This is a genomic window from Flavobacterium sp. (genome assembly GCF_035299245.1).
Taxonomy (GTDB): Bacteria; Bacteroidota; Bacteroidia; order Flavobacteriales; family Flavobacteriaceae; genus Flavobacterium.
This window is the reverse complement of record NZ_DATGWY010000002.1, coordinates 57,672-115,342: the sequence shown is the minus strand read 5'-3', so window position 1 is coordinate 115,342 and position 57,671 is coordinate 57,672. Positions and strand designations below refer to the sequence as shown.

Below are 57,671 nucleotides of genomic sequence, written 5' to 3'. Positions count from 1 at the left end.
TCATAACTGTTTTTCAACTCTTCTAAATCCTTCAAAATGTTTTCTTTTTCTGTGGAAACATTTTTTACATCCGCTTCTAGTTTATTGGTTTCATTCGAAAGTTTGAAATTGTAATACAAACTTCCTAATAAAGCTAATATTAAAACTAAAATTGCCGCCTTTAATCCGTTGTTACTTTTTTGATTTTCCATGTATTATTAATTTTACACAAAATTACTATTAATATTTAAAAGTCTATAACGCATTTTTGTATAATTATATTATTTTTGGTGAAAGATTTTTTTATGGAAAAGTTGATTCGGTTCACAACTTCAGATTTATCAAAGATAACCAACTTCCGAAGTGGTGAAGTAAAATTCGGCGAGCAAATGGTTACCATTCCAAAAGACGCAGACATTGTTACTTTTCTAAAAAACTCCGAACCACAATTTGTCCTTTTTGGAATACCAGAAGACATTGGTGTACGCGCTAATTTTGGTCGCCCTGGAGCCGATTCGGCTTGGGAAAGTGCCATCAAAAGCATCGCCAACATTCAACACAATCGCTTCTGTAAAGGCTATGACTTGCTTATTTTAGGGCAATTAGACGTTTCAGATGAAATGCACGAAATTCAACAACTGGATTTCCACAATACCATCGATCGAAAAAAAATGAGTGAATTGGTGGTTCAAATCGATAAAGAAGTGGCGCATATTATTACCACAATAGTAAAAGCAGGAAAAATTCCGATTGTAATTGGCGGCGGACACAACAATGCTTACGGTAACATCAAAGGAACTGCTTTGGCTAAAGGAAAACCGATCAACGCAATTAATTTTGACGCGCATTCTGATTTCAGAATTTTAGAAGGTCGTCACAGTGGCAACGGATTTTCCTACGCTTACGAAGAAGGTTTTCTTAAAAACTACTTCATCTTCGGTTTACACGAAAGCTATACTTCCAAAAGTGTACTAAAAAAACTGCGCGATATCGAAAACCGCGTGCAATACAACACCTACGACCAAATCAACATTCGCCAAGAAAAAAACTTTCAAAACGAAATGAGTTTGGCACACAATTTCATCAACGATACGCATTACGGCGTCGAAATTGATTTGGATTCGATTCCGAATATTCCGAGTAGTGCCATGACCTTGAGCGGATTTTCAGTAGAAGAATTGCGTCGTTTCATTTACTTCTTTGGCAAACATCCTCACGCGGCTTATTTGCACATTTGCGAAGGCGCGCCGAGTTTAGGCAACGAAAAAAACAATCATTTAGTGGGTAAATTAATTGGCTATTTAATCACCGATTTTATGAAAGCCAAACGCGATAGTGTGTAGTTTTTGAAGCGAAAGGCTTGGGCATTCTTGTAATCCATTTTCCTGCTTTCCGTCTCCGCCTAGGCGGATTCCTCCAATCAGGGCTAGATGATAATCGTCTTTTGTCAATGCAAAATTCCTAAGAAAATTTAGTAAAAAAACCTCGTAAAAACCCATTAATTAAATAAAGTCTATCTTTGCACTCACTTGAAACAGTTCAAGCAGCAGTACATTTATGACATTCAACGATTTAAACTTATTACGAAACATACAAACCGCATTGACTGAAGAAGGCTACGAAACGCCTACACCTATTCAGCAACAAGCCATTCCGATTATTTTAGAAGGAACCGATTTAGTAGGTTGCGCACAAACCGGAACCGGAAAAACAGCCGCTTTTGCCATTCCAATCATCAATACATTGCACCGAATGGTCGGTTCAACCAACAAACGAAAAGTAATTCGAACACTAGTAGTCACGCCTACTCGCGAACTCGCCATCCAAATTGACGAAAGTTTCAATACGTATGGAAAATACACCAACATACGCTCGATGGTAATTTTTGGTGGTGTGAGTCAAGTGCCACAAGTTGATCAACTCAAAAAAGGAATTGACATCTTAATTGCCACTCCAGGCCGACTTTTAGATTTGCACAAACAAGGATTTATCGACTTGGATCATTTGCACTTTTTGGTGTTAGACGAAGCCGATCAAATGCTCGATATGGGTTTCATCAACGACGTAAAAAAGATTGTAAAATTGACGCCAAATAATCGTCAAACACTTTTGTTTTCGGCTACTATGCCAATGGCAATTCGCGAATTAGCAGATACATTTTTAACTACTCCAAAATACGTTTCGGTTACACCCGTTTCTTCCACAGCAGAAACCGTGAATCAAAAAGTCTATTTTGTTGGTAAAGAAGACAAGCGAAGTTTATTGTACCACATCATTCGCAATGATAAAATTAATAATGTTTTGGTGTTTACCCGAACTAAACACGGTGCCGATAATGTGGTAAAAGCCCTGAAGAAAAATGGAGTAACAGCTGAAGCCATTCATGGTGATAAGTCGCAAAACGCACGCCAACGTGTATTAGAAGCCTTTAAAAACAAAGAGATTTCAGTTTTGGTCGCTACCGATATTGCGGCACGTGGAATTGATATTGAAAGTTTGCCTTTTGTAATCAATTTTGATATACCTAATATTTCTGAAACGTACGTTCACCGAATTGGTCGTACAGGAAGAGCTGGAAATTCTGGTTTAGCGATTTCATTTTGCGGAAAAGACGAATTAACGTACTGGAAAGACATCGAAAAATTAATCCGAATAAAAGTAAAAGTAGTCGAAGATCATCCGTATCCTTTTAAAGATGTGGAGCCAAATCCGGAGGCAAAACCCGACTTAAGAAATAAAAAGAAACCCAATACAAATTCAGGGAATTCGAGAAAATCGGATGCTTCTAAAAAGAATAAAAAACGCTGGTATTAACTGGCGTTTTTTTTTGCTTACTATAACACAAATTATTGCAAACTAATTATAAAATTTTGCCGCTGATTCACAGATTTCAAACAAATTAAATCTGTGACTCGAGACCAAAGGTCGAACAGACAAAGTAATCTGTGGCGTTTTCATAAACACAAACCTGTCTGCCGACAGGCAGGTTTCACAAATTACCACAAATTGATTCGTTTAATTTTGCCGCTGATTCACAGATTTGTAATTAATAAAATCTGTGATTCGAGACCAAAGGTCGAACAGAATAGGTAATCTGTGACATTTTTATAAACACAAATTTCACAAATTACAACAAATTGATTCTTTTAATTTTACCGCAAATGCAAAGACTTTAAATAAATTAAATCTGTGCATCTGTGGCATCTTATTAACTTGTTTTTGGTTCTGAATTTGTATTTTGAATGCTGTTGTTGATGATCATGATTAACCTCGAAGAATCAAATGGTTTGATGATGACATCGTTCATTCCGCACGAAAGTGCTTGTTCGGAGATTTCTTGTTTATCAAATGCAGTTAACGCCACAATCGGAATGGTATAGCCTTTTTTACGAATGAGTTTGGTGGTTTCAAATCCGTTGATAACTGGCATGTTGATGTCCATTAAAATCAGATCGTATTTTTCAGTTTCGAGCAAGTCGATAGCAGTGTAGCCATCATCGACTACTTTACAAACAAAGTTGTTGTTTTGCAGGATTTTTCGAGTGACAACCTGATTGATTTTATTGTCTTCGACCACCAAAATTTTGTACAAATGATGGGTAGACAAATCAACTTCAATATTGTTGATGATTTCGTTTCGTTTGCTTTCATCGACAATAAATCCAATGGTAAATGAAAAGGTAGTTCCTTTTCCGAGTTCGCTTTCTAATGTAATTGTACTATCAAAAACCTCAACTAATTTCTTAACTATAGACAATCCCAAACCTGTGCCTTGATAATCACCTTCTTTCCGTTCGATTTGAACAAATTTATCAAAAATCTTTTCTTGATCTTCTTTGGCAATTCCGACACCATTATCTTTTATTTTAAAATTAATGAAGTGTTTATTGCCTTCTATTCGTTCCTGGTTGACAATGACTTTTATTTCTCCATCTTTAGTAAATTTCAAGGCATTGCTCAATAAATTCAAAACTACTTGCGATAATCGAAGTTTATCTCCAATCAAATATTCTGGAATATCCGTATCAATTTCTGTGGTGATTTTATTATTGTTTTTGATGGCGATGAATTCTAATGAATCAGCAATAGTGTTGATTTCGTCGCAAACATTAAAAATCATGTTTTCAAGATTCACACGATTTTCTTCAATTTTATTGATTTGAAGCAAATCGTTTACCAAAGAAAGTAAGTAACGAGCTGAAAATTTGAGTGAATTGAGGTGCGGACTTTTCTCTAACTCTTTGTGTTCATCGACTATGATATTGGTGATTCCAACTACTCCATACAATGGTGTTCGAAGTTCGTGGCTAATAGTAGAAACGAATTGCGATTTCAATTGAGAAGCTTCTTCGGCTTTTTCTTTAGCTACTTTAAGATCTTCATTGGCTTTGAGTAATTTACCATTGAGTTTTCGAATCAGCTTGTAGTTTTTATAGTAATTATAGGTTAGAAGTCCGAGTGTCAACAAAATAATCAAAAACAAACCTACAATCACTTTTGATTTGCGTAGATTTTTATACTGTATGTCTTTCTCTTCTTCAATTTGACTGATCTTGCGTTCGTATTCACTAAATTCAATTGAACTACCTGAAAGTTTTGCTTTTTTTACACGGTCATCGTTGTAGATTTTTTCTACTAATTTATCATGTAAATCGAGGTAATACAACGCTTTTTCGTAGTCTTTTTTCTTCTTGTAAAAGTTAGAAAAATCCTTATACACATCACTTACATACGATTCGTATAAGTTGTCTTTGTTGATGGTTCCGAATTGTATTGCTCTTTTATAATAGTATTCGGCTTTTTCATCTTGATTCAAATGACTGTAATACGAACCGTACAATGTAGATTGTGTAATTTTGGCTTCGACTAAATCACTTTTGTTGATGAACTTTTCGGGAGTTTTGAGATAGACTAACCCTCTTTCAAAATCATTTTCAGCAAAATAAGCGCCACAAATATTGAGGTTAGTGTAGGTGATTTCAATCGAATCATTGATTTTCTTTGCCGCTTTTAAAGCTTCTTTGTAGTAAGGAATGCTCTTTTTTAAATTATTTTCTCGGTACGAATAAACGCTTCCTAAGTTATTATTTACCCAACATTTCAAACTGTCATTTGATGTAGCATTGGCATATTCAAGCGCTTTTTCATAGTATTCTATACTTTTCTTAACATCATAGAACTCTTCAAAATTCAATGCTATCAAGTTGTAGGCTTTGGCTTTCAAGACATCATCTTTTAACAAATAGGCATTGTCCAAAGCTTTTTTAGAAAGATTGAGTGATTTATCAATTTCTAAATTGACAAAAGCATTTCCTGCATCTCTCAACAAAACATCTACTTGCTTTTTTGTTGGCGTAGTTTCTTGCGAAAAAGCTACACTGCTAAAAAAAGCAAATAGAAGTAAAATTGAATGATGAATTCTTCTCAAACTAATCGTTTTAATGAGGTTTTTAATGAATTAAAACTGATGTTAGTCGCGAATTAATTTTTTGTATTTGATTCGAGTCGGATTCACATCCCCCAAACGTTTTTTCTTATTCTCTTCGTAATCAGAGAAACCACCTTCAAAGAAGTACACTTGTGAGTCGCCTTCAAATGCTAAGATATGTGTACAAATACGATCTAAAAACCATCTATCGTGGGAAATTACTACCGCACAACCTGCAAAATTTTCCAAACCTTCTTCCAAAGCACGTAGCGTGTTTACATCCAAATCATTGGTTGGCTCATCCAGTAACAGTACGTTTCCTTCTTCTTTTAAGGTCATTGCAAGGTGCAATCTATTTCGCTCACCACCCGAAAGAGTAGCTACTTTTTTGTTTTGGTCACTTCCTCCGAAATTGAAACGAGACAAATACGCTCTTGAGTTAACTTGTCGTCCGCCCATCATGATTAATTCCTGACCGTCGCAGAAGTTTTCCCATATCGATTTATTCGGATCGATGTTGGAATGCGATTGGTCAACGTAAGCGATTTTCACGGTTTCTCCAATAGTGAATTCACCGCTATCAGGTTGCTGTTCTTTCATAATCATTCTGAAAATAGTCGATTTACCAGCTCCATTCGGACCAATAACTCCAACAATTCCTGCTTGAGGCAAGGTGAAATTCAAATCATCGTATAATAATTTATCTCCAAATGCTTTCGCTACATGTTTAGCTTCGATTACGTTAGTTCCCAAACGCGGTCCATTTGGAATGTAGATTTCCAATTTTTCGTCGAGTTCTTTTTGGTCTTCATTCAACAGTTTATCGTAGTTCTGAAGACGTGCTTTTTGTTTAGTTTGTCTTCCTTTGGCACCTTGACGCACCCAATCCAACTCACGTTCTAAGGTTTTTCTGCGTTTGGAAGCCACTTTTTCTTCTTGCTCCATGCGTTTTGATTTTTGGTCTAACCAAGACGAATAGTTTCCTTTCCACGGAATACCTTCTCCTCTATCCAATTCCAAAATCCAACCTGCCACATTATCTAAGAAATAACGGTCGTGCGTTACAGCAATTACAGTTCCAGAGTATTGCGCTAAATGTTGTTCCAACCAAAGAACTGATTCAGCATCCAAGTGGTTGGTAGGCTCATCCAATAATAATACATCAGGTTGTTGCAAAAGCAAACGACACAGTGCTACACGGCGTTTTTCACCACCTGAAAGCACATTAATTGGCATATCGCCTTCTGGAGTTCGTAAAGCATCCATGGCAATTTCCAATTTGGTATCCAATTCCCATGCATTAGAAGCATCAATTTTGTCTTGAAGTTCTGCCTGACGATCCATTAGTTTTTGCATCTTATCGGCATCTTCATACACTTCTGGCAAACCAAACATATCGTTGATTTTGTTGAACTCGTCTAAAATAGCAACCGTTTCAGCTACACCTTCACGAACCACTTCAATTACGGTTTTGGTCTCGTCCAATTGTGGTTCTTGCTCCAAATAACCCACCGTATATCCGGGTTGGAAAACGACATCACCTTGGTAATTTTTTTCTACACCAGCTATAATTTTCAATAAGGTTGATTTACCCGAACCATTCAAACCGAGAATCCCGATTTTAGCTCCGTAAAAGAAACTTAAATAAATGTTTTTTAATACTTGTTTATCACTTCCTTGATACGATTTGCTCAATCGTTGCATTGAGAAAATCACTTTTTTATCGTCTGACATTTTAAATTATTTTGAATTATAAATTTTGAATTAATTAGTGAACCAGCTTTTAATCATTTCTTTTTCAGATTGTTTTGCATTTTTATGGCTGAATTCATTGGTTTTTGGATTGTAAACATAATCATTTGCCCATTCTTTATGATGTTGAGCGAGACTTTTTACACTATCACAAACGTATTTTATTTCATCGGATGTTGTGGTTGGATGAATCGACATTCGAATCCATCCCGGTTTTTTGATCAAATCACCTGACGTTATCTGACATACTAAATCGTGCGAAGTTTCTTGATCAACGTGAAGTAAAAAGTGTCCGTAAGTTCCAGCACAACTACAACCACCACGCGTTTGGATTCCGAATTTATCATTTAAAATTTTCACGCCTAAATTATAGTGCATGTCATCAATGTAAAACGAAATCACTCCCAATCTATTTTGGTGTTGACCTGCTAAAATCGTGATATTTTCAACCGTTCCCAATTGATCAAAAACGTAATCCACAATTTCGTGTTCCCGTTCTAGAATATTTTTCACGCCCATTTGCTCTTTCAACTGAATGGCCAAAGCAGTTTTGATTACTTGGAGAAAACCTGGAGTTCCACCGTCTTCTCTATCTTCGATATTGTCAATGTATTTGTGTTCACCCCAAGGATTCGTCCAACTCACGGTTCCGCCACCCGGACAATCAGGTACATTATTTTTATATAGATTTTTATTGAAAACCAATACACCCGAAGTTCCTGGTCCGCCCAAAAACTTATGAGGTGAAAAGAAAATGGCATCCAAATAACGTTCATTATCGGGATGCATATCGATTTCTACATACGGTCCGGAACACGCAAAATCGACAAAACACACACCGTTATTTTCGTGCATCATTTTGGCTACTTCGTGGTACGGTGTTTGGATTCCGGTTACGTTAGAACACGAAGTGATAGAGGCAATTTTAAAACTTCGATCTTTGTATTTATCCAATATTTTTTTGAATTCTTCTAAACAAAATAGTCCTTCTTCATCACAAGGAATCACCTCAACATCGGCAATGGTTTCCAGCCATGAAGTTTGATTGGAATGGTGTTCCATATGGGAAATGAGAACTATTGGCTTTAATTCTTTGGGAAGATCGACGTATTCTTTGATATTTTCTGGGATTTTCAATCCTAAAATGCGTTGGAATTTATTCACCACGCCTGTCATTCCTGTCCCAGTATTGATTAAAACATCATTATCGTTTGCATTGACGTGTTTTTTAATGATGTGTTTGGCTTCGTGGTATGCCATAGTCATTGCCGTCCCCGAAACCGTAGTTTCTGTATGCGTGTTGGCCACAAAAGGTCCAAATTGGTTCATTAATTTTTCTTCTATCGGTCGGTATAATCGCCCGCTGGCGGTCCAATCGGTATAAATGATTTTTTGAGAACCATAAGGCGACTCAAATTCTTGATCAATACCGATGATATTTTTTCGGAATTGCTGAAAATACTGTTCCAATTGAGTGGTAACTTCGGTTGAAATCATAATTGAAAAATTTGTGCTCAAAGATACATTTTTTTAATTATTTCGTAATTTCAATTGCATAAGAGTTGCTATTTATTTAGTAACTTTGAAAAAAACAACAAATCCCCATGAATTTCAACATTCAAAACCGATTTACCAACGAACTTCCAGCTGATCCTGAAGAGCAAAATTTTATACGCCAAGTGGAACAATCGTGTTTTAGTTATGTGAATCCCGTTATTCCCAAAAACCCTAAATTGATTCATGTTTCAGATGAAGTGGCGCAACTTGTTGGCATCAACAAAGAAATAACGTTATCAAATGATTTCTTAGAGGTTTTCTCAGGAAAAAAAATTCAGCCACAAACTAAGCCATTTGCTATGAATTACGCAGGCCACCAATTTGGAAATTGGGCTGGACAATTAGGCGATGGAAGAGCAATAAATTTATTCGAAATTGATCATAACAATCAGCATTTTACACTGCAATTAAAAGGCGCCGGGAAAACACCCTATTCACGTCGCGGTGATGGTTTGGCGGTTTTACGTTCGTCTATAAGAGAACATCTATGTAGTGAAGCCATGCATCATTTAGGCGTTCCAACTTCGCGTTCATTATCATTGATTTTAACTGGAAATGAAGTACTGAGAGATATGCTCTACGACGGAAATGCTGAATACGAAAAAGGCGCAATTGTATGCCGTGTGGCGCCAACTTTCATTCGATTTGGAAGCTTCGAACTTTTTGCCGCACGAAGAGATACTGAAAATTTGAAATTGCTGGCCGATTTTACCATCCAATATTATTTTCCTGAAATTAATGAGTTTGGCAAAGAAAAATACCTTTCTTTTTTTAAATCGGTTGCCCAAAAAACACGCCAATTAATGATTCATTGGCAACGTGTGGGTTTTGTACACGGAGTGATGAATACCGATAATATGTCGATTCACGGAATCACCATTGATTACGGACCGTACGGTTGGTTGGAAGATTACAATTTGAATTGGACACCCAATACAACCGACAATGAAAACAAACGTTATGCCTATGGCAATCAACCTGATGTAGCATTGTGGAATTTGTACCAATTAGCCAATGCTTTGTATCCGTTGATTGAAGAAACCAAAGATTTAGAAGCCATTTTGAATGATTTTGGCAAAAAATACGAAGACGATTATTTGAATATGATGCGCAGTAAACTAGGTTTGATGAATTCACTCAAAGAAGACACCAAACTCATCGCTGATTTGGAAAAAACACTTCAATTATCGGAGACAGACATGACACTATTTTACAGAGAATTAGGTCGGATTAAAAAAGAGTTCACCTCAGGTTGTGCAATCTCAACTGTTACAAATGCATTCTACAAACCCGAAGAAATCAAGAAAAAAGTAATTCTGAATGAATGGGAAAAATGGTTCATCAAGTACATTGATCGTTTGAAAAAAGAAACCATTTCTGATGAGGAGCGAAAATTAGCCATGAACAAAGTCAATCCGAAATACATTTTGCGAAATTACATGGCACAATTAGCTATTGATGCGGCGAATAATGATGATTATTCTATTGTTGACGAATTGTATCGATTACTCAAAAAACCGTACGATGAACAACCCGAAATGGAAAAATGGTTTGCCAAAAGACCCGATTGGGCACGAGTAAAAGTAGGTTGTTCGATGCTTTCGTGCAGTTCGTAATTACCGTACTTTGAACTTTTCTCTGTACTCCAAAGGTTTCATTCCGACTACTTTCTGAAATACTTTTCGAAATGATTTTGGATCGGTATAACCCGATTTATCTATAATTTCTGAAACTGTTAACTGAGTTTGTTCCAAATATTTTTTAGAGGATTCGATTCGGATGTTTTGCAAGTATTCGATGGGCGGAATTCCAGTAGCCAATTTAAATCGACGTACAATATTTCTCCGACTGGATGGAATTTCATTCAATACATCGTCTAATTTTTCTATTTGATGGAATTGTTTTTCAATCTTTTCTTGAACCATTGAAACCAACTCGTCATTGTGCGTGTAATTAGGACGAAAAGTTCCAAAATAACTTTGCTGATAACGATCCATATCAATGGCAAATAATTTGGCAACTTGCACAGCAATTTCCCTTCCGCAATACTTCTGAACCAGGAGAATAATCAAATGAAAAAGCGACGTTGAACCGCCACTTGTGTACGTTCTCTCATCGGCAGTTACGGTTTCATTTGATTTCAATTTTACTTCTGGAAAAAGCCGTTCGAAAGCACTACACGCATCGATGTGAGTAGTAGCAAACTTTCCGTTCAATAATCCGCTGGCTCCAAATAGAAAAGCACCTGAACAAAAGCTTGCAATTTCTGAGCCTTTTTGATACTGTTGGTGTAGCCACGGAATATAAGCCGTATTTTTCTCAATAGTTTCTTTCATATTATCCGTTGTAAAAGCCGGAATCAGAATCATATCAATCGAATCTTTCATTTCTGAAGTGGATTGAATCTGATAATTGTGGAAATTGGCCTCACCATTTTCTAATTGATTGGGTAATTGCAATAAACGAATCAAAAACGGAGTTGGTTTTCCACTTTCAACAACCAATTTATTGGCTGTCTCCAGGACTTCCAGCAACGCTGCAACGCTCAGAAGTTTATAATCGTGTGGCAAAATGAGTCCGATGTGCTTCATAACATAACTTTTTTCAAAAATAATACTTTTGTCTTAAATGACCCTAAATTTTACTTTTCAATAACTTTTACCCTTTTATTCTGTACTATTTTTGTGATACATAAAGAAGGATTACTATCATCATACAATTAATTCAAGTAAAATAAACCTCTAATAGTAAACTAAAAAAATGGTTGAAGTTTTTAAAACTAATGTTCAAAATCATTCTGATGCTGAACGATTAGTAGCTGAATTATCCAAGAAAAATAGTATTTTAAAAATCAATTTCGATTTGAATGATTGTGATAATGTTTTAAGAATCGAAGCAAAAAAAATCAATCCATTGGAAATTATTGAATTGATGAATTCGAAAGGTTTTCAATGCGAAGTAATTTTGTAAACTATGAATACAAGTATCAAAACAATAGACGAATACATTGCCACTCAGCCCAAAGAAGTAGCTTTGATTTTAGAACAAGTTCGAAAAACCATTCGCAATGTCATTCCGGAAGCAGAAGAAACCATTGGATACGGAATTCCGACGTTCAAATACTACGGAAATTTGGTGCATTTTGCGGGTTATAAAAATCACATTGGTTTTTATCCTGGAGCTGCTGGAATTGAAGCATTTGCAGATGAAATCAAACAATACAACACATCCAAAGGTACGATCCAGTTTTTGTTAAAAGAGCCAATTCCTTATGACTTAATAGCAAAAATTACTACTTTTCGAGTGCAACAAAACCTAGAAAAAAAGAAAAAGAAATGATAACAGTACAAACTACAGTACATGCTTCTTTAGAAAAAGCATGGGAATTTTGGACACAACCCGAACATGTAAAGCAATGGAATAATGCGTCTGACGATTGGCATTGTCCAAAAGCAACTAACGACTTAAGAGTAGGCGGAAAATTCAATTATACTATGGCTTCCAAAGACGGAACTATGAGTTTTGATTTTGAAGGTGAATACTCAAAAGTGGAAGCATTTTCATTAATTGAATACCATATTATTGATGGACGAAAAGTGGTTATTCAATTTGAAAAAACAGAAAACGGAGTTCAAATTACAGAGTCATTTGATCCTGAAAATGTACATTCTGAAGAGCTACAACGAGATGGTTGGCAAGCGATTTTAGACAACTTTAAAAAACACTGCGAAAGTAATTAAATTATGGCTACAAAACAAGTATGGCTGAATCTTCCGGTGAAGAACGCCTTAAAATCAAAAGAGTTTTTTACGCATTTAGGATTCACTTTTTTAGAAGAACGAACTACAGAACATTCGGCGTGTATGCTATTGGGATCAACCAATTTTGTAGTCATGCTTTTTGCAGAAGAGCTATTTAAAAATTTTATACAACACGAAATTACCGACACTAGCAAATCATCTGAAGTATTGATTTCTGTGGATGCTGAAAGTCGAGAAGAAGTTGACGAATTAGCCCGAAAAGCCAAAGAAGCGGGCGGATTTGTATTTGGTGAACCAGGCGAAAACCAAGGCTGGATGTACGGTTGCGGATTTTGCGATTTGGATGGTCATCGTTGGAATGTACTGTACATGGATTTTTCTAAAATGCCTAAATAAATCATTCACTTGACATCTATGTTTATGTCAACTCAACTGGTAGCTAATTATAAAAACTATGCAAGAAACTGAAAAACACAACGAACGAATAGCCAAAATGACCTTTTCATCTGTGTATCCGCATTACATTACAAAGGTTCAGAGCAAAGGAAGAACAATTGATGAATTACATCAAGTAATTGAATGGCTCACCGGATTTGATGCTAAAAAATTACAAGAACTCATCAATGAGAAAGTCACTTTTGAAACGTTCTTCGAACGAGCAACATTACATCCTAATGCCCAACTCATCACAGGAGTAATTTGCGGTTATAGAATAGAAGAAATCGAAAATCCGCTGACAAAAAAAGTACGATATTTAGACAAACTCATAGACGAATTAGCCAAAGGAAAACAAATGGAAAAAATTTTACGACAATAATACATCCCATTATTAATCACTAAACGAATAGTAATCAGTTTAGTCATAAACATCATCAAATTATGAAAAGACTCGAATTTAAGATAGAAATTAACGCTTCCAAAGAGAAAATTTGGAACGCACTTTGGGAAGATGCATCCTACCGCGATTGGGTTTCCGTTTTTTGCGAAGGAACGTACGTAAAAACCAATTGGAATGAAGGCGATAGTGTTCATTTTTTAACTCCCGACGGAAAAGGAATGAACAGCATCATCGAAAAAAAAGTAGAACATCAATACATCGCCTTCAAACACATCAGCGAGTTGGAAAATTTTGAACCTCAACCTATTGATGAAGCTACTTCAGAGTGGACTGGAGCAATGGAAATTTATGAATTAATTCCAAACACATCTTCTGTAACCTTGAAAGTGTTGATGGATACCTCAGAAAAGTACATCGAGTATTTTGAAACCACTTTCCCGAAAGCATTAGAACGTGTAAAAGAATTATCAGAAAACAATTAAACAATCAATAAATCAATAAACAATGGCAACAGTAAACCCTTATTTAATTTTTAACGGAAATTGCGAAGAAGCATTTCTGTTTTATCAATCCGTTTTTGGTGGCGAAATTCCTTATATGGGAAGATTTAGTGAAATGCCACCTTCTGACGATGAAAATTGTCCACCTCCACCAGCAGAAGAAGCCAACCGAATCATGCACGTTTGTTTACCCATAGGCAAAGAAACAACTTTGATGGGAAGCGACAGTACAAGTCAGAGTGGCGATGTAATTGTTGGAACTAATATTTCGGTTTCTATCAATACCGAGAGTCGAGAAGAAGCTGACCGTTTGTTCAACGGACTTTCAGCTGGCGCAAATGTATTCATGCCAATGACGAACACTTTTTGGGGTGCTTATTTCGGAATGTTTACGGATAAATTCGGCATCAATTGGATGGTGAATTTTGACGAAATGCCAAAATAACACCTTTTTGCCACAGATTCACGGATTTTCAAAGCTTACCCTTTTAATCTGTGAATCTGTGGTAAATTATTGTCTTTTATTTTTTACATCTTCTAAAATCCATTCTAATTCAGGATCTTTATTAGCGATTTTATCTTCTATAGTCGGAATGATTTCTTTATCAGGAAAAATTCCTCTTCCATCCAAATCGGTTTGATTGATGGTTTTGATGTTCATTAATCCCAATCGTAAGGGAATTTTTGAATTGGGCAGTTGTACCACTGGCATTATTCCTGCAACGGTTCCGTTGAAAGCGCCGCCGGTTTCTTCTCCCACAAAAGTTATGTTGGGATTCGATTTTAATGAAGAAGCAACAATACAAGCAGCTGAAAAACTTCCACCGTTAATCAACACGTATACTTTTCCTGAAAAATAATTGGGACTGTTTTTTTGCGGACGCGAACCTACTAATTTGTAATAATACTTTCCGTCATCTTTTTTGGTGGTTCTGAAGTAGGAAAATCCCATATAAAAGGGATAAGCGGCCGCTAAAAATGGATAGGCTAATTTTGGTGCCGAACGAAATGCACCCCATTTCCACATACTGGTTTTCGAAGTTACTTCAGCAGGTTGCAATATTGTGTATTCTTTGTCGGTAAGGTACGAATACAAATCAACCGCATCCGAAACTCTTCCGCCAGGGTTATCGCGTAAATCAATCACTAACGTTTTGATGTTCATCTTTTTAATCGAATCAAAAAACTCATCGTACACTCTGTAATACCTACCTTGAGAGAAGTTTTTAATTTTTAAAATCGCCACTGAACTGTCCGTTGGAACTACTTTCAAACTTTTGACGTATTCTTTACTGGTAGCATCAAAACCATAAATTCGTTTGAGTTTTTTCTCTTTTTTGAGTTTGGCTTTATCAACTGGAGTTTTAGCCACAATTTTGACCGAATCTTTTACCACAGGAGTCGTTTTGACAACAGGCTTATTTCGAGAAACAACTTTAGTAAACAACGAATCTTTTTTCTTGAAAACATACGTCAAACTATCATTAATTCCGATTTCATTGGTCATAAAAAGAGAAAAACGTTTTCCAAATGATTTGCGAATGAATGTGGTATTAAAACCATCCGAAGTAAACGATTTTCTGTATTTAGAAAAAAGATCTTGAGGTGTTCTTTCGTTTACTGAAACGACTTCCGTTCCTTCATCAATTTTATTTTTCTTGGATTTACTTTTAACGACATACAACTTCTCTGCTTTCCATTCAAAAACAAACTGCGATAATGGTCCGTCACCACTCTTTTTCAAACGTTTGGCTTCTTTTTTAGAAACCCTTTTTGAAACGGGCGACATGCTCATGTGACCTTGACGCACTGAAGCAATCACCGGACTAATAACAAAATAAAATTCCTTACTCGTCATGGGTTTTGACACCACTTTTCGGATGCTGTCAAACTTATAATTGAGTTGCTCTTTGGAAATATAACCGTACAAATTAGGATAATAACGTTCTAATTTTCTTTGGGTATAATCGATGTCTTTTTGCAGTTGCTCTGCAGGAATGGGTTGTTCTAGTTTTTGGTTGAATTGCTCGACTGAAGTACAGTTGGTCAATACAATTGAAATCAAAACCAAAAACCCAATGGTGCTTTTGTGCATATAAACTTTATTTTTATTAAAATAGCATCGTGGTTTACAAAACTATCGATTTTGCTCGTAAGATAAAATTTTAATTGTGGATTGTTTTTAGGAAGAAAAAATGTTGATTAACCAAAGTTTTAATCTTCTGGTATGCATTCGTTTCTGACCTCAATAGTGTATTTTTCAAGAACTCTTTTCATCTCCAGCCAATTGCGATCTCTTAAAGTACCAGCTGAGAATAGTTTATTTCTGAAATCTTTGGTAATGATTCTTAGCGAATTAGGTTGATTATTTTGAGCTTCAAAAACTATTTCTTTGATGTCGGTCAATTTAAAAATCTTATTTTGCCACAGAAAATTATGATTTTTCACGATGAAAAAGTTTTTTGAGCAACTGAAATAATTCATTTGATGGGAAAAAAAAATAAACCAAAATACAGCCATAATCACTAAAAAAATGAACCCTTTAGTTTCGGGAAATCTATTTTTAGTTAGTAGCATTAAAGTAAAAAAGACTATAAAACCCCACAGTGCTATACCTCTAAATGAAGTAAACTGATTGCCCTTAAAAACGTCAAACTGCTCAAATTTAGTGTCGTTTATAGATACTTTAGTTGCATTTAATGATTGCACATCTTTTTTGTCAATAATGACATTTTGAATGAATGATTTGATTTCCCAAGAATTGGAATACACATCATCAAAAATTACCTTTGAGGTTCCATCATGGAATTCAATTTCAAAGCCTTCCATAGGAAAAGAGCCGATAAAAGAAAAATTCCATTTTCCAGTCAATTCAATTTTTTTTACGTCCGACCAAGAGAACGTTTGCTTACCAATAGTAATCGTTTGTTTATCTAATTCAAGTAGTGGTGCATTTTTGTAATACTTGTATACGGTATAAAAAGCAAGAACATAGACACATAAACTAGCTAAAGGCAAAAAATAGGATTTTGTTTCTAATGCTCCACTATTCAGTTCTTTCTTGAAAATAAACAACATAGCAGTGGCCAATAAAATAAAAAATACAAAACCAAGTACAGTAGTAAGGTAAAATTTAAACGGATGTCTTTTCGATATGATTTTTTTCATGAATGATTACTTGGCTGTGAAGTTTAGAAACACAAAACTAAAGGTTTTATTTTGTTGTTGAAATTTTAATTCTTTTGACAATTTAGAAGCTAAGTCACGGATTGCAAATCCGCGACATCGGTTTAGAAATGCTGAAGCAACGATGATTAAGGCTAACCTAGTGTATAAATTCTGCGTAATGAAATATCTTTTTAAACAATAAACCTGACCGATTCGACAACCAGTCAGGTTTAATTTTTCATCAAAAACTGTGCAATTAAATTCCAGCTACGGCTTTTATTTCATCTATAATTCGCAGAGCCAACGCATCAGCTTCCGCTTGTGTTGGTGCTTCGGTATAAATTCTGATAATCGGTTCGGTATTCGATTTTCGTAAATGAACCCATTCCGTTGGAAAATCAATTTTCACACCATCAATGGTCGAAATGTTTTCGCTTTTATATTTTTCGGTCATCGCTTCCAAAATCGCATCCACGTCAATTTGAGGTGTCAATTCGATTTTATTTTTACTCATATAATACTGTGGATAACTGGCTCGTAATTCGGCCACAGTCATGTCTAAACTTGCCAAATGGGTTAAAAACAAAGCAACTCCAACCAAACTGTCTCTTCCGTAATGCAATTCTGGGTAAATGATTCCGCCGTTTCCTTCACCTCCAATAATCGCATTCGTTGCTTTCATCAATTCAACGACATTCACTTCGCCCACAGCGCTGGCTTGATAACTTCCGTTGTGTTTGTTGGTAATGTCTCTCAAAGCACGAGACGACGACATATTTGAAACGGTGTTTCCGTGAGTTTTACTCAACACATAATCGGCTACTGCTACCAAAGTATATTCTTCGCCAAACATTTCACCGTCATTCGAAATGAACGCCAAACGATCTACATCAGGATCAACTACAATTCCGAAATCGGCTTTTTCTTCCACAACCAACTTACAAATATCACCCAAATGTTCTTTTAAAGGCTCAGGATTGTGCGGAAAATGACCGTTCGGTTCGCAGTACAATTTGACTACTTCTACGCCCATTTGTTCGAGTAAATTCGGGATTACAATTCCACCCGTCGAATTCACTCCATCCACAACCACTTTGAATTTTCTTTTGGCCACAGCTTCAGCATCTACCAAAGGTAATTCCAATACTTCATCAATGTGAATGTCCATGTATGAATCGTTAATCGTAATTTCTCCCAACGAATCCACATCCACAAAATCAAAAGCTTCGGCTTCGGCAATTTCTAAAATTTTAGCACCATCGGCACCGCTTAAAAATTCGCCTTTTTCATTCAACAATTTCAATGCATTCCACTGTTTCGGATTGTGAGAAGCCGTCAAAATGATTCCACCATCGGCTTTTTCCAAAGGAACTGCGACTTCTACAGTTGGTGTAGTCGATAAGCCTAAATCAATGACATCAATGCCCAATCCGACTAAAGTATTGACCACCAAATTGTGAATCATTGGTCCCGAGATACGAGCATCACGACCGATTACTACTTTTAGTTTATCTTTTGAAATATTATTTTTAAGAAAAGTTCCATACGCCGATGCAAATTTTACAGCATCAACTGGAGTAAGGTTATCGCCAACTTTTCCACCGATAGTTCCGCGAATTCCTGAAATTGATTTTATTAAAGTCATTGTTTTTCTTTTTGTTTCTGATGACAAATATATTAAGATGTGTCTCGCAAAGTCGCAAAGTCGCAAAGTTTTTTTTAAAAATTTATTTTCTACATTTTTGTTAAAGTTTACTATATTTACGATTAATTGTCTCTGTGCCTTTGTGCCTTTGCGAGAAACAAAAAATGAATTTCCTTGCCCACATCTATCTTTCTGGCGACAACGATTTACTTAAAATCGGGAATTTCATGGCGGATAGTATTCGCGGTCATCATTATTTGGATTATCCCGAAGAAATCAAAAAAGGTATTTTACTCCATCGATACATTGACACATTTACCGATGCGCATCCGATTTACCGCAAAAGCAAACACCGGTTGCACGAAAAATACGGCCATTATTCGGGTGTGATTATGGACATAGTGTACGATCATTTTTTGGCCAAAAACTGGAGTCAGTATTCGAATGAAAAATTGGAAGATTATTCCGAATCGTTCTACAATTTACTCAAAGAAAATTATGATGTCCTCACTGAAAAAATCAAAGGAATGATGCCGTACATGATTGCCCGAAATTGGCTAGTAAGTTACGCTTCAATTGCGGGTTTAGAAATGATTTTATTTCAGATGGATCATCGAACCAAAAATCGTGTAAATATGCACGAAGCTATCGTAGAAATTCAACAATTTTATACTGAATTTGAAGAAGAATTTACGTTGTTTTTTGACGAATTACAACAGCATTGCATCGAAAAATTAAAAGAATTATGAAGCGAATAATTTACTTTTTATTAATTCTCACTTCATTATTTTCATTCAGTCAAAAACCAAATGGACTGATTACTTCTAATGCCATGGTAGTTTCGGCTCGAGAAGAAGCTTCACAAATTGGAATTGATATTTTACAAAAAGGTGGAAATGCATTTGATGCTATGGCGGCAACCGAATTGGCTTTGGCTGTTTGTTATCCGTATGCGGGAAATATTTCGGGTGGCGGATTTATGGTATACCGCTTGAACAATGGCGAAATTGGCGCATTGGATTACCGTGAAAAAGCACCTTTAAAAGCTTCAAAAGACATGTATTTGGATGAAAATGGCACTGTGATAACTAACTTAAGTGTCAACGGAGCTTTGTCAGTAGGAGTTCCCGGAACCATTGCAGGAATTTTTGCCGCTCATGAAAAGTTTGGAAAACTTCCAATGTCTGAAATTTTCAAACCAGTAATTGCCTTGGCAAGAAAAGGAGTTGTGGTAACCGAAAAGCAATTAAAACAAATTAACGTTAATCAGCAGGATATCATCAATAGTAGTGGAAACCAAACCTTATATGCTCAAAAGTATAAAGTGGGCGACACTATAAAATACACCGCTCTTGCCGAGACATTGACGAAAATAATGAATAATGGTAAAGATGAGTTTTACAAAGGAGAAACGGCTCAGAAAATAGTTGCTTTTTTACAACAAAAAGGCGGAATCATTTCAATGGACGATTTGGCGCTGTACGAAGCAAAATGGCGCACTCCGATTACTTTCGAGTATAAAGATTTGAAAATCATTTCAATGTCGCCTCCATCTAGCGGTGGAATCACATTGGCACAAATTATGACAATGATTGCTCCTTACAATGTATCCAAATACAAACACAATTCAGAAAAATACATTCAACTTTTGGTAGAAGCCGAACGACGAGCTTATGCCGATAGAAATTATTTTTTAGGCGACCCAGATTTTGTTACTATTCCAACATCTAAATTGTTGGATAAATATTATTTAAATCAAAGAATGGCTTCATTCACGTGGAAAAAAGCAACAAAATCAACCGATGTAAGTCACGGTGAAATTTCCGTTTCCGAAAGCGATGAAACTACACACTATTCTATTGTAGATGCTGATGGAAATGCAGTTTCGGTAACGACAACTTTAAATGGAGCTTACGGTTCTAAATTATATTCTGATGAATTGGGATTCTTTTTCAACAACCAAATGGATGATTTCAGTGCTAAACCAGGCGTTCCCAACAGTTACGGATTAGTCGGTGCCGAAGCCAATAGTATCGCTCCACAAAAACGCATGCTGAGTTCGATGACGCCAACCATTGTTGAAAAAGAGGGCAAATTATTTATGGTTTTGGGAACTCCTGGCGGTTCACGCATCATCACCTCAGTTTTGCAAACCATTTTGAATGTATACGAATTTGATATGGGAATGCAAGAAGCGGTAAATTCGGCTCGTTTTCATCATCAATGGTTACCTGATGAAATTCTGTTTGAACCGGATCAATTTGAATCGACAACATTGAAAAAACTACTATCAAAAGGCTATAACATCAACCAACAAACTGCCAATATTACCGGAAAAGTAGATGCCATTTTAGTGTTGCCAAACGGAACATTGGAAGGTGGTGCTGATTATCGTGGTGATGATAAAGCAATTGGATATTAATTTACACTTATGAATTTTATTAGTGACTTAGAAACCGAACTACGCCAAAATGCCAATCGTGAAGAAGCCATTTCGATGGAAAATTACATGAAGAATAATTTTGCTTTTCTCGGAATCAAAACTGATGAACGAAGATCTATTTTTAAAAGTAAATATGACCAACATAAAGACGAAATCAAATCCAATTTTAGAACAATTTCTTGGGAATTATTCACCAAAAAAGAACGCGAATTTCATCAATGTGGCATCGATTTGATTATCAAAGAAATCAAGAAAAAATATGTTGTTAACGACATTCAACTCATCGAAAAAATGTTGATTACCCATTCATGGTGGGATTCGGTTGATACTTTAGCAAAATATGCATTAGGGCATTATCTGTTGCAATTTCCCGAAAAGAAATTGGAAGTCATTGAATCCTTTTCCAATTCGGAGAACATGTGGTTGAACCGAAGCGCGATTATTTTTCAATTGGATTACAAGACCAATACCGACTTTGATTTACTCAAATCCGAGTGCGAAAAACACAAACATTCGAACGAATTTTTCATTCAAAAAGCAATTGGTTGGGCATTGCGCGATTACAGTCGGTTCAATCCAAGTGGAGTCACAGAATACGTTAATTCTACTAATTTAAAACCGTTAAGTCAACGAGAAGCATTGCGGAATATTAAATAAAATTTAATTTATCAACCACGAATTCACGAATGTTTTTGCCAGTAATTGATTCGATTTTATTCGAATTTTCATCGGAGATGAAGAAATTTTGAAGACTCAGAAAATTATAATCCGTGAATCAGTGGCAAAAACGATCTTGAATCAAAGCTAAAAAATCACTGCATTTCTCCTAAATAAGTACTCTGGACTAATTTAGTGGAAGTTCCGAATTGCTTATTTTCATCAAAGAAATATACTGTTTGATTGACTTTTATTTTGGAAATTACACCCGATTTGGTTCGAGTGACAGTATACGAAGTAGCCCAACTGTTTTCGGTAACTGAACTGTAATTGGTTTCCTCCGAAATTGTAAACAAAATAGGCTCAGAAATAAGTAATTTTTGAAGGAATTGTTGTAGCGGAATCAATTCACGTGATTCGGAAGTAAAATCAATCACTTTAGTATTGGTGTTTTTGTACAATTGCTGAATGGTTGCAATAACTTCTTTCTTTAAATCATCGCCCACAGTAGCATCCGTAAGCAATTGAAAATAGCCAAATAAATCCTCTACTTTGGATTTTGAATTGTTTTGATAGGCATTCAACACTCTGAAATTCATCTTTTTATCCAAAGTAATTTTCTTCGAAGATGTCGCAATTGCTTTCTCTTCATGAGGTGCAGATTGACTCCAACTCGAAAGTCCAATGAGCGAAAAAAACACTATGAATACTAACTGTTTCATTTTATTCTTGTTTGATGCGAATGAATTGAATTTTATTCGAAGCATCGTTTTTAATTTCTACAATTTTCATCTTTTTGAGTGATTCAGAAGGCACAATCAACTTCTGTGAAAATTCATTTTTATTAAAGAATTCGGCACCCAAATCGTCTTTCAACATCACAATTACTTCCAAATTATCCGATAAAATCTGGTTCAACTGTTCTTTACGTGTTTGCCAGTTTTTAATGTCCGAAACCATAAACGCTTTGAGCATCATCGCATAATCATCGGGTTTTAAGTCGATTCTTTGTACTGGATTGGCAACAGGAACTTTTGGATCTATCGTGATGGTTTTAGGCTCATAAAACGGACTCTGAATGACCAATTTCGTTTTTGTATAAGACGAATTTATTACTTCTACTTTTCCTTGATTTACTTTTAATTCGGTTTTCGTCGAATCGTTTACCTGATACACTTTTACTTCCTCACTGTTGACATTTTCATTAGTGAATTCATTTTGCAATTCGATGGTTTGTGCTTCTGGTTTTGCATTCTTATTATAGATTATAAAACCTGTAATTCCAATTGCTACAATTAATCCTATCAGTAGAATTCCTTTTTTAGATTTTTTAGTTTCAGACGATGGTTGTGATTCAACAACGATTGTTTTATCCTCAAAAGTAAACTCATCCCAACCCGAATATCCTACAAACTCCGACAAAATATTGAGCATGTCTTTGCGTGGAATTTTACTATTGTTCTCCGGTTTTAAATGCGTGTAAATCCATTTTTCACTAATGGTTTGCTTGCATTGAACTTCGATTAAACCAATTAAATTCTGAATGTCTTGTGAGCTGAAAGTTTTCCAATTTCCTTGAAAAAAAGGATACTGCTCTTGGTATTTCAAAAGCACTTTTTCTTTTAATCGCTGAAAATAATCCAGTTCGGTCATGGTTTAATTCGATTCAAAAATACAACTAAGGCGTTCTTTTTCTGCTGAAAACCTACTGTAAAAGTGCTGTAAATGTAGTAAAAAAGTTTACAGCAAGTTGAAAGTGGTTTTGCTAAACCAACTTTTGAATGTGTGAGTACTATTGCATCATTAATCTTTAAAAATTTTATCATGAAAACAAATTTTATCGCAACCATCGCACTAACAATTGCATTCTTTAATGCAACAAACGCTCAAGTTTATGGAAATGCCAACTATGCAGAAGAAAAAGGAAACGCCAATTACGGAAACGGAAATTATCAGGTCAATCGAGTAAACACCATTCAAACGACTTCGAGTAGTCAAGACGAAATGGTGTTGGTCATCAAAGGAATTTACAACGAACGCGCCACGTCACAAATTGCTACTTTTAGTATTTTACAATTGGGAAAAACAGCCGAAGAAGCTACAAGTTTAATGGACGAACGCGTAAATAATGTGATGAAAGAATTGAGTGCTTTTAACAAAGAGATTGAAGTAGCTACTGATATGATTTCGTTTGTTCCAACCTATGATTATGCTGTAGAAAAAAAGATTTTCAACCCGAAAACGTACAACGAAAAACCATCGGGATTCGAATTGAAAAAGAACATCATTATTAAGTTTAGAGTCAATAACGACTTTGACAAAATAGTAGCCATTTGCGGTAAAAACGAGATTTATGATTTGGCCAAAGTAGATTATGTTACCACCAATTTTGATATGGTGCGACTACAAATGCAAAAGAAAGCCTTGGAGCAATTCAAAGACATGATGAACAATTATTCACTCATTATGAATACCGATTTGAACAAAAAAGAAAAGATTTTACAAGAAGGTTTTAATGTTACGTATCCAATGGAAAGCTACAGAAGTTACCAAGCGTATTCTCAAGCCAACGCCAATTTTGACCCAAAAAGCGAAGTGAATACGATTAAGAAAAACACCACTGAATATTACAATGCCGCATTGGTAAAAGACCATAATTTTGTTTTCAATGCTGATATCACTGAACCAACGATTCAGGCGTTTTATGAAATCACCATTCGAATCAAATTGAAAGAAGATCAGTTGCCCAAAAACACCATTATCAGAAACAATCGTTATTATATTATTACGGCTACAGGCGATATAAAATTATTGAATCTATAAAATTGTACCATGAAAAATATACTATTCGTTTTAGTAATTCTATTTTATAATTCAATCTCAGCGCAACATTGCCCTTATGATGGATCATCAATAATTGTTTTAAAAGTGCATGCACCCGACAATTCAAATACAATTCCAAATTTAAAGGTGACTCTAGTTAAAAAGAAGCAAGATAAAATTGTAAAAAGTCGTGTTTATATTCTAACCCAAAAGAATAAATTTCCTTTTCTATCAGATGAATACAGCATTATTGTTGGCCACAATTTTGATACAGAAAATTGGTACTTAAAAATCGAAAGTGTCTGCGAATATGGGGATAATAATTATGCAACCTTGGAAACAACAGAAATTAAAATTACCGAGAATGATAAATACAATCTATGCGGTAACTTTGACTCTTACGAATACCATACTCGATTTGGAGAAAGAGTCTACAAACCAATAGAAGTGGTATTTAGGAAAGGAAATTGTGACAATTAAATACTATAGAATGAATAAATCCAATGAAAATATACTTCATTGGATTTATTTGTAAATTTATAAAACACTACTTTTGTAATTCACATCAAATCAAAAATGCCAAACCGAGTTACAACCAAGATTTTATTGTTTTTTAGAAAGATGATGCGCCGATTAGAATCGTTGTTCTTCTTGGCCAAAATAGTACTATCCGAACGCAATTTTATTTATTTATCGAGTGTTGCGGTTGCCATTTCGTGTGCGTTTGCGGTGATTATACTGAAAAGTTTTGCGCACAACGTGTTCATTTTTGCCAATTATGCCAATCAATACCTTAAATTACCCTACGCGAATAGTATTTTCCCAATCATCGGAATTCTACTCACCGTTTTTGTTATTCGGAAATTTCTGGATGGTTCAATCGAAAAAGGAAGTTCTAGAATATTATTCGCGGTTGCCAAAAAAGGCGGAATTCTACCCAAAAAACAAATGTACGCTCAGATTATTACGAGTTCATTGACCGTAGGTTTGGGTGGTTCGGCTGGATTGGAAAGTCCGATTACTATTACTGGAGCAGCGTTTGGTTCCAACTTTGCACAAAAATACAAACTCTCACAAAAAGACCGCATTTTATTGCTTTCGTGTGGCGTTGCAGCTGGAATTGGTGCAGCGTTCAATGCTCCCATTGCGGGTGTTTTGTTTGCCATTGAAGTGGTTTTGACTGACATCACCATTTCAGCTTTTATTCCGATAATCATTGCAGCAGCAACGGGTGCTTTGGTTTCTAAAATCGTTTTGACTCAAGCTATTTTATTGAGCTTTGAGCAAGAACAAAATTTTGATTTTCACAATACACCGTATTACATTTTACTCGGAATTTTAGCCGGATTTGTCTCTGTGTTACACGCGCGAAATTTTAGAAAAGTCGAGCATTATTTCAGCCGATTTAAAACCAACGGTTACCGAAAAGCACTGTACGGAGCCGGAATTTTAGCAGTTTTAATCTTCTTCTTTCCTACTCTATTTGGCGAAGGTTATGAAAGCATCAAAACGCTCTCCACCAAACATCCTGAGATTTTATTGGATAACACTTTATTGGAAAGCCACAAAAGCAACGAATGGTTGTTGCTTATTTTCATCGGAATGACAACTTTGTTAAAATCATTTGCCACCGGATTAACACTGGGTTCGGGTGGAAATGGAGGAAATTTTGCACCATCACTTTTTGTAGGATCATATCTGGGATTTATTGTTTCGAAATTCATGCATTTGACTGGAATCAATTCGAATTTGCCGATAACTAATTTTACGATTGTGGGAATGGCAGGAATTTTGAGCGGATTGTTCCATGCGCCGTTAACTGCTATTTTCCTTATCGGAGAAATAACGGGAGGTTACGATTTAATGGTTCCACTGATGATTGTTTCTTCAATCAGTTATGCGGTTTCCCGACAGTTTGAAAAACATTCAATGGACGTAAAAGCATTAGCAGATAAAGGCGAAGTTTTTACGAGTGACAAAGACAAAAACATATTACAAAGCATCGATTTTCTGAAATTAGTACGAACTGATGTTCATTCTATTTCGTTAGATAAATCGTTAGAAAATGTGGTCGAACATTTATCGAATTCCAAACAAAATTTGATTCCGGTTCTGGATGAAAAACAAAAACTAATTGGAGTGGTTGATTTTGAAGAAATTCGCTCTTTCGTTTTTAATCCGTATCGTATAAAATTTACCACTGTCGAAGAAGTACTTTCACAACCTAAAGAAATCTTGAATCACGACGATGGTATGGAAACCATTATGGACAAATTTGAATCGTCAGAAGAGACACTTCTACCCGTAATAAAATCAGGTAAATTTTACGGTTTGCTTTCAAAAGTAGATGTGCTAGAAGCCTATAGAGATAAGTTGAAGGAAATGATTATTGAATAAAACCTATTTTTTCAACCCTTCAAGGGTTTAAAACCCTAGAAGGGTTAATTATAAACTACTTCGTTTTCTCACCCACAAAATAATCATTTGTGCTTTTAAACAACACATTGAATGTGGTCAAACTTCCGTAACATCTGGTGATGTATTGTTGTAATTCCACTTTTTCAGAATTATCTAAATTACTTGAATTTATTTTTTGTTCCATTACACGAAGTCGGTCTCTAACCATAATTATTTTATTGAAAAAAGTATCAATAGGAACTTCTTTATTTTGAGTGGCAGTTCCTGGTTCCATTACCAATTTTCCACCTTTCCATTTATCTGCAATCGGAACAATTTGTGACACGTCCGACCATTTTTGCAATAGGTTTTTCAAAGTGCGCTCTACTTCATAAAAACTCACTGTATCTACCTCATCTTCAACCGCTTCAATTACTTCAAAAGTAGCGTCAACATCGATAGTTTCTAATCCACTTTCAATAAAAGTTACCCAATAATGCTTTGATGTTACGTTGGTAACTACTCCTAATCCGTGTTCCGGATGCTTAATACGTGAGCCAATGCCTAAAATATTCATGTGTTATTTCAATTTTAATTTTTTCAAATATAGAAATCTTTAACAAAAAACTTCACGCTAGTCTGCATAAAATTTAAGTCTAAAATTGTACTTTTGCGATTCCGACTTTTCGGATGTAAAATTGTTATGCAACACTCAGAAGAAACACTTGAAGTTATTGGCGCTCGCGTTCATAATTTAAAAAATATTGACGTCTCGATTCCGAGGGAAAAACTGGTCGTAATCACCGGTCTCTCGGGTTCAGGAAAATCGTCTTTGGCTTTCGATACTATTTATGCTGAAGGTCAACGTCGTTATATTGAAACCTTTTCAGCTTACGCGCGACAATTCCTTGGCGGATTGGAACGCCCGGATGTGGATAAAATTGATGGACTTTCGCCTGTAATTGCCATCGAGCAAAAAACTACGAGTAAATCGCCACGTTCCACTGTAGGAACCATCACTGAAATTTACGATTTCTTGCGTTTGCTATTTGCTCGTGCTGCCGATGCTTACAGTTATAACACAGGCGAAAAAATGGTTTCCTATTCGGATGAACAAATCAAGGAATTAATCATCAATAATTTTACTGGAAAAAGAGTGAATATTCTCGCTCCTGTAATTCGCGCTCGTAAAGGTCATTACGCCGAATTGTTCCAACAAATTGCCAAACAAGGCTTTGTAAAAGTGAGAGTGAATGGTGAAATTCAAGACATTGTAGTCGGAATGAAACTCGATCGGTATAAAACTCACGATATCGAAATTGTGATTGATCGCATGCAAATTGAACAAAATGAAGATACGGATAAACGCTTAGCCGAAAGCATCAAAACTGCTATGCATCACGGTGATGATATCATGATGGTGATTGAACACGACAGCAAAGAAGTTCGTTTTTTCAGTCGAACGTTGATGTGTCCAACAACGGGAATTTCGTATCAAAATCCGGAACCGAATTTATTTTCGTTCAACTCACCCAAAGGTGCGTGCGAACATTGTAATGGTTTAGGAACGGTCAATCAAATCAATGAAAAGAAAATCATTCCGAATCCGAAATTATCAATAAAAGCAGGTGGATTGGCTCCGTTGGGCGAATTCAAAAGTTCGTGGATGTTCAAACAACTCGAAATTATTGGTGAGAAATTCGGATTTACATTATCCGACGCTATTGAAACGATTCCAGCCGAAGCCATGGAAATGATTTTGAACGGTGGAAACGAGAAATTTTCCGTTACATCAAAAGCGGCTGGCGTTACCAAAGAATATAAAATTGATTTTGAAGGCATTTCGCATTTCATCAAAAACCAGCACGACGAAAGTGGTTCGTCTACCATCAAACGTTGGGCGAAAGAATTCATGGACGAAATTGAATGTCCGGATTGCCATGGTTCGCGTTTGAAAAAAGAATCGTTGTACTTTAAAATTTTAGATAAAAATATAGCCGATTTATCCCAAATGGATGTTTCGGAATTGACGATTTGGTTCAACGAATTAGAAAGTCAACTGACTGATAAACAAAAAGCCATTGCCTCAGAAGTTTTGAAGGAAATCAGAGCGCGCTTGCAGTTTTTAATGGACGTTGGATTGAATTATTTGGCGTTGAGCAGAAGCTCCAAATCGCTTTCGGGTGGTGAAGCCCAACGCATTCGTTTGGCTACGCAAATTGGTTCGCAATTAGTGGGTGTTTTGTATATTTTGGACGAACCAAGTATTGGTTTGCATCAGCGTGACAACGAACGATTGATCAATTCTCTTGAAAATTTACGTGATATTGGAAATTCCGTTTTGGTGGTAGAACACGACAAAGACATGATTGAACGTGCGGATTGGGTCATTGATATTGGTCCGAAAGCCGGACGTTTTGGCGGAAAAATCATCAGTGAAGGAACACCGAAACAATTATTAGCCGAACATACGTTAACCGCTCAGTACATCAACGGAGAAAAGAAAATTGAAGTTCCGAAAACACGTCGTAAAGGCAACGGAAAAACCTTGAAATTGATTGGTGCAACGGGAAATAATTTAAAAAATGTTTCGGTAGAATTTCCATTAGGAAAACTGATTTGCGTAACCGGAGTTTCAGGCAGCGGAAAATCGACGTTGATTAATGAAACGCTCTACCCTATTTTGAACGAGCATTTTTTCAATGCGGTCAAAAAACCACAACCGTTCAAAAAAATTGAAGGTTTGGAACACATTGATAAGGTAATCGACATTGATCAAAGTCCGATTGGTCGTACACCACGAAGTAATCCGGCGACATATACGGATGTTTTTAGTGAAATTAGAACACTATTTACTCAAACACCCGAAGCGATGATTCGCGGTTACAAAGCCGGACGATTTAGTTTTAATGTGGCTGGTGGACGATGCGAAACCTGTGAAGGTTCTGGAGTAAGAACGATTGAAATGAGTTTTTTACCTGATGTGTATGTGGAATGTGAAACCTGTCAAGGGAAACGTTTTAACCGAGAAACTTTGGAAATTCGTTTCAAAGGAAAATCCATTTCGGATGTACTGAACATGACGGTAGATGAAGCCGTAGATTTCTTTGAAAACATTCCGAAGATTTACCGAAAAGTCAAAACCATACAAGACGTTGGTTTGGGTTATATTACACTCGGTCAACAAAGCACGACACTTTCGGGCGGTGAAGCACAGCGCATTAAGTTGGCAACCGAATTGTCTAAAAAAGATACGGGAAACACGTTTTACATCATGGACGAACCTACAACTGGTTTGCATTTTGAAGACATTAGAGTGTTGATGGACGTGATTCATAAATTGGTTGACAAAGGCAATACGATTGTAATTATTGAACACAATATGGACGTAATCAAATTGGCCGACTACATTATTGACGTTGGAATGGAAGGTGGAAAAGGCGGAGGAGAAATTTTGTGCACTGGAACGCCTGAAGAAATTATTAAAAATAAGAAGAGTTATACAGCGCAGTTTTTGAGGAAAGAACTTTGAATGTGAGACTGTAAGACTGTAAGATTGTAAGACTGTATGACTGTAAGATTTTAAGACTGTAAGACTTTGAAACTTTGCAACTTTGCAACTTTAAGATAGTAATCAAGAACTATAAATTATATTATATGAAAAAAATATTTTTAATTTCCTTTTTTCTAATCCACTTTTGTAGTTGGTCGCAAGAAAAAACTACTGAACAAGTAGTTCAAGAACAACTGGAAGCCTACAACAGTCGGGATATTGAAGCTTTTTTAAGTTTTTATTCGGAGGATGTGAAGATGTATACTTTTCCGAATAAATTGGAATCAGAAGGAAAGGCAGCGATGCGAGAAAGTTATGCCTCTTTCTTTAAGAATGCAAAAGTGTTGAACTGCACGATTAAAAACCGAATTGTACGTAAAAATATAGTTATTGATGATGAATGGGTCAAATACAATGACACTGAATTCAGTTCGATAGCGATTTACGAAGTCGAAAACAACAAAATAGTTAAAGTTACTTTTATCAATTAAACCTCGTTTTTGAAAAAAGAGTTACTTTAGCACGCTTTTTCTAGCCCAGATAGGAATGGAAAGCTTTATGAAAATGAAAGCTCATTTTTTTTGCTGGAAAAAAGCGACCAACGGAAGCTATTTTTATAGCTTAAAAAAATAGATTGAATTGAATAAACTTGGAATGAATAGCTGGATTAGCTACTAAAAAAAACGATTATGGCATTTGAACAGTACGAAAACGAAGACGAAAAAATACACGACCGATTAAAGCAAAAAACGTGGAATGAAATCCGCTCTAACGACTCATGGGCGATTTTTAAAATCATGTCGGAGTTTGTGAATGGGTACGAAAGTATGGCGCGAATTGGACCTTGTGTATCGATTTTTGGATCGGCACGAACCAAGCCCGATGATAAATATTACTTATTGGCAGAAAGTATTGCTTACAAAATCAGTAAAGCAGGTTATGGTGTGATTACGGGCGGTGGACCCGGAATTATGGAAGCCGGAAATAAAGGCGCGCATCGCGGTGAAGGAACATCGGTAGGTTTGAACATCGAATTGCCTTTTGAGCAGCATTTTAATCCGTATATTGATAAAGATAAAAACTTGAATTTCGACTACTTTTTTGTTCGAAAAGTAATGTTTGTAAAGTATTCACAAGGTTTTGTGGTCATGCCCGGCGGATTTGGAACTTTAGACGAATTGTTTGAAGCAATTACGTTGATACAGACGAAAAAGATTGGGAAATTCCCGATTATTTTGGTCGGAACCGAATACTGGACTGGTTTGCTCGATTGGATTAAAAATGTAATGATTGACAAGCAGAAAAACGCTAGCCCGGAAGATTTGAACCTAATCAAAATTGTAGATACTGAAGACGAAGTGGTTGAAGCATTGGATAATTTCTACAAGAAATACAATTTGAGTCCGAACTTTTAAGTTATGCAGTTAGCTTTTAGCGGTTAGCTTTTAGCAATTATGTTAAAATTTACCAATTGCTAAAAGCTGACAGCTGATAGCTGATAGCTAATTAACGTATAAGATGTTTTTCAATTCGTTTCATTTCGCAATTTTTCTCCCCATAGTTTTTGCGTTGTATTGGTTTGTGTTGAACAAGTCGAAAACAACTCAAAACGCATTGCTGATTGTTGCGAGTTACTATTTTTATTCGTGTTGGGATTGGCGGTTTTTGTTTTTATTGGTATTCTCAACCCTTTTAGACTATTTTTCTGCGATTCAAATTGAAAAAAGTCAAGATTCACACCAACGAAAAATGTGGCTTTGGCTTTGTATTTCAATTAACTTAGGATTTCTAGGCGTTTTTAAATACTACAACTTTTTTGCGAGTTCGTTTGCCGATTTAGCACGATCATTTGGCTTTGAAGCAACTCCGATTTTACTCAAATTAATACTTCCTGTTGGGATATCGTTTTATACGTTTCACGGTTTGTCGTACATCATTGATATTTACTACAAACGCATTCAATCGGAACGAAATTTTGTTGATTATTCGCTGTTTGTGAGTTATTTTCCACTTTTAGTGGCCGGACCAATAGAGCGCGCCACTCATCTATTGCCGCAACTGAAAATCAAACGCGATTTCAATTTTGAAAAAGCAAAAGAAGGCATTTATCAAATCATTTGGGGATTGGTGAAAAAAGTGGTGATTGCCGATTCGTGTGCAGTCTATGCCAATGCTATTTTTGATAATTACGAATCTATGAATTCGTTATCGTTGATATTAGGTGCAATTTATTTTGCCTTTCAGATTTACGGCGATTTTTCAGGTTACTCGGATATTGCTTTAGGAACGTCAAAGTTATTCGGAATCGACTTGCTCAAAAACTTCAACTATCCTTATTTTTCAAGAGATATAGCCGAATTCTGGCGTAAATGGCACATTTCATTATCATCGTGGTTCAGGGATTATTTGTACATTCCATTGGGCGGAAGTAACGGAAACACCTGGTTTAGAGTACGCAATACGTTCATCATTTTTTTAGTGAGCGGATTTTGGCATGGTGCCAATTGGACCTTCATTGCTTGGGGATTGATTAATGCGTTGTATTTTTTACCGCTTTTATTGTTGAAACGAAACCGTAAAAATGTAGATGAATTTAAATTGAAAATCGATTTTGAATCGATGAAAATTGTTTTCAATATAATGGTCACATTTGCAATTACGTGTTTCGCTTGGATATTTTTCAGATCCAAAACCATACAAGATGCGTATTTATACATTAGTAGAATGTTTGCTGATTTGCATTTTAGTAGCCAATATTTTAAAATCGAGCGCTACAATTATGAACTAATTTATTTACTGTTGTTTTTCATCATAATTGAATGGAACAATCGTACTAAAATCGAACCTATTTCGGGCAGATACAGCGGATTAAAAATCGGATTGTGCATTGCCGCATTGTTGGCTTTAGGTGTGTATTCTGACTATAAAGAATTTATTTATTTCCAATTCTAATGAAGCAGTTTTTGAAATTTATTGGAAAACTCATCCTGATTGTACTAATCACTGCTATTGCTTTGGATGCGATGTATACGTTGGTGTACCATCAATCCAAATCGAGAAATAAAATCGATTTTTTATATAATTCGAAAGATCAAAATTACGATGTAGTCTTTTTAGGTTCGTCGAGAGTAAACAATCATTTTGTACCCAAAATTTTCAACGAACAAGGCTATAAAACATTCAATTTTGGTTTGACACGCTCGCGTTTACAAGAATCGGCTTTGATGTTGAAATTAATGGTTGAGCGCAATTATAAGATTAAAAATCTAATCCTTCAAGTTGATTTAAACATCAATACGAATGATCATTCAGAAGCGATTCGGTCGTTGTTTATGCCGTATCTTCACACTTCTGAAACCATCCGAAATCACTATAAAAACATAGACGAATACAACGAATTGCTCTACATTCCGTTTTATCGTTACATGAATTACGATGCTCGAATTGGGTTCAGAGAGTTCTACCAATCGGCCATTCACAAAAAAACTAATGCGTTGGATAATGATGGTTTTTATCCCTTACTCAAAAACCAGCGACCCATGATTGCGGCCGACTTATCGAAGTATTCGCCCAAGAAAAATGCCGCTTACGAAGAAATAAAAGCCATTTGCAAAAAGAACAACATCCACTTGATTGCGATGTCTACTCCAATGTGTATGAGTACGATTAATCGCGAATATTTCAAACAGTTGCGGTCAGTTTACCCAGAAATTCATAACTTTGAAGATGCAGTAACCGACGATAAGTATTTTTCTACCTGTGGCCACATGAACAAAGAAGGTGCAGAAGAATTTACTAAAATCGTATTTAAAGCATTTTTTAAACCCAAATCAACGCCTTGAAAAAGTTAAGCTGTTTACTCCTTTTATTTTGTATCTCGGCAATGGCTCAGCATCATTCGAAGCTTACCGTCAATGTAGATGCTGGAAATAAAGTATTGGGTGTTTATCAAGAATTGACTTTTCACAATCAAAGTAACGACACATTAAGCACAATCCTTTTAAACGATTGGAACAACGCGTATTCCAATAAAAACACTCCTTTAGGAAAGCGTTTTTCTGATGAATTTGTGCGTAGTTTTCACTTGGCATCCGAAAAAGAACGTGGAAGTACCAACAGTATTACCGTTTTTGACGATAAAAAATTCATGCTGAATTGGTGTCGTTTTGACGAACATCCCGATGTGGTTGAATTGCATCTGAAAGATAAAATAGCTCCGGGTCAAAAAGTAACCTTTACCATAACCTACGTATTGAAAATTCCGAGTGATCGTTTTACCAAATACGGATACAATAGCGATAATGAAATGATGCTTAAGAATTGTTTTCTTACGCCAGCGCGCTACGAAAACAAAAAGTTTGTGATGTATGAAAATTTAAATATTGACGACATTGCTAACTCCAAAACCGACATCGATTTGGAAATTATTGTTCCAAGTGGATTTGAATTGACATCGGATATTCCGTTGGTGAAAAAAGACAATGTAGTGTATACTTTTTCGGGTAAAAACCTGTTGCAGAGTGCTTTTTATTTGGAGAAAAAATCAACGTTTTCGGTTTATAAAAACTCTATTATTTTGGTTTCAACTAATTTGCAAGACAACAAATTAAACGATATCAAAAAAGCAGTTATCGTTGATAAAATTGTCAATTATGTTGCTGAAAAACTAGGAAAATCGTCTCTTCAAAACATTACGGTTTCTCAAGTTGATTACGAACAAAATCCGTTTTACGGTTTGAACCAATTGCCTTCCTTCATCAGTCCGTTTCCCGATGATTTTATATTCGAATTGAAATTCTTAAAAACGTATTTGAATAATTATCTGAAAAATACTTTGTACGTTGACCAACGCAAAGATAATTGGGTTTTTGACGCGATTCAAATCTATTACATGATGCAATACATAGACGAATTTTACCCCGAAGCCAAAATGATGGGTAATGTTTCGAAAATGAAAATCTTACGTGGTTACAACTTGGTTTCCCTCGATTTCAATGGTCAATACAGTTATTTTTATATGCTAATGGCGCGTAAAAATCTTGATCAACCTTTGGGAGATCCGAAAAATACTTTGATTCGATTTAATGAAAAAATTGCTTCCAAATACCGTGCTGGATTGAGTTTTAAATACTTATCAGAGTTCATGGGAAGAGAAAATTTGAACACTGCCATCAATCAGTTTATCGCGCTTGCCAATCAACAACAAACCGACGATTTACAATTAAAAGAAATCATTCAAGCCAATACCGATAAGGACATTCGCTGGTTTTTTGACATCATAATTGATTCGAGAAAAATTATTGATTACAAGTTCGATGATGTTAAAAAAGACGACAACACCGTTTCTTTCCAACTAAAAAACAAAACGAATGTGATGGTTCCGATTCCAGTTTACGGAGTCAAAAAGAAAGAAATTGTCTTCAAGGAATGGATTAATGTAGTCAATGAAGACAGTGTGTATTCGTTTCCGAGAAAAGACGCCGATAAAATTGTCATCAACTACGAAAATGAAGTACCCGAATTCAACCAACGCAACAATTGGAAGTCGCTTAAACCCTTTTCGCTTACCAATAAACCGATTAAATTCATCTTTTTAAAAGATTTGGAAGATCCGTTTTACAACCAAATTGTGTACGTTCCGACTTTACAGTATAATTACTATGATGGATTAATTCCAGGCTTGCGTTTTCACAACAAAACCATTTTAGACAAACCCATCAATTTGGATGTAAATCCGTCTTATTCTACTAAATCACAATCGCTTACTGGAACATTTTCGGTAGTTGTAAATCAATTCAGACGCGACAGCAATTTGTTTAATGTGCGTTACGGAATCAGCGGCGATTATTTTCATTACGCACCCGATGCCTTCTACAAACGATTGAATACTTCGGTAAGTTTGCGCATCAGAGAATACGATTACCGCGACAATCGACGACAAGTAATCAATTTTAGAAACATCTATGTAGACCGAGATAAGAGTAATTTTGTAACTAATACATTCGAAGGAAATTATTCGGTTTTTAATGCGCGATACGTCAACTCAAAAACGGAAATCACCAAGCATTTCGGATTTTTAGGCGATGTACAAGTGGCCAATAAATTCGGGAAAATTGCTGGTGAACTAAGTTACAGAAGACTGTACGATGACAACCGACAAATCAGTATACGTTTGTATTTAGGAAAGTTCATTTACTCTACTTCGGAGACCAATTATTTTGATTTTGCATTGGATCGACCGACCGATTATCTGTTTGATTACAACTATTTGGGTCGTTCCGAAAGCACCGGTTTATTTAGTCAACAATACATAATTGCCGAAGGCGGATTCAAATCCAAATTGACCAATCCGTATGCCAACGACTGGATTGCAACTACCAACGCGAGTTTTAATGTCTGGAATTGGATTGAGGTTTATGGTGATGTCGGTTTCATCAAAAATAAAAATATTCCCGAACGATTTGTTTATGATAGTGGCATTCGATTGAATTTGGTTACCGATTATCTCGAATTGTATTTACCTGTTTATTCCAATAATGGTTGGGAAATCGGACAACCTCAATACGCCGAAAAAATCCGATTCATTGCTAGTTTTAGCACCAATACCATCATAAGTCTTTTCACACGAAAATGGTTTTAATCAAATAAAATCATTTCCTTTTATTGAATTATTCTCTGCTAAATGTCGTTTTAAATCAATAAAGCATAATTTTTAATTCATTTATAATGATTTTATTATTGAATGTTAAATTATTATTTTCTTCAAAAAAGTAAATAAGTCTAACTTTTTCATTAAATTTGTTTTTTTAAGAAATTCCGCTTGTACTATGACTGAAGCATTAAATAAAGTTGAAATTACTTTTGACGATTTCAAAAAAGAAGTTTTAAACGATTACAAAACCGCAATCATCAGCCGCGAATGTAGTTTACTTGGAAGACGTGAAGTACTTACTGGTAAAGCCAAATTCGGAATTTTTGGTGACGGAAAAGAAGTGCCACAATTGGCTTTAGCAAAAGCGTTTAAGAATGGTGATTTCCGTTCGGGTTACTACCGCGATCAAACGTTTATGATGGCGATTGGTGCCATGACAATTGAGCAGTTTTTTGCTGGTTTGTACGGTCATACCGATTTAAATTTTGACCCGATGAGTGCTGGTCGTCAAATGGGTGGACACTTTGCAACGCATTCGTTAGATGAAAATGGTAATTGGAATAATTTAACTCAACAGAAAAACTCGAGTGCTGATATTTCTCCAACTGCCGGACAAATGCCTCGTTTGTTAGGATTAGCTCAAGCTTCAAAAATATACAGAAATGTTACCGGAATCAATCAAACTAATTTTTCTGAAAATGGAAATGAAGTAGCTTGGGGAACCATTGGAAATGCTTCTACTTCAGAAGGTTTATTTTTCGAAACCATCAATGCTGCTGGAGTGTTACAAGTACCAATGGTAATGAGTGTTTGGGACGATGAATACGGAATTTCAGTGCATGCACGTTATCAAACGACTAAAGAAAACATCTCTGAAATTCTAAAAGGATTTCAACGTGATAACGAGAATAACGGTTACGAAATTCTACGCGTAAAAGGTTGGGATTATCCAGCATTAGTAGAAACCTATCAAAAAGCAGGCGAAATTGCACGCGAACAACACGTTCCAGTTTTGATTCACGTACAAGAATTAACTCAACCGCAAGGACATTCTACTTCAGGTTCACACGAACGCTATAAAAATGCCGAACGTTTGGCTTGGGAAACAGAGTTTGACTGTGTGGCTCAAATGCGCAATTGGCTGATTGAAAACAATTTGGCTTCGACCGAAGAATTATCTGAAATTGAAGAACAATCGAAAAAAGACGTTTTAGAAGGTAAAAAAGCGGCTTGGAATGCGTTTGTACAACCTTTAAAAGAAGAACAACAAGAATTAGTTGCTTTGTTGAATGAATGTGCATCATCCTCATCCAATAAAGTATTCATAGAAAAATACGCTTCCGAACTAGCATCGATAAAAGAACCAATCCGTAAAGACATTTTGACTACAGCTCGAAAAGTATTGCGTTTGGTCATCAACGAACCGTGTCAGGCTAAAATTGCCACTTGGATCGCATCCTATAAGTCTAAAATTCAACCGAAATTCAGTTCGCATTTGTTTTCGCAATCGGACAAAAACGTATTGAATTCTAAGAATGTTGCTCCAATTTACACTGATGATTCTGAAGAAGTGGATGCACGTTTGGTGTTGCGCGACAACTTTGATGCTATTTTTACCAAATACCCAGAAGCTTTGATTTTTGGAGAAGATTCTGGAAACATTGGTGATGTGAATCAAGGTTTGGAAGGCCTGCAGGAAAAATACGGCGAATTGCGCGTGGCTGATGCCGGAATTCGAGAAGCAACGATACTCGGACAAGGAATTGGAATGGCAATGCGTGGCTTGCGACCGATAGCTGAAATTCAGTACTTAGATTATTTGCTGTACGCGATTCAAATCATGAGCGACGATTTAGCAACATTACAATATAGAACTCACGGACGACAAAAAGCTCCGTTAATCATCAGAACTCGCGGTCACCGTTTGGAAGGCGTTTGGCATTCGGGTTCACCAATGGGAATGATTATTAATGCAATTCGAGGAATTCACGTTTTGGTTCCGAGAAACATGACCAAAGCAGCCGGATTTTACAATACATTAATGGAAGCCGACGAACCTGCATTGATAGTTGAATGTTTGAATGGATATCGTTTGAAAGAAAAAATGCCACGTAATTTAGGTGAATTCAAAACTCCGATTGGTGTGGTTGAAACCCTAAAAGAAGGAAAAGACATTACGTTAGTTTCATATGGCTCAACTTTACGTTTGGTAGAACAAGCGGCAAAAGAATTGTTAGAAGTGGGAATTGATTGTGAAATCATCGATGTTCAATCACTTTTACCATTTGACATTCATCATGACATTGCCAAAAGTATTGCCAAAACCAATCGTTTGTTAGTGATAGACGAAGACGTTCCTGGTGGTGCAAGTGCATTCATTTTACAGCAAATCATTGACGAACAAAACGGTTATCAATTCTTAGACAGCAAACCAGAAACGTTGGCTTCACAACCACATCGACCTGCTTACGGAACCGATGGAGATTATTTCTCAAAACCATCAATTGAAGATATTTATGAAAAAGTATATGCCATTATGAATGAAGCAAATCCATCGTTATATCCGGATTTATTTTAGATAAATTCAAGCCTATCATCTAATCCTCAATTAATCAACAAGTTAATTGAGGATTTTTTTTTAACATTCAAATAATAAATAAATTTGTATTTTTACGAAATACACAAAATCTATGAAAAAAATAGTACTTCTTTTATTGACACTAACTTTTTTAAATTCGAATGCACAGGATCCAACTGTTGGACTTTTGTATCATGATGAAAACGTTTCTGATGGTTATGTTTTAATCTCGCCTTCTCGAAACAATGAGGTTTTTTTAATTAATCCGTGTGGTGAAAAAGTCAATCAATGGACATTTACCGAAACTCCTGGCGCAACGTGTTATTTGCTTGCAAATGGGAATTTACTTCGCGCTGGTAAAGAAAATCTAGAAATCAGAGATTGGGAAAATAATGTGATTTGGAGTTATCCTACAACAGCTAACGGAATTGAACAACATCATGACATTGAACCTTTACCCAACGGAAATATACTGTGTATCGCAAGAGACATGTACTCTCAATCAGCAATGACTAATGTTGGAAGAAATCCAACTATTACTGATGCTGAATTTAGGATGGAGAAAATAGTAGAATTACAACCAATTGGAACTAATCAAGCTAATGTAGTTTGGGAATGGAAGTATATGGATCACCTTATCCAAGATTTTGACGCTACTAAAGCTAATTTTGGTGTTGTTGAAGACCATCCTGAATTATTAGATGTGAATTTTGACAATGGTGCAACATCCGATTTTATTCACTTGAATGGTATTGATTACAACGCTAACCTAGATCAAATTATAATTTCAGCACGACACCTAAACGAAATAATGATCATCGACCACAGTACAACAACCGCAGAAGCTGCAAGTCACAGTGGTGGAAATTCGAATAAAGGTGGTGATTTTTTATGGAGATGGGGAAATCCGCAAGCCTATCGAAGAGGAACTGAAGCCGATCGTAAGTTATTTTTACAACACAATGCCTCATGGGTGGAAGAAAATTATTTAGACGTCGGAAAAATATCGGTTTTCAGTAATGGCGAACCAGGTTCAAGTCAAACCTACAGTTCTGTTCACCTTATCGAGCCAGAAATTGTGAATGGAAACTATACGATGGTGAACAATCGCTTTAGTCCGGCAGATTATGATTGGTCCTGGAGCGGAAGTATTTTAGGCGTTGTTCTTAGTCAAGATAGACAGTCGGGAACACACAGTCTTCCGAATGGAAATTTTATTATTTGTGAAGCATTATTAGGAAGAATATCAGAAATCACAAAATCAGGAACATTACTTTGGTCGTATAAAAATCCGACTGGAATTTATTTTCCAGCTACAGGAGTAACAACCTACTACAATCAATTTAGTACAATTCCACCCAACGTAAATACGGTATTCAAAGCAGATAAATATCCTCCAAATTACGTTGGTTTCACAGGTAAAGATTTAACACCTATTGGCATTATCGAAAACGCGAATTCACTTTCTCTTGCTTGTAGCGCAAGCTTGTCGTCTTCAACATTTTCTTTAGAGAATTTTACTGTTCAAAATCCAGTACAATCCAATATCATTTCATTCAATCAATCAATTAATGCTGATGCTATCACGATCTATGATGTTAATGGAAGAATCGTACTGGAGCAAGACCATTTTTCAGGAAATCAAATGGAACACAACCTAAGTGAGTCATTGTACATCATGAAGATTACATCAAACAATACTACCAAAAAATTTAAACTAATAATTCAATAACAAATTGTATCATCATATGTACCGTAAGCTATTATACCTTTTTCTTATTTTTTCGCTGAATGGATTTTCTCAAAATAAGCAAACTTTAATTGACGACACAAAAAAAATGTACGATGCATCTTATAATTTGGCTTTTGAAGAAGTGATAAATTATACGCATCCCAAAGTATTCGAAATAGCGAGCAGAGAAGATGTTATAGCGGCAATGGAAAATGCCTTCGACAATGAAACGATGCGCATTCGATTGGTACATGTCAATCCTACCTTTACCTATTCTGAAATTAAAACTATTGAAGGAAAATCGCTTTGTCTTATCAATTATACAAATGCAATGCGAATGACTTTCGAAAATAAATTGAGCGGAGATGAAGTGGAATCGATGAAGAAATCATTTACGGACAGTGGTGAATACAAAACGGTGCAATACGAAAAAGACCGGAATAGTTTTTTCTTAGAAGGAGATTCTATTGTGATTGCCGTTGCCGACGAAACTACACAAGGCAAATGGAAGTTTGTAAACTATTCAAAAGCACAGGCTCAGTTAGCAGAAATGCTTTTGGGAGCAAATGTTCTCAAGGGATTAGGTTTATAAATTAAACTTCATCTGGGAAAATTTTTCCTGGATTTAAAATATTATTAGGATCAAAAACGTATTTTATGCGTTCCATCAATTCCAAGTGTGTTTTAGTGAACGCGATGTCCATGAAATTCTTTTGAACAAAACCAATTCCGTGCTCGCCAGAAAGAGTGCCTTTTAAATCAACTGTTAGTTCGAATATTTCGCGAATTCCTTTCGGAACTTCAGTCTTCCAATTGGCATAGGTCATATCGCCTTTGATTATGTTTACATGGAGATTTCCATCGCCTGCATGACCATAACACACGGATTTAAAACCGTACTTCGCTCCTATTTTCTTAATTCCGTTTAATAATTCCGGTAAAACATAACGCGGTACTACCGTATCCTCTTCTTTGTAAATGGAATTGGATTTTACCGCTTCGGCGACTGAGCGACGCATTTTCCAGAGTGCATTTTTCTGATCTTCCGTATCTGCAAAAAGAATTTCATCGATTTCGAATTGCTCTAAAACGCTTGTGATTTTCTCGGCTTCTGAAAACAAAACTTCAGGATAATTCCCATCCACTTCGATTAACAAATGTGCCTCGTGATTGGGTTCTATTTTGACACTAATTCCGTCAACGTATTTCAGAGTCCAATCGATGGCATCACGTTCCATAAATTCCAGCGCACTCGGAACAATTCCGGCTCTAAAAATTGCTGAAACTGCTTCACAAGCCTGACTCGCATTGAAAAAAGGAACCAACATCAATACATTGTGAGTGTTTTTGGGAAGTAATTTCAATACAATTTTAGTAATCACACCTAATGTTCCTTCACTTCCTACCATCAATTGAGTGAGATTGTAACCCGTTGAGTTTTTTAACGTATTGGCACCAGTCCAGATAATTTCACCATTCGGAAGAACTACCTCCAAATTCAACACATAATCCTTTGTAACTCCGTATTTTACAGCTCTTGCTCCACCCGAATTTTCGGCTACATTTCCGCCAATCCAACAACTACCTTGACTGCTTGGGTCAACAGGATAAAACAATCCTTTTTCTGCAACAGCTTCGCGTAAAACTTGAGTAATAACAGCAGGTTCTGTGATAACTTGAAGGTTTCGTTCATCGATTTCTATGATGGAATTCAGACGTTCCATTGACAATCCAATTCCTTCATAAATACACAAAGCTCCACCACTCAAACCTGTTCTGGCACCAATAGGCGTAACCGGAATTTTGTAGTCATTGGCCAATTGCAATACTTGAGATATTTCTTGAGCATTGGCTGGTTTTACTACCACATTAGGCGGAAAAACATAATCTTCAGTTTCGTCGTGACCGTAATGATTTAGGGTTTCCGTATCGGTAAAAACATAAGATTCTCCTAGTATTGCAGTGAATTTATGGATGAGTTCAGTTGGAATTGGCATAGTTACTAAATTGAAAAGTAAAGGTAAAAAAATTAACCTAAAATTAGAAGCAAAAGTGGTGACGAATTGATTTGTAAATGGCCTATACTTTTTGCTCTTTCTTCAAATTAGGAAGAAAATAGCATATCACACCGATAATTGGCAAATACGAACATACGTGATACACGTATTGAATTGAAGTAAGATCGGCTAATCTACCCAGTAAAGCCGAACCTAGCGCTCCCATTCCGAAAGCGAAACCATAGAAAAGTCCGGATACCATTCCGAGTTTTTTTGGAACCAATTCTTGTGCATATACTAAAATTGCTGGGAAAGCCGATGAAATAATAATTCCGATGACCACCATCAATACGTCGGTCCAAAATAAGTTTACATATGGCAACAACAATGCAAATGGAGTTGCGCCAAAAACCGACAGCCAAATCACGTACTTTCGTCCGATTTTATCGCCTAAAGGTCCGCCAAGTATTGTTCCAATCGCATACGCAATCAAATAAATGAACATATGGTACTGCGCTTGTTGAATGGTCAAACTGAACTTGTCGATAATATAGAATTGATAATAGCTTGATAAACTTGCGGAATAAAAGAATTTTGAGAAAATTACAATCAATAAAATGGCTATTGAAATTTGTACTTTTTTCTTAGGCAAATTGTGCAAATTGATGAACGGTTGCGCTTTTTGATTTCGCTCTATTAAGTGATCTCGGTACCAAAAGGCAATTTTACTCAAAATGGCAAGTCCGATAACAGCCGCAATTACGAACCATAAAATGTATTTTTGCGAGTTCGGAACAACAATTAAAGCGACTAATAAAGGTCCGAGTGCCGTTCCGAAATTTCCTCCAACCTGAAAAATCGATTGAGCTAAACCGCGTTTCCCACCCGATGCTAAATTAGAAATTCGGGCTGATTCTGGATGAAAAATGGATGATCCAGTTCCGATTAACATGACAGAAATAAGAATCCAATAAAAATTATCAGCAAACGATATGGAAACGATTCCCGCCATAGAAAACAGCATTCCATAAATTTGAGAAAATGGTTTTGGAAATTTATCAGTATAATAACCAACAAAAGGTTGAAAAATTGATGCTGTAAGTTGAAAAGCAAAAGTGATTAATCCGATTTGGGTAAACGTTAGATTATAACTGTCTTTTAGAATAGGATAAATGGACGGAATGATTGCCTGAATTAAATCGTTGATTAAGTGAGCAAAACTTATGGAAAAAAGTATCGAATAAACGGTTTTTTGCATGATTTGCTTAGAAGAATCCAGTGAAGCTGTTTCCATTGGTTTGGGAATCGATTTTAATGCCACAAAATTAGTTTTTTTGAAAGACCTAAGCATCAAAATGCATCTATTTTATCGTTTTCAAAATAGTTAAAATTGATGCGATTCATTTTTCAATAAAAAACAAGGGTTCAAATAGTGTTTTCATGACTCAAATCTTTTAAATTTGTGAAACAAACACCGCTTTGAATTGAAAGAATCATCTAAAAAATCGGCTTTAACTGAAAAAGAAGGAATTGCACAACCCGAGTTTTTAAGTAAAACATCGCTGGAACAAGTGGTTCGTAGTCGAAAAAAACAACCTACATCAGATGATTTAATTGCAGGAATACTCAAACACGATAAAGTAGCTTTGAGTAGAGCAATTACCTTAATTGAAAGCACCAATATTGATCACCAATCCAGAGCAAATGAAGTGATTAATGGTTGCTTACCTTATGCCAACCAATCGTTGCGAATTGGGATAACAGGAGTTCCCGGAGTAGGAAAAAGTACATTCATCGAAGCTTTTGGCAAGCATTTAACGTCATTAGGTAAAAAAGTAGCTGTTTTGGCAGTTGACCCGAGTAGTACTATTTCTCACGGAAGTATTTTGGGCGATAAAACCCGAATGGAAGAGTTAGTAAAAGATGAAAATGCGTTCATACGACCAAGCGCTTCGGGCGAAAGTTTGGGTGGTGTAGCTCGAAAAACCCGAGAAGCAATTATTTTGTGTGAAGCTTGCGGATTTGACACTATTGTCATCGAAACCGTTGGTGTGGGTCAGAGTGAAACTGCGGTTCATAGCATGGTTGATTTTTTCTTGCTTTTAAAAATTTCCGGCGCTGGCGATGAATTACAAGGTATCAAAAGAGGCATAATGGAAATGGCCGATGCTATTGTAATCAACAAAGCCGATGGTGATAATGTAGCCAAAGCAAAACTGGCAAAAACCGAATTCAATAGAGCATTGCATTTGTTTCCGGCTAAAAATTCGGGTTGGATTCCAACGGTTACAACCTGCAGTTCGTATACCAAAGAAGGAATATCCGAAGTTTGGGATACTGTTTCAAAATATTTTGAATTAACCAAATCCAACCATTATTTTGAGGCAAAACGCAGAGAACAAAATCAATATTGGATGTTGGAAACAATTAATGAACAATTGAAATCTAATTTTTATAATCACCCCGAAATCATTCCGCTTTTAGAAAAAAATTTAGAAGATGTTCAAAGCAATGCTGTTTCTCCTTTTACAGCGGCAATTAACTTACTTACACTTTACTTTTCGAAGAAATAGACAAACTGCTTTGAATTGTTTTATTTTCTTACATTATAATTTATTTTTTTTCAAATATTCTATTTATAAAAAATCATAAACACATAATTATCAGATTTTTAAATTTTACAGAAAGCAAAAATATATAACTATCAAAAAAGGGTGTTTTTCCTATTAAATTTGTAAGTTTAATGGAATATTTTTGTTAGACCAAAACATAACAAAAAACTAAAAAACCTAAAATTATGAATGAAAAAATCATCTCAATTGAACAAGCTATCGAAATGAGAAATGAGTACCACACTCATGTTAAAACCTCTATTGAAAATGCAAGAGGAAATGGCTATCAAGCAACTGATTTTGCGTGGATTGACTTAAAAACATTGAAAGATTATGTTGCATTATTGGAAGAAATAAACAAATCAAACTCAGAAACGATTTCTGGTGTGCGTATTTATTTCTCAGCCTATCCTGATGCTTCAACATTTGCATGCGATCGTACTGCAAGTGTAGACTTACCTGCAAGGGAAACACTTTTCATTGCGCCTACTGTAAAAGTAGCATCAAGCAGTTTATCAAGTAATTATGAAAATTTGGAGCATTTGCCTTTTTGTATTAACCCAACAGACTCAAACGAACCTTACAAAGGAGATTTTGTTATAATAAATGATTTGTTGTGTTCTAATGATAACAATTCTGGTTCAGTAGCAAGAGGCTCTGATTATGAGAATATGACAAGTTTAATTATGAATCGAGCGACTATAACACCTCCGCCTTATTAAATAAATGGATTTAAATATTACTATAAATGATTTAAAATATAGTGGTGTAGTCATACAAGTTATTACCGCTATTGTTGCATCAATATATTACCCAAAATACAAAAATTCAGAAGCAAAATATCTTTTACCTTTTTTATGGTATGTTGCGATAAATGATATTGTAGCTGGAATATACAGTGCTACAGTTTCAGTATACAACGCTCCTTTTTTTAATATTTTTCAAATTGTATTTACAGTATATTATTTGAGTTTATATAAATCTGTGGTTGAAAGTTTAAAATTCAAAAAACTGATATCGTATTTTATATTGCTGTATTTATTTTCATTTATAGTTGCTCTTTTTACCGACGATTTTTCTAAATTCCATTTATCACTTTCCTATATAACAGGCTCAATTTTAATTGTTACAAGCATCATACTTTATTTTTCAGAAATTTTAAATTCAGATAAAATAATCCGAATTAATAAAATGTTGATGTTTTGGATTAGTATAGCATTACTAACTTGTTTACTTCCTGATATACCGTTTGATGTAATTCGAAGATATTATGAAAAATCACCCACAATTCCTTACATTTACGTGGTAACTTTTGTATTGATCATAACTTTTAACCTAATTCTAATATCGGGATTTATATGGAGCGAAAAGCAACAGAAGCAATAATATTAGCCATATTAGGTATCGCGAGTCTTTGCGTTATTATCGTTTTTTTGTTCATAATTTTCCAAAAGAAAAAAAACGTTCTTTTATTAAAACAAGCTGAAGACAAAAAGCAATTTGAAAAAGAGATCAGCGAATCACAGGTAGAGATTAGAGAGCAAATTTTACGCAACATCAGTTGGGAATTACACGATAACATTGGTCAATTGCTCACATTAGCCAAAATTCAGTTGCAAGGTGTTGCTGAAAATCCGGATAACGTAAAAGAAGTAAACGATAATCTGACCAATATTTTGAGTGAAGTACGGTCTTTATCAAAAGTTATTAATCCTGATTTTATTACCAACATCAATCTTGGTGACGCCATACAATTAGAAATTGACCGATTCAATCGTCTCAATTATATTAAATCAACGCTTACTATTGAAGGAGAACATTTCGATATTGATCCGAAATCAGAAATAGTAATTTTTAGAATTCTTCAAGAGTTTTTTTCAAATACAGTCAAACATTCGAGAGCTACAGAGCTAAACGTTCACTTAAGCTATGCTGACACTACGATTTCAATACTTGCTGAAGATAATGGAAAAGGATTTGATATGACTAAAATTCAACAAAACGGAATTGGGTTGAATAATATGAAGAAAAGAGGTGTTTTAATCAATGCCGAAATTTCGATAGAATCAAAAGTTAACGAAGGTACTAAACTGAAAATCATTTATAATCAAGTTCAATCATGAAAAAGCACACCGTTGTTATAGTAGAAGACCATACATTGCTTTCGCAAGCTATTGCTGGCGTTGTAGAAGGATTTGAACATTTTGAAGTGTTGTATTTATGCAAAAATGGAGCTGAATTAGTTTATAATTTAACTAATGACAAACCCGTTCCAGACATTGTCTTAATGGATGTAAACATGCCCATTATGAATGGCATTGAAACTACAAAATGGCTCACCGATAATTATCCGAGTGTGAATGTATTAGCACTAACCGTAGAAGAAGATGAAAACACCATTTTAAAAATGATTCGATCCGGTGCCAAAGGATATTTACTCAAAGATGTTGATAAACGAACTCTTGAAAAAGCCTTACATAAAATTATAGAAACAGGCTTTTATCATTCGCATAATGTTACTGATGTGCTGATGAATTCAATAACCGGAAAAAGTTCACTCCAAAACAATTTGAAAGAGCAGGAAATTGAGTTTTTAAAACTGCTTTGCACTGAATCAACTTACAGAGAAATTGCGCAATACATGAAACTCAGCCCAAAAACCATTGATGGCTATCGGGATTCATTGTTCATCAAACTCGATGTAAAAAACAGGATTGGTTTGGTACTTTATGCCGTAAAACACAAAATTTTCATTCCGTGATTATTCTTCGTATCGCTCCATTTCACGATCGTAGAATTCGCCAGCGAGCGTAATTAAATGCTCCATTTCCGATTCTAATTCGGTTTCGTCTTCTTCTTCTAAATCTTCAAGAAATTCAACTGAATCGTCTTTCAAATTGATTAAAAATCGAGGATATTCAAGATGAATGATGAAAATATCATCCGGAAAATCAGAGTTATCAGCTAAAACGAATTTTGGTAATTCCATAACTAAAGTGTTGTAAGTTGTAAGTTATATGTTTTGAGCCGCAAGTTAAAGAACTTAAAACATACAACCTACAACTTTTTTTAAACTATTTATCCGACAAAATCACAGGCGCACTTCCTTTTCCCATAAAAATAATTTTGGCATTAGAAGATGTTGCGATTTCTTTTTGCGCTTTTATTTGTTCGTATTGCAATTGTTTATCGGTCAAGCCGGATGAAATAATGCGTTGATAATCCGCAATACCTTGTGCTTCTACTCTTTTTCTTTCGGCTTCTTGTTTTTCTTTTTGAAGTACGAATTGCATTTTTTGAGCTTCTTGTTCGGCATTAATTTTACCCTCAATAGTTGTTTTTACCGAAGCTGGAAGATTGATGTTACGTATCAACAATTGTTCTAAAACCAAACCTCTTTTCTTGAAATCGTCTTCAATCGATTTGAAAATGCGCTGTTGAAATTCGTTTCTTTTAGTCGAATACAAAGCTACTGCATCATAATAAACAGCGTTGTCGCGAATGCGAGTTCTTGTGACAGGACGAACGATTTTATCTTTGTAATTTTCGCCAATTCCTTTTAGAATTTTCGGAGCATCACCTGGAACCACTCGATACAAAACAGTAAGATCAATAACTACCTCTAAACCGTCATTAGACAACACTCTAATCGCATCATCACCTTCTTGATCACCTTCATTATGAATGGCAGACATGGTGTAATTTTGGGTTTGAATATCAAAATTGGTGATGTCCAAAAGCGGATTAATTACATGCAAACCGCTTTCCAATATGTCGGGTTGCACTCTACCATAAAGCGACTTCACTCCTACTTTTCCTGCGTCAATTTGCTTGAATGTTGACGATAGAATTCCTAACAAAATCACTACAATTCCAACAATTCTAAATGTTTTGGAAAACTTTGCCATCGGGTTGGCATTGTCTTTTAATGAAAAACCTACAATAATCAGAATAACCCCAATAATAAGTAATAGTATCATTTCATAAATGTTTTTTAATTTACGATGATTATACGTAACTGTTACTTATTAGTTACAGATTTTTCTTAATAAGTTTTACGAATGATGCTCGGCTATTAACTTGCGCGTCAAATAATGAAATCGGATGTAAAGAAACAATGCCGCTGCAGTCAATCCTGCTAACAATCCGATCCAAACACCAACGGCTTTGAGATCGGTATATTCTCCTAAATAATACGAAATCGGAAAACCAACTACCCAATACGCCACAAACGTAATGTACATCGGAATTTTGACATCTTGCAAACCGCGTAAAGCTCCTAAAACAACCACTTGAATTCCATCTGAAATTTGAAAAACCGCAGCAACCAAAAGTAATTTTGCGGCAATCGCAACTACTTCTTGGTTGTCGAGCAATTGCATTTCATTATTCATATCTAAAAATAAAGGCGGCAAAATCTGATGAAAAACAACAAATAAAACAGCAAAAAGTATTTCAATTAAAATCGCCAACAAGAAAATAGAACGGGCAATAATGACTAGGTTTTTATAATCTTGAATTCCTTTTTGATTGCTCACGCGTATCATCGAAACCACACTCAATCCCATAGCAAACATAAACGTCATCGAGGCCAAACTTAACGCAATTTGATTGGCAGCCTGACTTGTTTTACCAATATTTCCACACAACCAAATGGCCGCTGTAAACAACACCACTTCAAACAGCATTTGCATCGCCGAAGGGAAACCTAAATCCACAATTTTCTTGATGGTTTCTTTTTTGATTTCGTCAAAACTAAATCCTTTAAAATAGGTTTTCAATTGTTGTTGCTTTGATAAAATAATGTGCATAAATGCCACCATCGCAATTCTGGAAATCACCGTTCCCAATGCTGCACCAATGATTCCCATTTTTGGGAAAATCCAAATTCCGTAGATTAACCAATAATTGATGATTACGTGAATGATATTCGCCATCACAATGGCATACATCGAATATTTGGTCATCGACAAACCATCGGCAAATTGCTTATAACCTTGGTACATAATGAGTGGAACCAACGAAAAAGCTACCCAAGTCAAATACGGTTTGGCCAGAACAATTACTTCTTTCGGTTGGTGTAATAGTTCCATTATCGGCTTAGCCAAAACCACCAAACCAAAAAGCAAAACTCCCAAAATGGTACACAAAAACAATCCGTGATGAAACGCAGATCGAATTTTTGAACCGTCTTTCTCTGCGTCGGCTTCACCTACAATGGGTGTAATAGCAGTAGAAAAACCAATTCCAATTGACATCGCTACAAAAATCATACTGTTGCCCAGCGAAACTGCCGCTAATTCAGTAGAACCTAATTTTCCTACCATAATGTTGTCGACAATTCCAATCAAAGTATGACCCACCATTCCCAAAATTACAGGATAGGCCAATTGCATATTGTATTTAAATTCTTTGGTGTACTGAGAAAAATTCATGGTGATTTTATGAGTGCGCAAAGATAATGGAATGAAACACAGATTTCACAGATTTTTAAAATTAATAAAATCTGTGAAAATTTTTCTATTTTCTTAAATCTGTGTTGGTTTATCCTTTCAACTGCTCTCTATACACCTCAATATTCGCCTTCACTTTCGGATCCAATTCGGGTTCAGTAATATCAGTAAGTTGTTGCATGGCTTCCCAAATGACTTTGGCTACAATGTAACGCGCCACTCCTTTATCATCAGCAGGAACAATGTACCACGGCGCATGTTCTTTGGCTGTTTTAGTAATGGCTTCTTCGTAGTACTTCATATAATCGTCCCAACGCTCACGCTCTTTCAAATCGCCCGTCGAAAACTTCCAATTGTCTTCTGGGTTTTCCAAACGCTTTAATAATCGCAAACGCTGTTCTTCTTTACTCATGTGGAAATAAAACTTCAAAATTGTAGTTCCGTTCTGAGCAATGTGTTGTTCAAAATTATTAATCTGTTCAAAACGATTTTCCCAAAACTCAGGTGTAATGTCTTCTACTTTTTCTATTCCGGGTAAATTCTCAAACAAGATATATTCAGGATGCACACGCGTCACCAAAACGTTTTCATAATGCGTTCGATTGAAAACAGCAAACTTTCCTTTTTCGGGCAAAGCCAAATAATGACGCCATAAATAATCGTGTTCCAACTCGGTCGAATTGGGCGTTTTAAAACTGTGAACTACTACGCCACGCGGATTGAATTCTTTAAAAACCTCTCGAATCAAACTGTCTTTTCCGCTCGTATCCATGCCTTGAAGACAGATCAAAAATGCATGCCGATTGTGTGCATACATCGCATCTTGCTTTTTACTCAATTTCAGTTGCACTTTGTCCAAAGCCTCTTCTTCCTCATCTTTATCGGTATCAATCGCTAATTTAGTAGGCAACTTCGACAAATCTACTTTCCCAGTAACTTTAAAATCTTCAATGTTAATCGACTTCATAGTAAATAATTTATATTTGTAAAAATAAAAATTAGAAGCTATTTCCTGCTATCCGTTGCAATCTTTTTTGTCTTCCCACGCACAGTCGACAGACAAAAAAGGATTTCCACTTCTATCAGGGCTAGCCACATTAGAACATCCATGGAAAAATTTCAGCTTTCACTACTCTTTAAAATCATCGGAATTGGTTCGGCATCGGGTTTAGTATTCAACCACGGTAATTTGTATTTAATTTCGGACAACAGCACGTATTTATACGAATATCAAATGGATTCCACCCAACTCAACAAAATCCAACTCACCGAAAATGCCACAGACAACATCGCCAAAAAATTAAAACCCGATTTTGAAGCTATTGCACACAACGACAGTTATTACTTCCTTTTTGGTTCGGGTTCGACCGAAAACCGCAATAAAATGATTCAAGTGGATGCCAAAACCAAAGAAGTCATCAAAACGTTCGACTTGAGTTTTCTCTACGAAAGCATGCGATCATTTGCCGAAATGGAGGCCGACGATTTCAATCTTGAAGGTGCCATTTACGATGATGGAACGTGGTACTTTTTCAATCGCGGAAACGGAAAAAATAAGCGAAACGTAGTTTTTACCGTAACTGGTGAAAATTTAGAAGACGATTATCGCATTCTAATCAACGAGTATAAATTACCCAAAATCAAAGGTGTTCGTGCTAGCTTCACCGACGCAATTAGTATTGACGATTCCATTTATTTTCTTGCAACAGCCGAAAACACCGAATCAACCTACAACGACGGCGAAGTAGTAGGAAGTTTAATCGGAAGAATTGACAGTAATACCATGAAAGTCGAATTCACCAAAAAAATCACCGATACCAATAAGTTTGAAGGACTGACATTTTACAAAAAAACCCGAAGTACTATTGAATTTTTACTGTGTGAAGATAATGATACTGAGCAATTGGAATCGAGTATTTATAATTTGACTTTAGATTTAAAAATGAGAAAATAAGAACATACGATTCGAACTAACAATATTCAACAACAAAAAATGAAATTAAAACTCCTTTTTTTTCTCTGTTTACTTGCTGCATTGAGTAGCGCTCAAACTATTAATTTTTCTGACCCAAATTTTAAAACCAAACTTTTAGCATCAAGTGTTACAAATGGTATTGCAAAAGATGCTACTGGCGCCAATATAAAAATTGATTTAAACAATAATAATGAAGTTGAAATAAGTGAAGCTTTGTTAGTGTATGAGTTAAATGTAAGTCCATCTACAAATGGAATTGGTAACATAGCTTCAATTGATGGTATCGAAAACTTCACTAATTTAACTGATTTAATTACCAATTACAATGTTATCACTTCTATTGATGTAAGTTCATTAGCAAATCTTGAATCATTGGGTTGCTATAATAATCAGTTAATCAGTCTAAATGTTCAAAATTGTACTTTACTAAAAAACCTATATTGTCAAAACAACAACCTCATTAATCTTAACTTGAATGGTCTCAGTAATTTAATCTATTTTCAGTGCTCACATAATCAATTAACAACACTTACTTTGGATAATTGTGTGTTATTAGACAATTTGTTTTGCGATAATAATCAATTGACCACTTTAAATATCAATTCCTCAAATAGTATTAAATACTTCGCCTGCAACAATAATAATTTAATCACTCTTTTTAGTAATAATAACAGTATCTTTAATATTGGTTTGGATTTTTACAACAATCCAAATTTAGCTTATATCTGTACCAACAATCCTTTGTATCAAGCGAAAGCAAATAATTATGGATTAACTAATTGTGTAATCAATTCGTATTGCTCATTTTTACCTTCTGGAGCTTATAATACTGTAACAGGAAGTGTGTTATATGATCTTAATGAAAATGGATGTGATGAAAATGACATTCATCTGAATAGGATCAAAATGAAAAGCACATTGGGTTCAACTATTAGATATACAACAACACACAACAATGAATATGCATTTTATTTAACAACTTCGGGCAATTATGTCATTTCCCCCGAATTGGAAAATTTAAATTACTATACCATTAATCCATCTAATCCCAACGTTTTTTTTCCTAATGTAAATTACACCGAAACCATCCAAAATTTTTGTATTACTCCAAATGGTTTACACAATGATTTAGAAATAGTAATAATTCCTCAAAGTATGGCATTTGCAGGTTTTGATGCCAACTATAAAATACTATTCAAAAACAAAGGAACAACAACTCAATCAGGAACCATTACCCTTACGTTTGAAGATGACATTTTAGATTTTATAGCAGCAACAACTCCTGCATTAAATCAATCTACCAATTTATTGACTTGGGATTTCTCAAACTTGCTGCCGTTTGAAAGTAGAGAAATTAACATCACTTTCAATCTGAATGCTCCAACAGAAACACCTGCATTAAACAGTGGTGACTTTTTAAACTATTCAGCTACTATCAGTGGACAAATTGATGAAAATCCAGATGATAACGTTGCTCTATTGAATCAAATAGTTGTTAATTCATATGACCCAAATGATAAAAACTGTTTAGAAGGAGAAACAATTACTCCAGATAAGGTAGGAAAATATATTCATTATTTAATTCGTTTTGAAAATAATGGCACTGCTAACGCTCAAAATATAGTAGTAAAAGATCTAATTGACACTACTAAATTCGAAATAGCAACATTGATTCCAATTACAGCAAGTCATTCTTATGAAACTCGAATTACAAACACCAATAAAGTAGAATTTATTTTTCAAAATATTAATCTTCCTTTTGAGGAGCAAAATAATAAGGGTTATATCTTGTTTAAAATAAAAACGAAATCAAATCTAATCATCGGAGATACATTTAGTAATTCTGCAAACATCTATTTTGACTATAATGCTCCAATCACAACAAATAACTATAGTACAACCGTTAGTAATTTTTTAAATCAACAGGAAAACGAGTTAAAAGATTCTTTTTCTATTTATCCTAATCCCGTAAAAGAATTTTTACACATCAAAGCGGAAGCAAACTTAATCAAAATAGAGGTGTATGATGCTGCTGGTAGAATTATAATTTCAAAATCGGTCGTAGAAAACAAAATTGATTTAAGTGAATTGTCAATTGGAAATTATTTTATTAAAGCATATACAAGTGAAGGAATTCTAAATGCAAAAATTTGTAAAGAATAACACCTAACATTAGTTAAAATAGTGTAGGCTTTAAACTTATTATTCACAGACCTACAGCAGTGCATATTTAGTGCAAGATAATTTCAAAAAACGTTCAAATTTACAAACAAACTTATAACGAATTACTCCAAATTAATATTGGAGAGGAAATTGAAATAGTTTTTTTTCAATCCTTTCCAACCTTTTTATAAAATAAGTCCTCTTTAGTAATAAAGACATCAATTGTGATAAACGAAACTATACTAATAGCGTGTAAAAAGATGCAGCGAGATGCACAAAGGCAAGTGTACGAGTACATGAGTCCGAAGTTGTATCGCACGTGCAAACGTTATTTAAAAAAAGAGGAAGAAATAGAAGAAGTATTGGCCGATGCATTCTACACTATTTTCACCAAAATGGATCAGCTAAAAGAACTCGGCGCTTTTGAAGCCTGGGCTCGAAAAATTACAGTAAATAATTGCCTTCATCAACTAAAGCGTAATGTAAACTTCAATCTTTATTTAGAAGACACCAAGCTTCATCTACAACCTGAGAGTGTACCTGAAACCCATTTAGAAGAAGAAGACTTACTCAATTTACTCAATTTTATTCCAGACGGATGCAAAACTATTTTTAACCTCTTTGTCATCGAAGGTTACGGTCACAAAGAAATAGCAAGCATGCTTCAAATTTCAGAAGGCACTTCCAAATCACAATTGAATGTGGCTAAAACTAAATTAAAAGAATTAGTCAACAATCATTATTATCAAAAAGTAAAATAAGTCATGGACAACAACGATACATTATTCAATCAAATCAAATCGGCTGCTGAAAACGCAGAATCCAAGGAATTTCCCGCTATGGATAAAGTCTGGAACCGAGTTGAAGACAAACTTGATCACAAAGTGCTGAGTTCGCAAAATTCTCTTTGGAAAAAAATTGCAGTTGCAGCTTCTATTTTATTAATCGTTTCTATTGGTTATCAGTTTTTTAAAGAAGAAAATCAATTGATAACACCTCAAAATTCAACTACTGCAATCGATACAACATCAATTAAAAAAGACTCATTAGTAAATCAAAACGCAATTGTAACGGTCGAGCCAACAAATCCGAGCATTAAAGAAGAGCCAGCCGCAATTTTAAATCAGCAAATCAATAATTCACAATTAACTGTAAACGAATCTATTAACGAAGAAAAAAGAGAAATTGTACCTGTTATAACAATTGACAATGCTATTCAACCTCAATCTTCAAGTCATTCAGCAGCACCAAAAACAAGTGATGATAAAGGTTGGCTTGTAAGTAAAAAATACGATGCTCGTGGTGTTGAATATCGAGAAATAATAACGTACAAAACTAAAGATAACGCTAAACCATCACAACAAGATACACTAAAAACAAGCAAAGATTCGCCACTTGTTGTCATGAACGATCTCAATTCAGATGAAAAGGCCTTATCTACTCTAGACGATGATGAAATTGAATCCATTGTATTACTTAAAGATCCTCTGTACATCATTAACGGAGTGTATTATACTGAAAAAGAAGTATTCGGACCCAATCCGACGAGTCCGTACTCACCTTTGAACCAACAAAAAATAGAAACCATTTCCATACTGCAGGATGAAAAGGCAATTTCTATTTATGGAGAGAAAGGTAAAAAAGGAGTTGTAATCATCACCACCAAAGACGGAAAACCAGCCACCAAAAAAGGCAAATAAACAGTACTAACAGATTAAAAATCACTATTATGAAAAACGTAAAAGCATTTTCATCAGCCATAGCTATGCTCATTTGTTTCCTGACGTTTGGGCAACAAAAAACTGTAACTGGTGTAGTATCCGACGATAATGGAACTCTTCCTGGAGCTAACGTAGTTGTCAAAGGAACTACACGCGGAGTTCAAACTGATATGCAAGGAAAATATTCAATTATTACTAAAGAAGGAGAAATCTTGGTATACAGTTTTATCGGTATGAAAGACCAAGAAAAAGTAGTTGGAAAATCAAACATAATCAATGTCAAACTA

Annotated in this window: 52 protein-coding genes (2 of these 52 cut by a window edge); 35 read left to right on the top strand and 17 right to left on the bottom strand. The window is 35.4% G+C overall.

Annotated features, from left to right (window positions below):
• Window positions 1-191 carry the 5' end (the start) of a hypothetical protein gene (locus VK161_RS00985; protein ID WP_324212876.1) on the bottom strand. It extends 694 nt beyond the left edge of the window, so only the first 191 of its 885 coding nucleotides appear in the window; its start codon is at window positions 189-191; its stop codon lies off the left edge, out of view.
• A gap of 93 nt (window positions 192-284) precedes the next feature.
• Between VK161_RS00985 and VK161_RS00980 the strand changes: the two genes are divergently transcribed.
• A complete protein-coding gene (locus VK161_RS00980; RefSeq protein WP_324212875.1) occupies window positions 285-1,322 on the top strand; it encodes a formimidoylglutamase in 1,038 nt (345 codons plus the stop codon).
• A gap of 214 nt (window positions 1,323-1,536) precedes the next feature.
• Window positions 1,537-2,793, top strand: a complete 1,257-nt coding sequence (locus VK161_RS00975; RefSeq protein ID WP_324212874.1) for a DEAD/DEAH box helicase — start codon at window positions 1,537-1,539, stop codon at window positions 2,791-2,793.
• A gap of 394 nt (window positions 2,794-3,187) precedes the next feature.
• On the opposite strand, the gene VK161_RS00970 is transcribed toward VK161_RS00975, so the two are convergent.
• Genes VK161_RS00970 through VK161_RS00960 form a run of 3 tightly spaced genes read right to left on the bottom strand, consistent with a single transcriptional unit; the run spans window position 3,188 to window position 8,656 of the window.
• Entirely contained in the window at window positions 3,188-5,407 is a 2,220-nt protein-coding gene (locus VK161_RS00970) for a response regulator (protein ID WP_324212873.1), read from the bottom strand.
• A 42-nt stretch (window positions 5,408-5,449) separates the two neighbouring features.
• The gene (gene ettA / locus VK161_RS00965; protein WP_324212872.1) at window positions 5,450-7,141 is read right to left on the bottom strand and encodes an energy-dependent translational throttle protein EttA; all 1,692 of its coding nucleotides are present in this window, start codon (window positions 7,139-7,141) and stop codon (window positions 5,450-5,452) included.
• A 30-nt stretch (window positions 7,142-7,171) separates the two neighbouring features.
• Complete coding sequence (locus VK161_RS00960; protein ID WP_324212871.1) at window positions 7,172-8,656, bottom strand: aminotransferase class V-fold PLP-dependent enzyme; 1,485 nt, start codon at window positions 8,654-8,656, stop codon at window positions 7,172-7,174.
• A 107-nt stretch (window positions 8,657-8,763) separates the two neighbouring features.
• On the opposite strand from VK161_RS00960, the gene VK161_RS00955 reads away from it, so the two are divergent.
• Window positions 8,764-10,332, top strand: a complete 1,569-nt coding sequence (locus VK161_RS00955) for a protein adenylyltransferase SelO (protein ID WP_324212870.1) — start codon at window positions 8,764-8,766, stop codon at window positions 10,330-10,332.
• On the opposite strand, the gene VK161_RS00950 is transcribed toward VK161_RS00955, so the two are convergent.
• Window positions 10,333-11,307: a GlxA family transcriptional regulator gene (locus VK161_RS00950; RefSeq protein ID WP_324212869.1), complete on the bottom strand. Its 975-nt coding sequence runs from the start codon at window positions 11,305-11,307 to the stop codon at window positions 10,333-10,335.
• A 169-nt stretch (window positions 11,308-11,476) separates the two neighbouring features.
• On the opposite strand from VK161_RS00950, the gene VK161_RS00945 reads away from it, so the two are divergent.
• The 7 genes from VK161_RS00945 (at window position 11,477) to VK161_RS00915 (ending at window position 14,260) form a co-directional block, all read left to right on the top strand.
• Window positions 11,477-11,686 (top strand): hypothetical protein, encoded by a 210-nt coding sequence (locus VK161_RS00945; RefSeq protein WP_324212868.1) that lies wholly within the window; start codon window positions 11,477-11,479, stop codon window positions 11,684-11,686.
• A 3-nt stretch (window positions 11,687-11,689) separates the two neighbouring features.
• On the top strand, window positions 11,690-12,055 hold the full coding sequence (locus VK161_RS00940; RefSeq protein WP_324212867.1) for an iron chaperone: 366 nt from the start codon (window positions 11,690-11,692) through the stop codon (window positions 12,053-12,055).
• Window positions 12,052-12,456: an SRPBCC family protein gene (locus tag VK161_RS00935; RefSeq protein ID WP_324212866.1), complete on the top strand. Its 405-nt coding sequence runs from the start codon at window positions 12,052-12,054 to the stop codon at window positions 12,454-12,456. The genes VK161_RS00940 and VK161_RS00935 overlap by 4 nt, the downstream gene beginning before the upstream one ends.
• A gap of 3 nt (window positions 12,457-12,459) precedes the next feature.
• A complete protein-coding gene (locus tag VK161_RS00930; RefSeq protein WP_324212865.1) occupies window positions 12,460-12,873 on the top strand; it encodes a VOC family protein in 414 nt (137 codons plus the stop codon).
• Between the two features lie 58 nt (window positions 12,874-12,931).
• A complete protein-coding gene (locus VK161_RS00925; RefSeq protein ID WP_324212864.1) occupies window positions 12,932-13,294 on the top strand; it encodes a DUF2200 domain-containing protein in 363 nt (120 codons plus the stop codon).
• Between the two features lie 62 nt (window positions 13,295-13,356).
• Window positions 13,357-13,797 (top strand): SRPBCC domain-containing protein, encoded by a 441-nt coding sequence (locus VK161_RS00920; protein ID WP_324212863.1) that lies wholly within the window; start codon window positions 13,357-13,359, stop codon window positions 13,795-13,797.
• A gap of 22 nt (window positions 13,798-13,819) precedes the next feature.
• Window positions 13,820-14,260, top strand: coding sequence for a VOC family protein (locus VK161_RS00915; RefSeq protein WP_324212862.1), 441 nt, complete (start codon window positions 13,820-13,822; stop codon window positions 14,258-14,260).
• A 66-nt stretch (window positions 14,261-14,326) separates the two neighbouring features.
• Here VK161_RS00915 and VK161_RS00910 read toward each other — a convergent pair whose 3' ends face one another.
• From VK161_RS00910 to glmM, 3 genes are all read right to left on the bottom strand, one after another.
• Entirely contained in the window at window positions 14,327-15,910 is a 1,584-nt protein-coding gene (locus VK161_RS00910; RefSeq protein WP_324212861.1) for a S41 family peptidase, read from the bottom strand.
• Window positions 15,911-16,029: 119 nt separating this feature from the next.
• Entirely contained in the window at window positions 16,030-16,983 is a 954-nt protein-coding gene (locus tag VK161_RS00905) for a hypothetical protein (RefSeq protein WP_324212860.1), read from the bottom strand.
• Between the two features lie 256 nt (window positions 16,984-17,239).
• Entirely contained in the window at window positions 17,240-18,628 is a 1,389-nt protein-coding gene (gene glmM, locus VK161_RS00900) for a phosphoglucosamine mutase (RefSeq protein ID WP_324212859.1), read from the bottom strand.
• 164 nt (window positions 18,629-18,792) lie between these two features.
• Here glmM and VK161_RS00895 point away from each other — a divergent pair, with 164 nt between their 5' ends.
• Genes VK161_RS00895 through VK161_RS00885 form a run of 3 tightly spaced genes read left to right on the top strand, consistent with a single transcriptional unit; the run spans window position 18,793 to window position 21,728 of the window.
• A complete protein-coding gene (locus VK161_RS00895) occupies window positions 18,793-19,377 on the top strand; it encodes an ACP phosphodiesterase (RefSeq protein ID WP_324212858.1) in 585 nt (194 codons plus the stop codon).
• Complete coding sequence (gene ggt / locus VK161_RS00890) at window positions 19,374-21,050, top strand: gamma-glutamyltransferase (RefSeq protein WP_324212857.1); 1,677 nt, start codon at window positions 19,374-19,376, stop codon at window positions 21,048-21,050. The genes VK161_RS00895 and ggt overlap by 4 nt, the downstream gene beginning before the upstream one ends.
• 9 nt (window positions 21,051-21,059) lie before the next feature.
• Entirely contained in the window at window positions 21,060-21,728 is a 669-nt protein-coding gene (locus VK161_RS00885) for a DNA alkylation repair protein (protein WP_324212856.1), read from the top strand.
• Between the two features lie 155 nt (window positions 21,729-21,883).
• Here the strand turns inward: VK161_RS00885 and VK161_RS00880 are convergent, their stop codons facing one another.
• Both VK161_RS00880 and VK161_RS00875 read right to left on the bottom strand, forming a co-directional pair.
• Window positions 21,884-22,450, bottom strand: a complete 567-nt coding sequence (locus VK161_RS00880; protein WP_324212855.1) for a hypothetical protein — start codon at window positions 22,448-22,450, stop codon at window positions 21,884-21,886.
• A gap of 1 nt (window position 22,451) precedes the next feature.
• Window positions 22,452-23,381, bottom strand: a complete 930-nt coding sequence (locus VK161_RS00875; protein ID WP_324212854.1) for a hypothetical protein — start codon at window positions 23,379-23,381, stop codon at window positions 22,452-22,454.
• A gap of 171 nt (window positions 23,382-23,552) precedes the next feature.
• Between VK161_RS00875 and VK161_RS00870 the strand changes: the two genes are divergently transcribed.
• The 3 genes from VK161_RS00870 (at window position 23,553) to VK161_RS00860 (ending at window position 26,948) form a co-directional block, all read left to right on the top strand.
• Window positions 23,553-24,551, top strand: coding sequence for an SIMPL domain-containing protein (locus tag VK161_RS00870; RefSeq protein WP_324212853.1), 999 nt, complete (start codon window positions 23,553-23,555; stop codon window positions 24,549-24,551).
• A gap of 9 nt (window positions 24,552-24,560) precedes the next feature.
• Window positions 24,561-25,031: a hypothetical protein gene (locus tag VK161_RS00865; RefSeq protein WP_324212852.1), complete on the top strand. Its 471-nt coding sequence runs from the start codon at window positions 24,561-24,563 to the stop codon at window positions 25,029-25,031.
• Window positions 25,032-25,127: 96 nt separating this feature from the next.
• Complete coding sequence (locus VK161_RS00860; RefSeq protein ID WP_324212851.1) at window positions 25,128-26,948, top strand: chloride channel protein; 1,821 nt, start codon at window positions 25,128-25,130, stop codon at window positions 26,946-26,948.
• 55 nt (window positions 26,949-27,003) lie between these two features.
• Here the strand turns inward: VK161_RS00860 and VK161_RS00855 are convergent, their stop codons facing one another.
• Window positions 27,004-27,525: a hypothetical protein gene (locus tag VK161_RS00855; RefSeq protein WP_324212850.1), complete on the bottom strand. Its 522-nt coding sequence runs from the start codon at window positions 27,523-27,525 to the stop codon at window positions 27,004-27,006.
• Window positions 27,526-27,651: 126 nt separating this feature from the next.
• Here VK161_RS00855 and uvrA point away from each other — a divergent pair, with 126 nt between their 5' ends.
• The 9 genes from uvrA to VK161_RS00810 all read left to right on the top strand — a co-directional run bounded on the left by uvrA (window position 27,652) and on the right by VK161_RS00810 (window position 42,055).
• Entirely contained in the window at window positions 27,652-30,480 is a 2,829-nt protein-coding gene (gene uvrA, locus VK161_RS00850) for an excinuclease ABC subunit UvrA (protein WP_324212849.1), read from the top strand.
• 125 nt (window positions 30,481-30,605) lie between these two features.
• Window positions 30,606-30,992 (top strand): nuclear transport factor 2 family protein, encoded by a 387-nt coding sequence (locus VK161_RS00845; RefSeq protein ID WP_324212848.1) that lies wholly within the window; start codon window positions 30,606-30,608, stop codon window positions 30,990-30,992.
• Window positions 30,993-31,190: 198 nt separating this feature from the next.
• The gene (locus VK161_RS00840) at window positions 31,191-31,916 is read left to right on the top strand and encodes a TIGR00730 family Rossman fold protein (protein ID WP_324212847.1); all 726 of its coding nucleotides are present in this window, start codon (window positions 31,191-31,193) and stop codon (window positions 31,914-31,916) included.
• Between the two features lie 103 nt (window positions 31,917-32,019).
• Window positions 32,020-33,453 carry an MBOAT family O-acyltransferase gene (locus tag VK161_RS00835; protein WP_324212846.1) on the top strand — a complete coding sequence of 478 codons (1,434 nt, stop codon included), beginning with the start codon at window positions 32,020-32,022 and terminating at the stop codon, window positions 33,451-33,453.
• Window positions 33,453-34,343 (top strand): hypothetical protein, encoded by an 891-nt coding sequence (locus VK161_RS00830; RefSeq protein ID WP_324212845.1) that lies wholly within the window; start codon window positions 33,453-33,455, stop codon window positions 34,341-34,343. The genes VK161_RS00835 and VK161_RS00830 overlap by 1 nt, the downstream gene beginning before the upstream one ends.
• Window positions 34,340-37,141, top strand: coding sequence for an aminopeptidase (locus VK161_RS00825; protein WP_324212844.1), 2,802 nt, complete (start codon window positions 34,340-34,342; stop codon window positions 37,139-37,141). The genes VK161_RS00830 and VK161_RS00825 overlap by 4 nt, the downstream gene beginning before the upstream one ends.
• A gap of 187 nt (window positions 37,142-37,328) precedes the next feature.
• Window positions 37,329-39,731: an alpha-ketoacid dehydrogenase subunit alpha/beta gene (locus VK161_RS00820; RefSeq protein ID WP_324212843.1), complete on the top strand. Its 2,403-nt coding sequence runs from the start codon at window positions 37,329-37,331 to the stop codon at window positions 39,729-39,731.
• 112 nt (window positions 39,732-39,843) lie between these two features.
• Complete coding sequence (locus VK161_RS00815; protein WP_324212842.1) at window positions 39,844-41,463, top strand: aryl-sulfate sulfotransferase; 1,620 nt, start codon at window positions 39,844-39,846, stop codon at window positions 41,461-41,463.
• 106 nt (window positions 41,464-41,569) lie between these two features.
• Window positions 41,570-42,055 carry a hypothetical protein gene (locus tag VK161_RS00810; RefSeq protein ID WP_324212841.1) on the top strand — a complete coding sequence of 162 codons (486 nt, stop codon included), beginning with the start codon at window positions 41,570-41,572 and terminating at the stop codon, window positions 42,053-42,055.
• Window position 42,056: 1 nt separating this feature from the next.
• Here VK161_RS00810 and VK161_RS00805 read toward each other — a convergent pair whose 3' ends face one another.
• Both VK161_RS00805 and VK161_RS00800 read right to left on the bottom strand, forming a co-directional pair.
• Complete coding sequence (locus tag VK161_RS00805) at window positions 42,057-43,460, bottom strand: FAD-binding oxidoreductase (protein ID WP_324212840.1); 1,404 nt, start codon at window positions 43,458-43,460, stop codon at window positions 42,057-42,059.
• Between the two features lie 82 nt (window positions 43,461-43,542).
• Entirely contained in the window at window positions 43,543-44,754 is a 1,212-nt protein-coding gene (locus tag VK161_RS00800) for an MFS transporter (protein ID WP_324212970.1), read from the bottom strand.
• 190 nt (window positions 44,755-44,944) lie between these two features.
• Here VK161_RS00800 and meaB point away from each other — a divergent pair, with 190 nt between their 5' ends.
• From meaB to VK161_RS00775, 5 genes are all read left to right on the top strand, one after another.
• Window positions 44,945-46,033 (top strand): methylmalonyl Co-A mutase-associated GTPase MeaB, encoded by a 1,089-nt coding sequence (gene meaB / locus VK161_RS00795; RefSeq protein ID WP_324212839.1) that lies wholly within the window; start codon window positions 44,945-44,947, stop codon window positions 46,031-46,033.
• A gap of 224 nt (window positions 46,034-46,257) precedes the next feature.
• Window positions 46,258-46,794, top strand: a complete 537-nt coding sequence (locus VK161_RS00790) for a hypothetical protein (RefSeq protein WP_324212838.1) — start codon at window positions 46,258-46,260, stop codon at window positions 46,792-46,794.
• A gap of 4 nt (window positions 46,795-46,798) precedes the next feature.
• On the top strand, window positions 46,799-47,458 hold the full coding sequence (locus VK161_RS00785) for a hypothetical protein (RefSeq protein ID WP_324212837.1): 660 nt from the start codon (window positions 46,799-46,801) through the stop codon (window positions 47,456-47,458).
• Window positions 47,431-48,195 (top strand): sensor histidine kinase, encoded by a 765-nt coding sequence (locus tag VK161_RS00780; protein WP_324212836.1) that lies wholly within the window; start codon window positions 47,431-47,433, stop codon window positions 48,193-48,195. Before VK161_RS00785 ends, VK161_RS00780 begins: the two co-directional genes overlap by 28 nt.
• Complete coding sequence (locus VK161_RS00775) at window positions 48,192-48,833, top strand: response regulator transcription factor (protein WP_324212835.1); 642 nt, start codon at window positions 48,192-48,194, stop codon at window positions 48,831-48,833. The genes VK161_RS00780 and VK161_RS00775 overlap by 4 nt, the downstream gene beginning before the upstream one ends.
• Here VK161_RS00775 and VK161_RS00770 read toward each other — a convergent pair whose 3' ends face one another.
• The 4 genes from VK161_RS00770 to VK161_RS00755 all read right to left on the bottom strand — a co-directional run bounded on the left by VK161_RS00770 (window position 48,834) and on the right by VK161_RS00755 (window position 52,492).
• Window positions 48,834-49,061 carry a hypothetical protein gene (locus VK161_RS00770; protein WP_324212834.1) on the bottom strand — a complete coding sequence of 76 codons (228 nt, stop codon included), beginning with the start codon at window positions 49,059-49,061 and terminating at the stop codon, window positions 48,834-48,836.
• An 85-nt stretch (window positions 49,062-49,146) separates the two neighbouring features.
• Window positions 49,147-50,052, bottom strand: coding sequence for a prohibitin family protein (locus tag VK161_RS00765; protein WP_324212833.1), 906 nt, complete (start codon window positions 50,050-50,052; stop codon window positions 49,147-49,149).
• A 75-nt stretch (window positions 50,053-50,127) separates the two neighbouring features.
• The gene (locus tag VK161_RS00760) at window positions 50,128-51,507 is read right to left on the bottom strand and encodes an MATE family efflux transporter (RefSeq protein ID WP_324212832.1); all 1,380 of its coding nucleotides are present in this window, start codon (window positions 51,505-51,507) and stop codon (window positions 50,128-50,130) included.
• Between the two features lie 109 nt (window positions 51,508-51,616).
• Window positions 51,617-52,492: a PPK2 family polyphosphate kinase gene (locus VK161_RS00755; RefSeq protein WP_324212831.1), complete on the bottom strand. Its 876-nt coding sequence runs from the start codon at window positions 52,490-52,492 to the stop codon at window positions 51,617-51,619.
• 141 nt (window positions 52,493-52,633) lie between these two features.
• Here VK161_RS00755 and VK161_RS00750 point away from each other — a divergent pair, with 141 nt between their 5' ends.
• The 5 genes from VK161_RS00750 to VK161_RS00730 form a co-directional block, all read left to right on the top strand.
• Window positions 52,634-53,479 (top strand): DUF6929 family protein, encoded by an 846-nt coding sequence (locus tag VK161_RS00750; RefSeq protein WP_324212830.1) that lies wholly within the window; start codon window positions 52,634-52,636, stop codon window positions 53,477-53,479.
• Between the two features lie 39 nt (window positions 53,480-53,518).
• Window positions 53,519-55,663 carry a T9SS type A sorting domain-containing protein gene (locus VK161_RS00745; protein WP_324212829.1) on the top strand — a complete coding sequence of 715 codons (2,145 nt, stop codon included), beginning with the start codon at window positions 53,519-53,521 and terminating at the stop codon, window positions 55,661-55,663.
• A gap of 260 nt (window positions 55,664-55,923) precedes the next feature.
• Window positions 55,924-56,424, top strand: coding sequence for a sigma-70 family RNA polymerase sigma factor (locus tag VK161_RS00740; protein WP_324212828.1), 501 nt, complete (start codon window positions 55,924-55,926; stop codon window positions 56,422-56,424).
• A gap of 3 nt (window positions 56,425-56,427) precedes the next feature.
• Window positions 56,428-57,363, top strand: a complete 936-nt coding sequence (locus VK161_RS00735; protein WP_324212827.1) for a hypothetical protein — start codon at window positions 56,428-56,430, stop codon at window positions 57,361-57,363.
• Window positions 57,364-57,392: 29 nt separating this feature from the next.
• Window positions 57,393-57,671: the 5' portion of a YfbK domain-containing protein gene (locus tag VK161_RS00730; protein ID WP_324212826.1), read on the top strand. 1,911 nt of this gene lie beyond the right edge of the window; 279 of the gene's 2,190 nt are visible here — the first part of the coding sequence; it begins with the start codon at window positions 57,393-57,395; its stop codon lies off the right edge, out of view.

Excerpts from the sequence above, each read along its gene's own strand:
- VK161_RS00955 (WP_324212870.1), top strand. The coding sequence starts at position 8,764 with ATGAATTTCAACATTCAAAACCGATTTACCAACGAACTTCCAGCTGAT.
- VK161_RS00770 (WP_324212834.1), bottom strand. The coding sequence starts at position 49,061 with ATGGAATTACCAAAATTCGTTTTAGCTGATAACTCTGATTTTCCGGAT.
- VK161_RS00785 (WP_324212837.1), top strand. The coding sequence starts at position 46,799 with ATGGATTTAAATATTACTATAAATGATTTAAAATATAGTGGTGTAGTC.
- VK161_RS00980 (WP_324212875.1), top strand. The coding sequence starts at position 285 with ATGGAAAAGTTGATTCGGTTCACAACTTCAGATTTATCAAAGATAACC.
- ggt (WP_324212857.1), top strand. The coding sequence starts at position 19,374 with ATGAAGCGAATAATTTACTTTTTATTAATTCTCACTTCATTATTTTCA.
- VK161_RS00945 (WP_324212868.1), top strand. The coding sequence starts at position 11,477 with ATGGTTGAAGTTTTTAAAACTAATGTTCAAAATCATTCTGATGCTGAA.
- VK161_RS00830 (WP_324212845.1), top strand. The coding sequence starts at position 33,453 with ATGAAGCAGTTTTTGAAATTTATTGGAAAACTCATCCTGATTGTACTA.
- VK161_RS00875 (WP_324212854.1), bottom strand. The coding sequence starts at position 23,381 with ATGACCGAACTGGATTATTTTCAGCGATTAAAAGAAAAAGTGCTTTTG.
- VK161_RS00920 (WP_324212863.1), top strand. The coding sequence starts at position 13,357 with ATGAAAAGACTCGAATTTAAGATAGAAATTAACGCTTCCAAAGAGAAA.
- VK161_RS00755 (WP_324212831.1), bottom strand. The coding sequence starts at position 52,492 with ATGAAGTCGATTAACATTGAAGATTTTAAAGTTACTGGGAAAGTAGAT.
- uvrA (WP_324212849.1), top strand. The coding sequence starts at position 27,652 with ATGCAACACTCAGAAGAAACACTTGAAGTTATTGGCGCTCGCGTTCAT.
- VK161_RS00855 (WP_324212850.1), bottom strand. The coding sequence starts at position 27,525 with ATGAATATTTTAGGCATTGGCTCACGTATTAAGCATCCGGAACACGGA.
- VK161_RS00880 (WP_324212855.1), bottom strand. The coding sequence starts at position 22,450 with ATGAAACAGTTAGTATTCATAGTGTTTTTTTCGCTCATTGGACTTTCG.
- VK161_RS00760 (WP_324212832.1), bottom strand. The coding sequence starts at position 51,507 with ATGAATTTTTCTCAGTACACCAAAGAATTTAAATACAATATGCAATTG.
- VK161_RS00885 (WP_324212856.1), top strand. The coding sequence starts at position 21,060 with ATGAATTTTATTAGTGACTTAGAAACCGAACTACGCCAAAATGCCAAT.
- VK161_RS00940 (WP_324212867.1), top strand. The coding sequence starts at position 11,690 with ATGAATACAAGTATCAAAACAATAGACGAATACATTGCCACTCAGCCC.
- VK161_RS00800 (WP_324212970.1), bottom strand. The coding sequence starts at position 44,754 with ATGGAAACAGCTTCACTGGATTCTTCTAAGCAAATCATGCAAAAAACC.
- VK161_RS00960 (WP_324212871.1), bottom strand. The coding sequence starts at position 8,656 with ATGATTTCAACCGAAGTTACCACTCAATTGGAACAGTATTTTCAGCAA.
- VK161_RS00905 (WP_324212860.1), bottom strand. The coding sequence starts at position 16,983 with ATGAAAAAAATCATATCGAAAAGACATCCGTTTAAATTTTACCTTACT.
- VK161_RS00930 (WP_324212865.1), top strand. The coding sequence starts at position 12,460 with ATGGCTACAAAACAAGTATGGCTGAATCTTCCGGTGAAGAACGCCTTA.
- VK161_RS00815 (WP_324212842.1), top strand. The coding sequence starts at position 39,844 with ATGAAAAAAATAGTACTTCTTTTATTGACACTAACTTTTTTAAATTCG.
- VK161_RS00865 (WP_324212852.1), top strand. The coding sequence starts at position 24,561 with ATGAAAAATATACTATTCGTTTTAGTAATTCTATTTTATAATTCAATC.
- VK161_RS00790 (WP_324212838.1), top strand. The coding sequence starts at position 46,258 with ATGAATGAAAAAATCATCTCAATTGAACAAGCTATCGAAATGAGAAAT.
- VK161_RS00860 (WP_324212851.1), top strand. The coding sequence starts at position 25,128 with ATGCCAAACCGAGTTACAACCAAGATTTTATTGTTTTTTAGAAAGATG.
- ettA (WP_324212872.1), bottom strand. The coding sequence starts at position 7,141 with ATGTCAGACGATAAAAAAGTGATTTTCTCAATGCAACGATTGAGCAAA.
- VK161_RS00925 (WP_324212864.1), top strand. The coding sequence starts at position 12,932 with ATGCAAGAAACTGAAAAACACAACGAACGAATAGCCAAAATGACCTTT.
- VK161_RS00810 (WP_324212841.1), top strand. The coding sequence starts at position 41,570 with ATGTACGATGCATCTTATAATTTGGCTTTTGAAGAAGTGATAAATTAT.
- VK161_RS00915 (WP_324212862.1), top strand. The coding sequence starts at position 13,820 with ATGGCAACAGTAAACCCTTATTTAATTTTTAACGGAAATTGCGAAGAA.
- VK161_RS00765 (WP_324212833.1), bottom strand. The coding sequence starts at position 50,052 with ATGATACTATTACTTATTATTGGGGTTATTCTGATTATTGTAGGTTTT.
- VK161_RS00735 (WP_324212827.1), top strand. The coding sequence starts at position 56,428 with ATGGACAACAACGATACATTATTCAATCAAATCAAATCGGCTGCTGAA.
- VK161_RS00780 (WP_324212836.1), top strand. The coding sequence starts at position 47,431 with ATGGAGCGAAAAGCAACAGAAGCAATAATATTAGCCATATTAGGTATC.
- VK161_RS00895 (WP_324212858.1), top strand. The coding sequence starts at position 18,793 with ATGAATTTCCTTGCCCACATCTATCTTTCTGGCGACAACGATTTACTT.
- VK161_RS00805 (WP_324212840.1), bottom strand. The coding sequence starts at position 43,460 with ATGCCAATTCCAACTGAACTCATCCATAAATTCACTGCAATACTAGGA.
- VK161_RS00975 (WP_324212874.1), top strand. The coding sequence starts at position 1,537 with ATGACATTCAACGATTTAAACTTATTACGAAACATACAAACCGCATTG.
- VK161_RS00935 (WP_324212866.1), top strand. The coding sequence starts at position 12,052 with ATGATAACAGTACAAACTACAGTACATGCTTCTTTAGAAAAAGCATGG.
- VK161_RS00870 (WP_324212853.1), top strand. The coding sequence starts at position 23,553 with ATGAAAACAAATTTTATCGCAACCATCGCACTAACAATTGCATTCTTT.
- VK161_RS00910 (WP_324212861.1), bottom strand. The coding sequence starts at position 15,910 with ATGCACAAAAGCACCATTGGGTTTTTGGTTTTGATTTCAATTGTATTG.
- VK161_RS00845 (WP_324212848.1), top strand. The coding sequence starts at position 30,606 with ATGAAAAAAATATTTTTAATTTCCTTTTTTCTAATCCACTTTTGTAGT.
- VK161_RS00840 (WP_324212847.1), top strand. The coding sequence starts at position 31,191 with ATGGCATTTGAACAGTACGAAAACGAAGACGAAAAAATACACGACCGA.
- glmM (WP_324212859.1), bottom strand. The coding sequence starts at position 18,628 with ATGACTTTAATAAAATCAATTTCAGGAATTCGCGGAACTATCGGTGGA.
- VK161_RS00745 (WP_324212829.1), top strand. The coding sequence starts at position 53,519 with ATGAAATTAAAACTCCTTTTTTTTCTCTGTTTACTTGCTGCATTGAGT.
- VK161_RS00820 (WP_324212843.1), top strand. The coding sequence starts at position 37,329 with ATGACTGAAGCATTAAATAAAGTTGAAATTACTTTTGACGATTTCAAA.
- VK161_RS00950 (WP_324212869.1), bottom strand. The coding sequence starts at position 11,307 with ATGAAGCACATCGGACTCATTTTGCCACACGATTATAAACTTCTGAGC.
- VK161_RS00835 (WP_324212846.1), top strand. The coding sequence starts at position 32,020 with ATGTTTTTCAATTCGTTTCATTTCGCAATTTTTCTCCCCATAGTTTTT.
- VK161_RS00750 (WP_324212830.1), top strand. The coding sequence starts at position 52,634 with ATGGAAAAATTTCAGCTTTCACTACTCTTTAAAATCATCGGAATTGGT.
- VK161_RS00740 (WP_324212828.1), top strand. The coding sequence starts at position 55,924 with ATGCAGCGAGATGCACAAAGGCAAGTGTACGAGTACATGAGTCCGAAG.
- VK161_RS00775 (WP_324212835.1), top strand. The coding sequence starts at position 48,192 with ATGAAAAAGCACACCGTTGTTATAGTAGAAGACCATACATTGCTTTCG.